The sequence below is a fragment of the Aeromonas sp. INTO2 genome, assembly GCF_049860605.1.
GTDB lineage: Bacteria > Pseudomonadota > Gammaproteobacteria > Enterobacterales > Aeromonadaceae > Aeromonas > Aeromonas caviae.
In genome coordinates this window covers 2,203,527-2,260,841 of record NZ_CP187588.1, presented here as the reverse complement: position 1 = coordinate 2,260,841, position 57,315 = coordinate 2,203,527, and the positions used below count along the sequence as shown (strand labels likewise).

At 63.3% G+C, this 57,315-nt stretch carries 51 protein-coding genes and 2 pseudogenes (2 of these 53 running past the window's edge); 36 read left to right on the top strand and 17 right to left on the bottom strand.

What is annotated here, in order from left to right:
* The 7 genes from lrp to purF form a co-directional block, all read left to right on the top strand.
* A protein-coding gene (gene lrp / locus ACPW74_RS10705; protein ID WP_005300047.1) for a leucine-responsive transcriptional regulator Lrp crosses the window boundary here: on the top strand, positions 1-452 show its 3' portion. Its footprint begins 40 nt before the window's first position; 452 of the gene's 492 nt are visible here — the last part of the coding sequence; its start codon lies beyond the left edge, outside the window; it ends in the stop codon at positions 450-452.
* Between the two features lie 189 nt (positions 453-641).
* A complete protein-coding gene (locus ACPW74_RS10700) occupies positions 642-3,146 on the top strand; it encodes a DNA translocase FtsK (RefSeq protein ID WP_042863776.1) in 2,505 nt (834 codons plus the stop codon).
* A 77-nt stretch (positions 3,147-3,223) separates the two neighbouring features.
* A complete protein-coding gene (gene lolA / locus ACPW74_RS10695) occupies positions 3,224-3,832 on the top strand; it encodes an outer membrane lipoprotein chaperone LolA (protein ID WP_125117242.1) in 609 nt (202 codons plus the stop codon).
* A 67-nt stretch (positions 3,833-3,899) separates the two neighbouring features.
* Positions 3,900-5,237: a replication-associated recombination protein A gene (locus ACPW74_RS10690; RefSeq protein ID WP_041211365.1), complete on the top strand. Its 1,338-nt coding sequence runs from the start codon at positions 3,900-3,902 to the stop codon at positions 5,235-5,237.
* A 282-nt stretch (positions 5,238-5,519) separates the two neighbouring features.
* Complete coding sequence (gene serS, locus ACPW74_RS10685) at positions 5,520-6,815, top strand: serine--tRNA ligase (protein WP_039039009.1); 1,296 nt, start codon at positions 5,520-5,522, stop codon at positions 6,813-6,815.
* A 175-nt stretch (positions 6,816-6,990) separates the two neighbouring features.
* Positions 6,991-7,482, top strand: coding sequence for a CvpA family protein (locus ACPW74_RS10680; RefSeq protein ID WP_010674522.1), 492 nt, complete (start codon positions 6,991-6,993; stop codon positions 7,480-7,482).
* A gap of 18 nt (positions 7,483-7,500) precedes the next feature.
* Positions 7,501-9,021, top strand: a complete 1,521-nt coding sequence (purF, locus tag ACPW74_RS10675; RefSeq protein ID WP_010674523.1) for an amidophosphoribosyltransferase — start codon at positions 7,501-7,503, stop codon at positions 9,019-9,021.
* Positions 9,022-9,111: 90 nt separating this feature from the next.
* On the opposite strand, the gene ACPW74_RS10670 is transcribed toward purF, so the two are convergent.
* A complete protein-coding gene (locus ACPW74_RS10670) occupies positions 9,112-10,542 on the bottom strand; it encodes a 6-phospho-beta-glucosidase (RefSeq protein ID WP_425859131.1) in 1,431 nt (476 codons plus the stop codon).
* 31 nt (positions 10,543-10,573) lie between these two features.
* Entirely contained in the window at positions 10,574-12,028 is a 1,455-nt protein-coding gene (gene ascF / locus ACPW74_RS10665) for a PTS cellobiose/arbutin/salicin transporter subunit IIBC (protein WP_049637160.1), read from the bottom strand.
* Positions 12,029-12,281: 253 nt separating this feature from the next.
* Here ascF and ACPW74_RS10660 point away from each other — a divergent pair, with 253 nt between their 5' ends.
* Both ACPW74_RS10660 and miaE read left to right on the top strand, forming a co-directional pair.
* Positions 12,282-13,292 (top strand): LacI family DNA-binding transcriptional regulator, encoded by a 1,011-nt coding sequence (locus tag ACPW74_RS10660; protein ID WP_042863778.1) that lies wholly within the window; start codon positions 12,282-12,284, stop codon positions 13,290-13,292.
* Positions 13,293-13,385: 93 nt separating this feature from the next.
* On the top strand, positions 13,386-14,144 hold the full coding sequence (gene miaE / locus ACPW74_RS10655) for a tRNA isopentenyl-2-thiomethyl-A-37 hydroxylase MiaE (protein ID WP_042016277.1): 759 nt from the start codon (positions 13,386-13,388) through the stop codon (positions 14,142-14,144).
* Between the two features lie 139 nt (positions 14,145-14,283).
* Here miaE and ACPW74_RS10650 read toward each other — a convergent pair whose 3' ends face one another.
* From ACPW74_RS10650 to pspF, 6 genes are all read right to left on the bottom strand, one after another.
* Positions 14,284-15,069 carry an ATP-binding cassette domain-containing protein gene (locus tag ACPW74_RS10650; RefSeq protein WP_039039015.1) on the bottom strand — a complete coding sequence of 262 codons (786 nt, stop codon included), beginning with the start codon at positions 15,067-15,069 and terminating at the stop codon, positions 14,284-14,286.
* Positions 15,070-15,151: 82 nt separating this feature from the next.
* Positions 15,152-16,150 (bottom strand): oligopeptide/dipeptide ABC transporter ATP-binding protein, encoded by a 999-nt coding sequence (locus tag ACPW74_RS10645; RefSeq protein WP_010674529.1) that lies wholly within the window; start codon positions 16,148-16,150, stop codon positions 15,152-15,154.
* 79 nt (positions 16,151-16,229) lie between these two features.
* On the bottom strand, positions 16,230-17,123 hold the full coding sequence (locus ACPW74_RS10640) for an ABC transporter permease subunit (RefSeq protein ID WP_203762085.1): 894 nt from the start codon (positions 17,121-17,123) through the stop codon (positions 16,230-16,232).
* A gap of 89 nt (positions 17,124-17,212) precedes the next feature.
* Positions 17,213-18,172, bottom strand: coding sequence for an ABC transporter permease (locus ACPW74_RS10635; RefSeq protein ID WP_010674531.1), 960 nt, complete (start codon positions 18,170-18,172; stop codon positions 17,213-17,215).
* Positions 18,173-18,233: 61 nt separating this feature from the next.
* A complete protein-coding gene (gene sapA / locus ACPW74_RS10630) occupies positions 18,234-19,829 on the bottom strand; it encodes an ABC transporter substrate-binding protein SapA (protein ID WP_109112924.1) in 1,596 nt (531 codons plus the stop codon).
* A 136-nt stretch (positions 19,830-19,965) separates the two neighbouring features.
* Complete coding sequence (gene pspF / locus ACPW74_RS10625; RefSeq protein WP_103260013.1) at positions 19,966-21,012, bottom strand: phage shock protein operon transcriptional activator; 1,047 nt, start codon at positions 21,010-21,012, stop codon at positions 19,966-19,968.
* Positions 21,013-21,208: 196 nt separating this feature from the next.
* On the opposite strand from pspF, the gene pspA reads away from it, so the two are divergent.
* From pspA to hutW, 12 genes and pseudogenes are all read left to right on the top strand, one after another.
* Positions 21,209-21,889 carry a phage shock protein PspA gene (gene pspA, locus ACPW74_RS10620; RefSeq protein WP_010674534.1) on the top strand — a complete coding sequence of 227 codons (681 nt, stop codon included), beginning with the start codon at positions 21,209-21,211 and terminating at the stop codon, positions 21,887-21,889.
* Between the two features lie 3 nt (positions 21,890-21,892).
* A complete protein-coding gene (pspB, locus tag ACPW74_RS10615; RefSeq protein ID WP_005300084.1) occupies positions 21,893-22,129 on the top strand; it encodes an envelope stress response membrane protein PspB in 237 nt (78 codons plus the stop codon).
* A 106-nt stretch (positions 22,130-22,235) separates the two neighbouring features.
* Positions 22,236-22,640 (top strand): envelope stress response membrane protein PspC, encoded by a 405-nt coding sequence (gene pspC / locus ACPW74_RS10610; protein WP_010674535.1) that lies wholly within the window; start codon positions 22,236-22,238, stop codon positions 22,638-22,640.
* A gap of 72 nt (positions 22,641-22,712) precedes the next feature.
* The gene (locus ACPW74_RS10605; RefSeq protein WP_275873100.1) at positions 22,713-24,119 is read left to right on the top strand and encodes a YcjX family protein; all 1,407 of its coding nucleotides are present in this window, start codon (positions 22,713-22,715) and stop codon (positions 24,117-24,119) included.
* A 49-nt stretch (positions 24,120-24,168) separates the two neighbouring features.
* Positions 24,169-25,212: a YcjF family protein gene (locus ACPW74_RS10600; RefSeq protein ID WP_275873098.1), complete on the top strand. Its 1,044-nt coding sequence runs from the start codon at positions 24,169-24,171 to the stop codon at positions 25,210-25,212.
* 166 nt (positions 25,213-25,378) lie between these two features.
* Positions 25,379-26,173: a phenylalanine 4-monooxygenase gene (gene phhA / locus ACPW74_RS10595; protein ID WP_279473824.1), complete on the top strand. Its 795-nt coding sequence runs from the start codon at positions 25,379-25,381 to the stop codon at positions 26,171-26,173.
* A 41-nt stretch (positions 26,174-26,214) separates the two neighbouring features.
* A complete protein-coding gene (locus tag ACPW74_RS10590) occupies positions 26,215-26,553 on the top strand; it encodes a 4a-hydroxytetrahydrobiopterin dehydratase (RefSeq protein WP_041215281.1) in 339 nt (112 codons plus the stop codon).
* 142 nt (positions 26,554-26,695) lie between these two features.
* The gene (tyrR, locus tag ACPW74_RS10585) at positions 26,696-28,243 is read left to right on the top strand and encodes a transcriptional regulator TyrR (RefSeq protein ID WP_275873096.1); all 1,548 of its coding nucleotides are present in this window, start codon (positions 26,696-26,698) and stop codon (positions 28,241-28,243) included.
* A gap of 222 nt (positions 28,244-28,465) precedes the next feature.
* On the top strand, positions 28,466-28,984 hold the full coding sequence (locus tag ACPW74_RS10580; protein ID WP_236752716.1) for a YfiR family protein: 519 nt from the start codon (positions 28,466-28,468) through the stop codon (positions 28,982-28,984).
* Positions 28,981-30,221: pseudogene (locus ACPW74_RS10575) on the top strand (diguanylate cyclase domain-containing protein). Before ACPW74_RS10580 ends, ACPW74_RS10575 begins: the two are co-directional and overlap by 4 nt.
* A gap of 33 nt (positions 30,222-30,254) precedes the next feature.
* Complete coding sequence (locus tag ACPW74_RS10570; protein WP_010674543.1) at positions 30,255-30,743, top strand: OmpA family protein; 489 nt, start codon at positions 30,255-30,257, stop codon at positions 30,741-30,743.
* A 275-nt stretch (positions 30,744-31,018) separates the two neighbouring features.
* Positions 31,019-32,374: a heme anaerobic degradation radical SAM methyltransferase ChuW/HutW gene (gene hutW / locus ACPW74_RS10565; RefSeq protein ID WP_143238324.1), complete on the top strand. Its 1,356-nt coding sequence runs from the start codon at positions 31,019-31,021 to the stop codon at positions 32,372-32,374.
* 56 nt (positions 32,375-32,430) lie between these two features.
* Here hutW and xseA read toward each other — a convergent pair whose 3' ends face one another.
* Both xseA and ACPW74_RS10555 read right to left on the bottom strand, forming a co-directional pair.
* A complete protein-coding gene (gene xseA, locus ACPW74_RS10560; RefSeq protein ID WP_143238326.1) occupies positions 32,431-33,795 on the bottom strand; it encodes an exodeoxyribonuclease VII large subunit in 1,365 nt (454 codons plus the stop codon).
* Positions 33,796-33,901: 106 nt separating this feature from the next.
* A pseudogene (locus ACPW74_RS10555) lies at positions 33,902-34,810 on the bottom strand (DMT family transporter).
* A gap of 376 nt (positions 34,811-35,186) precedes the next feature.
* On the opposite strand from ACPW74_RS10555, the gene ACPW74_RS10550 reads away from it, so the two are divergent.
* The 5 genes from ACPW74_RS10550 (at position 35,187) to ACPW74_RS10530 (ending at position 44,755) form a co-directional block, all read left to right on the top strand.
* The gene (locus ACPW74_RS10550; protein ID WP_279473823.1) at positions 35,187-38,393 is read left to right on the top strand and encodes an alpha-amylase family glycosyl hydrolase; all 3,207 of its coding nucleotides are present in this window, start codon (positions 35,187-35,189) and stop codon (positions 38,391-38,393) included.
* 813 nt (positions 38,394-39,206) lie between these two features.
* Complete coding sequence (locus ACPW74_RS10545) at positions 39,207-39,842, top strand: YitT family protein (protein WP_010674548.1); 636 nt, start codon at positions 39,207-39,209, stop codon at positions 39,840-39,842.
* Positions 39,843-40,107: 265 nt separating this feature from the next.
* Positions 40,108-41,571 (top strand): IMP dehydrogenase, encoded by a 1,464-nt coding sequence (gene guaB, locus ACPW74_RS10540; RefSeq protein WP_113977327.1) that lies wholly within the window; start codon positions 40,108-40,110, stop codon positions 41,569-41,571.
* Positions 41,572-41,655: 84 nt separating this feature from the next.
* Positions 41,656-43,245, top strand: a complete 1,590-nt coding sequence (gene guaA, locus ACPW74_RS10535; RefSeq protein WP_010674550.1) for a glutamine-hydrolyzing GMP synthase — start codon at positions 41,656-41,658, stop codon at positions 43,243-43,245.
* Positions 43,246-43,552: 307 nt separating this feature from the next.
* Positions 43,553-44,755, top strand: a complete 1,203-nt coding sequence (locus tag ACPW74_RS10530) for a tyrosine-type recombinase/integrase (protein WP_022579757.1) — start codon at positions 43,553-43,555, stop codon at positions 44,753-44,755.
* Positions 44,756-44,839: 84 nt separating this feature from the next.
* On the opposite strand, the gene ACPW74_RS10525 is transcribed toward ACPW74_RS10530, so the two are convergent.
* Complete coding sequence (locus ACPW74_RS10525; RefSeq protein WP_022579756.1) at positions 44,840-45,103, bottom strand: helix-turn-helix transcriptional regulator; 264 nt, start codon at positions 45,101-45,103, stop codon at positions 44,840-44,842.
* Between the two features lie 79 nt (positions 45,104-45,182).
* Entirely contained in the window at positions 45,183-46,163 is a 981-nt protein-coding gene (locus tag ACPW74_RS10520; RefSeq protein ID WP_022579755.1) for a hypothetical protein, read from the bottom strand.
* A gap of 91 nt (positions 46,164-46,254) precedes the next feature.
* Here ACPW74_RS10520 and ACPW74_RS10515 point away from each other — a divergent pair, with 91 nt between their 5' ends.
* The 10 genes from ACPW74_RS10515 to ACPW74_RS10470 all read left to right on the top strand — a co-directional run bounded on the left by ACPW74_RS10515 (position 46,255) and on the right by ACPW74_RS10470 (position 53,417).
* Positions 46,255-46,488, top strand: a complete 234-nt coding sequence (locus ACPW74_RS10515; RefSeq protein ID WP_022579754.1) for a hypothetical protein — start codon at positions 46,255-46,257, stop codon at positions 46,486-46,488.
* A 3-nt stretch (positions 46,489-46,491) separates the two neighbouring features.
* Positions 46,492-47,367, top strand: a complete 876-nt coding sequence (locus ACPW74_RS10510) for a helicase RepA family protein (RefSeq protein ID WP_022579753.1) — start codon at positions 46,492-46,494, stop codon at positions 47,365-47,367.
* A complete protein-coding gene (gene repC, locus ACPW74_RS10505; protein WP_022579752.1) occupies positions 47,339-48,226 on the top strand; it encodes a replication protein C, IncQ-type in 888 nt (295 codons plus the stop codon). Before ACPW74_RS10510 ends, repC begins: the two co-directional genes overlap by 29 nt.
* Before the next feature lie 731 nt (positions 48,227-48,957).
* Complete coding sequence (locus ACPW74_RS10500; protein ID WP_022579751.1) at positions 48,958-49,236, top strand: TraK family protein; 279 nt, start codon at positions 48,958-48,960, stop codon at positions 49,234-49,236.
* A gap of 319 nt (positions 49,237-49,555) precedes the next feature.
* On the top strand, positions 49,556-49,927 hold the full coding sequence (gene traJ / locus ACPW74_RS10495; RefSeq protein ID WP_022579750.1) for a conjugal transfer transcriptional regulator TraJ: 372 nt from the start codon (positions 49,556-49,558) through the stop codon (positions 49,925-49,927).
* Positions 49,928-50,192: 265 nt separating this feature from the next.
* On the top strand, positions 50,193-50,978 hold the full coding sequence (trbJ, locus tag ACPW74_RS10490) for a P-type conjugative transfer protein TrbJ (RefSeq protein WP_022579749.1): 786 nt from the start codon (positions 50,193-50,195) through the stop codon (positions 50,976-50,978).
* Between the two features lie 15 nt (positions 50,979-50,993).
* Complete coding sequence (gene trbK / locus ACPW74_RS10485) at positions 50,994-51,263, top strand: entry exclusion lipoprotein TrbK (RefSeq protein ID WP_022579748.1); 270 nt, start codon at positions 50,994-50,996, stop codon at positions 51,261-51,263.
* On the top strand, positions 51,260-52,849 hold the full coding sequence (gene trbL, locus ACPW74_RS10480) for a P-type conjugative transfer protein TrbL (protein ID WP_022579747.1): 1,590 nt from the start codon (positions 51,260-51,262) through the stop codon (positions 52,847-52,849). The genes trbK and trbL overlap by 4 nt, the downstream gene beginning before the upstream one ends.
* 2 nt (positions 52,850-52,851) lie before the next feature.
* Positions 52,852-53,124: a hypothetical protein gene (locus ACPW74_RS10475; RefSeq protein WP_022579746.1), complete on the top strand. Its 273-nt coding sequence runs from the start codon at positions 52,852-52,854 to the stop codon at positions 53,122-53,124.
* 62 nt (positions 53,125-53,186) lie between these two features.
* Positions 53,187-53,417, top strand: a complete 231-nt coding sequence (locus tag ACPW74_RS10470) for a type I toxin-antitoxin system ptaRNA1 family toxin (protein ID WP_000212713.1) — start codon at positions 53,187-53,189, stop codon at positions 53,415-53,417.
* Between the two features lie 244 nt (positions 53,418-53,661).
* Here the strand turns inward: ACPW74_RS10470 and ACPW74_RS10465 are convergent, their stop codons facing one another.
* The 5 genes from ACPW74_RS10465 to merA form a co-directional block, all read right to left on the bottom strand.
* Positions 53,662-54,210 carry a hypothetical protein gene (locus ACPW74_RS10465; RefSeq protein ID WP_022579745.1) on the bottom strand — a complete coding sequence of 183 codons (549 nt, stop codon included), beginning with the start codon at positions 54,208-54,210 and terminating at the stop codon, positions 53,662-53,664.
* Between the two features lie 170 nt (positions 54,211-54,380).
* Positions 54,381-54,599 (bottom strand): broad-spectrum mercury transporter MerE, encoded by a 219-nt coding sequence (gene merE, locus ACPW74_RS10460; protein WP_022579744.1) that lies wholly within the window; start codon positions 54,597-54,599, stop codon positions 54,381-54,383.
* Complete coding sequence (merD, locus tag ACPW74_RS10455; protein WP_022579743.1) at positions 54,596-54,961, bottom strand: mercury resistance co-regulator MerD; 366 nt, start codon at positions 54,959-54,961, stop codon at positions 54,596-54,598. Before merD ends, merE begins: the two co-directional genes overlap by 4 nt.
* 111 nt (positions 54,962-55,072) lie before the next feature.
* Positions 55,073-55,711 carry an organomercurial lyase MerB gene (gene merB, locus ACPW74_RS10450; protein WP_000761850.1) on the bottom strand — a complete coding sequence of 213 codons (639 nt, stop codon included), beginning with the start codon at positions 55,709-55,711 and terminating at the stop codon, positions 55,073-55,075.
* Positions 55,712-55,725: 14 nt separating this feature from the next.
* Positions 55,726-57,315 carry the 3' portion of a mercury(II) reductase gene (gene merA / locus ACPW74_RS10445; RefSeq protein WP_031294484.1) on the bottom strand. It continues 99 nt past the right edge of the window, so 1,590 of the gene's 1,689 nt are visible here — the last part of the coding sequence; the start codon falls outside the window, past its right edge; its stop codon occupies positions 55,726-55,728.

The window sequence follows — 57,315 nt, the reverse complement described above, 5'->3', positions numbered from 1 at the left end:
TTGACCGCAACATTCTGAATGAACTGCAAAAGGATGGCAGGATTTCGAACGTTGAGTTGTCCAAACGAGTTGGCCTGAGTCCCACACCGTGTCTGGAACGGGTTCGTCGCCTGGAGCGACAAGGGTATATCGAAGGATATGCCGCCATTCTGAACCCTCATTATCTGGACGCGTCTCTGCTGGTGTTCGTGGAAATTACCCTCAATCGTGGCGCCCCCGATGTGTTCGAGCAGTTCAACAAGGCTGTTCAGGTGCTCGAAGAGATCCAGGAGTGCCATCTGGTGTCCGGTGATTTCGACTATCTGCTCAAGACCCGCGTCAGCGACATGTCCGCTTACCGCCGCCTGCTGGGTGAAACCCTGCTGCGTCTGCCGGGCGTCAACGACACCCGCACCTACGTGGTGATGGAAGAGGTCAAACAGAGCAGTCGTCTGGTGATCAGCACCCGATAAGCGGGGTTGTGCTGTGACTTGCAAGTTCCATGACGAGTCACGATAGTCAGAAACGAGCGGCCGGTCCGCTCGTTTCTTCTTATAGAGAGTTTCAGGCCCGCCCTCAGGCACTGGCTGACAATCGGTGGGCTTTTCAGGGATACTAGGCCCCCTATCCCCGCATTCATGTTTTCACAAAGGAGCCGGAGTTTGGCCGATAAAAAGCTGTTTACTCCTTTATCAGGTACACAACGGATCTTCGAGGCCGTCTTGATCGCCATCACCCTGATGGCTGCCTATCTTTTGCTTGCCCTGCTGACCTACCATCCCGCCGATCCCGGCTGGTCGCAAACCTCCTGGCAAGGGGAGGTGAAAAACCTCGCGGGCAGCGCCGGTGCCTGGCTCGCCGACATCACCATGTTTACCTTCGGGGCCTTCTCCTATCTGGTGCCCCCTCTGGTGGTGCTGCTTGGCTGGAGCCTGTTCTGGCGCCCGAGCAAGCTGCTGGAAGTGGATTACCTCACCCTGTCGGTACGGATCATCGGCTTCGTGCTGACGGTGCTTGGCATGTCCGCCATCGCCAGCATGAACTTCAACGACTTGCAGAACTTTTCCGCCGGCGGCCTGGTGGGGGATGTGATCGCCTCAGCCGTGGTGCCGCTGTTTGGCGGCGTGGGGGCCAACCTGATGCTGCTCTGCTTCGTGGCGACCGGCATCACCCTCTTTACCGGCTGGTCCTGGCTCACCATTGTCGAGCGCATCGGTGCCGCCTGCACCGGCTCAGTCAGCGCCATCTACCATTTCCCCACCACCCTGGGCCGCTGGCTCACCGGTGGCTGGCGCCAGCCCCGCTATGAGGGGCCGGATCCCCTGCTGGAAGGGGGCGTGGGCAGCTTCGATCAGGAAGAGGATGACGAAGACCCCCACGGCAGCTGGACACGCAACCCCAAGGCGAAGAATCGCGCTCAAAAGACAAAAGCTGACGAATGGCTGCCGGAGCTTGACGAAGACACCTTCCAGTTCGATCCGCAGTTTGACGACGAAGAGGACGAGGCTCCGGCGCCTGCCGCCAAGGGCAAGCGCGTGGCCAATGGCCGTCCGCGTCCTGCCGTGCGCCAGGAAGAAGATGACCTCGACTTGCCCTGGGCGGAGGGGGATGACGAACCCGATGCTCCCATTGCCGCTGCGCCGGTGAAAGCCAAGCGCCGTCCCCAGCCCGGTCTGGCCCCTTTGCCGAGCATCGATCTGCTGGACAGGCCGCCCGCCAAGACCCAGATGATGAGCAAGGACGAGCTGGAGCGCATGGGCCGGCTGGTGGAGGCGAAGCTCGCCGATTACAACGTGCAGGCCAAGGTGGTGGGCGTCTATCCCGGTCCCGTCATTACCCGCTTCGAGCTTGACCTGGCGCCGGGCATGAAGGCGAGCAAGATCACCAATCTTTCCCGGGATCTCGCCCGTTCTCTCTCTGCCAGCAGCGTGCGGGTGGTGGAAGTGATCCCGGGCAAGACGTTCGTCGGGATCGAGCTGCCCAACCGGGTACGCCAGACCGTCTACCTGCGGGAAACCCTCGACTGCGAGGCGTTCGCGGCCAGCCGCAATCCGCTCACCATGGGGCTGGGTCAGGACATCGCGGGGGAACCCGTGGTAGTGAACCTTGCCAAGATGCCTCACCTGCTGGTGGCGGGTACTACGGGCTCGGGCAAGTCGGTGGGGGTGAACACCATGATCATCTCCATGCTCTACAAATCCTCCCCCGAGGATCTGCGCTTCATCATGATCGACCCCAAGATGCTGGAGCTCTCGGTCTACGAAGGGATTCCGCACCTGCTGACCGAGGTGGTCACCGACATGAAGGATGCCGCCAACGCCCTGCGCTGGTGCGTAGGCGAGATGGAGCGTCGTTACAAGCTGATGTCCGCGGTCGGGGTGCGCAACCTCAAGGGGTACAACGACAAGGTGCTGGCCGCCATCGAGGCGGGGGATCCCCTGGTCGACCCCCTGTGGCGTCCGGGCGACTCCATGGATCAGATGCCGCCGGAGCTGGAAAAACTGCCCCACATCGTGGTGGTGGTGGACGAGTTTGCCGACATGATGATGATCGTCGGCAAGAAGGTGGAGGAGCTTATCGCCCGTATCGCCCAGAAGGCGCGGGCGGCCGGTATTCACCTTATCCTCGCGACCCAGCGCCCGTCGGTGGATGTCATTACCGGCCTCATCAAGGCCAACATCCCGACCCGTATCTCCTTCCAGGTGTCGAGCAAGATCGATTCGCGCACCATCCTGGACCAGGGGGGCGCCGAATCCCTGCTCGGCATGGGTGACATGCTCTACATGCCTGCCGGCACCTCCAACCCCACCCGGGTCCACGGTGCCTTCGTCGATGACCACGAGGTACACAAGGTGGTGGCGGACTGGAAACTGCGTGGGGAGCCGGATTACATCGACGAGATCCTCTCCGGCGAGTCGGACGGCGAGGGCGGCGGCGGCGACTTCGGCGGGGGCGGCGATGAAGAGCTCGATCCCCTGTTCGACGAGGCGGTGGCCTTCGTGGTGGAATCCCGCCGTGGCTCCACCTCCAGCGTCCAGCGCAAGTTCAAGATTGGTTACAACCGGGCGGCCCGTCTCATCGAGCAGATGGAAAACCAGGGCATCGTCAGCGCCCCGGGCGGCAACGGCCAGCGCGACGTGCTGGCACCGCCGCCGGTTCGTGACTAAGCCTAACTCCTGTATCATTCTGGCCATGCCCTCTGCGGGCGTGGCCTTTTATCGAGAACCTCCCTATGAAGAGCCTGATGAAAAAACAACTGTTGATGGGTTCCATTCTGCTGGTCGCCAGCAGCCAGGTATGGGCCGATGCGGCCAGCGATCTCAAGGAGAAGCTCTCCTCCGTCAATGTCTTCTCCGCGACATTTGCCCAGACCGTTTATGACAGCAAGGGCAAGGAGCTGCAAAAGGCGAGCGGCTCCCTGCTGGTGCAGCGACCCAACCGCTTCAACTGGCACACCACTGCCCCGGACGAGAGCCTGATCGTGGCCGATGGCAAGGATGTGTGGGTGTACGACCCCTTCGTCGAGCAGGTCACCGCCCTCAAGATGAAGGATGCGGTGCTCAACACCCCCTTCGTGCTCATCGCGGGCAACGACAACAGCCTCTGGAAGAACTATGACGTGACCCAGGAAGGGGATGTCTACACCGTCACCAGCCGCAACAAGGACGAGCTGATCGCCTCCTTTCGCATCACCTTCGACCGTCAGAACAACATCAGCCGCTTCGACGTGAAAGAGGCGCAGGGGCAGTGGAGCGAGTTCACCCTGAGCAGCTTCAACCGCAAGCCGGTGCTCAAGGGCAACGAATTTGTCTTCAAGATCCCGAAGGGGGTCGAGCTGGACGACCAGCGCTGATGAGCCAGCCGTTACCGGCGTTATCGTCTGACCGGGCGTCATGGACGACCGGTCAGCTGCAAGGTCAATGCAGATGAGCAATTTATCCCTGGATTTCTCCTCGGACTTTCGTCCGCTGGCGGCCCGGATGCGGCCGCAAACCCTCGAGCAGTACATCGGCCAGCAGCATATTCTGGGGCCGGACAAGCCCCTGCGAAAAGCGATCCTGGCGGGGCACTGCCACTCCATGATCCTCTGGGGGCCCCCCGGCACCGGCAAGACCACGCTGGCAGAACTGGTTGCCCACTACTGCCAGGCGGAGGTGGAGCGGCTCTCGGCGGTCACCTCCGGCATCAAGGAGATCCGCGCGGCCCTCGACAAGGCGAAGGAGAACGGCTGGCGCGGGGTGCGTACGATCCTGTTCGTGGATGAAGTCCACCGCTTCAACAAGAGCCAGCAGGATGTCTTCCTGCCCCACATCGAAGACGGCACCATCACCTTCATCGGCGCCACCACCGAGAACCCCTCGTTCGAGCTCAACAACGCGCTGCTCTCCCGGGCCCGGGTCTATCTGCTCAAGAGGCTGGAGGAGCAGGACATCCTCGCCATGATCGATCAGGCGATGCAGGACCCGCGCGGGCTCAATGACCCTAGCCTGCGCTTTGCCCCCGGGGCCAAGGAGGCGCTGGCGAAAGCCGTGGACGGGGACGGGCGCAAGTCTCTGAACTATCTGGAGCTCCTGGCCGACATGGCCGAGGCCGACAGCTCAGGGGCGCGGGTGATCGACAGTACCCTGCTCGCCGCCGTGGTGGGGGAGCACGTGGCCCGTTTCGACAAGGGCGGCGATCACTTCTACGACCTCATCTCGGCGGTGCACAAGTCCATTCGCGGCTCGGCACCGGATGCAGCCCTCTACTGGTATGCCCGCATGGTGAGCGCCGGCTGCGATCCCCTCTACATCGCCCGCCGCTTGCTGGCCATTGCCTCGGAAGATGTGGGCAACGCCGATCCCCGTGCCATGCAGGTGGCGCTCTCGGCCTGGGACTGCTTCCATCGCATCGGTCCGGCGGAAGGGGAGCGGGCCATCGCCCAGGCCATTGTCTACCTCGCCTGCGCCCCCAAGAGCAATGCGGTCTACACCGCCTGGAAGGCGGCGCTTCACGACGCCAAGAACCTGCCGGACTTCGAGGTGCCGCCGCACCTTCGCAATGCACCGACCAAGCTCATGAGCGAGCTGGGCTACGGCGCCGAGTATCGCTACGCCCACGACGAGCCGGGGGCCTATGCGGCCGGCGAGCAGTACTTCCCCCCGGAGCTTGCCGGCAAGCAGTACTATCAGCCCACCGAGCGGGGGCTTGAGAAGCAGATAGCCCAGAAGCTCGACTATCTGCATGAGCTGGACAAGCAGAGCCCGCGCAAGCGATAGGAAAGACCTTCAGGTTCCTTGCCCGGAAAAGGGCACGGCAAAGGCATCAGGGGAGGGGGTTCCCGGCAAAAACGGGCGCAATAGTCCCTGTTCGGGCGGGGGGGCGGTCTGCTACACTGCCCGTCTGACCCCGGTTGTCTTGGCCTTGCACCATCTTCTTGATTTCGAAGGCCCGATTCCGAAGGCAAAGGGGTGCGCCAACCGATGTTAACTTCCGGATCTGTTTCCCAACCCGGTCACGATGACCCGGGCCCAGATCCCATTAAAAAAAGTAGGTAAACCATGCTGGATCCCAAATATCTGCGCAGCGACATCACCGAAGCTGCCGCTCGTCTGGCGACACGTGGCTACGTTCTGGACGTAGCGGCGGTCAATGTTCTGGAAGAGAAACGCAAGGATCTGCAGTCCCGCACCCAGGAGCTGCAGGCCGAGCGCAACGCCCGCTCCAAGTCCATCGGTGAGGCTGCCCGTCGTGGTGAAGATGTTGCCCCCCTCAAGGCCGAGGTGACCAAGATCAACGACGAGCTCGAGACCAGCAAGGTCGAGCTGGAGGCCCTGCTGGCCCAGCTCAAGGGGATCGCCGACGCCATCCCCAACCTGCCGAGCGAGACCACCCCGGTGGGCCGTGACGAGAACGACAACGTGGAGGTCCGCCGCTGGGGCACTCCCCGTGAGTTCGATTTCCCGGTACGCGATCACATCGATCTGGGTGAGGCGGCCAAGGGGGTCGACTTCAAGAACGGCGTCAAGCTCTCCGGCGCCCGTTTCGTGGTAATGAAGGGCCAGATTGCCCGTCTGCACCGCGCCCTGGCCCAGTTCATGCTGGACCTGCACACCCTGCAGCACGGCTACACCGAGTGCTACGTGCCCTATCTGGTCAACCCGGACAGCCTGTACGGCACCGGCCAGCTGCCCAAGTTCTCCCAGGATCTCTTCAATACCGGCATCGAAGGGGAAGGGGAAGACGAAGGCAAGGTGCGCAAGTTCTCCCTCATCCCGACCTCCGAAGTGCCGCTCACCAACATGGCCCGTGACGAGATCTTCGACGAGCAGGAGCTGCCCATCAAGATGACCGCCCACAGCCCCTGCTTCCGCTCCGAAGCGGGCTCCTACGGTCGTGATACCCGTGGCCTCATCCGTATGCACCAGTTCGACAAGGTCGAGATGGTGCAACTGGTGCACCCGGAAAAATCCTGGGATGCCCTGGAAGAGATGGTGGGTCACGCCGAGAAGGTGCTGCAACTGCTGGAGCTGCCGTATCGCGTGATGGCGCTTTCCACCGGTGACATGGGCTTCTGCGCCGCCAAGACCTACGATCTGGAAGTGTGGCTGCCGGCCCAGAACACCTATCGCGAGATCTCCTCCGTCTCCAACTGCACCGACTTCCAGGCGCGCCGCATGCAGGCTCGCGTGCGCATCGACGGCAAGCCGCAGCTCATTCACACCCTGAATGGTTCCGGTCTGGCGGTGGGTCGTACCCTGGTGGCCGTGCTCGAGAACTACCAGCAGGCAGATGGCCGCATCGCCATCCCGGCTGCGCTGCAATCCTACATGGGCGGCCTGACCCACATCGGGTAAGCGCTCGTTGCAGACGACAACGCCATGGCATGCCATGGCGTTGTGCATTCTGGGCCCGGGAAACCCGCCGCAAGGGGAAGGGATAGCTCCCTTCGGGCCTATAACACAATTTTATCAAGCATTGCGCAATCGTTTTTGTTAGACTGCGCCGCAATTTCGCAGGACATCTTTTTCTATGGTCTGGATTGATTACGCCATCATCGGCATCGTCGGTTTCTCCGCCCTCATCAGCCTGGTGCGCGGCTTTCTCAAGGAGGCCATGTCTCTGGTCACCTGGTTCGTCGCCTTTTTTATTGCCAGCCATTTCTATCCCGATCTCGCCGTCTATTTCACCTCTTTCTCCGATGCCATGGTGCGCAACGGTCTGGCCATCGCCGCCCTGTTCGTGGCGACCCTGATCCTCGGCAGCGTGGTGAACTACGTGGTGGGCCTGCTGGTGGAAAAGACCGGGCTTTCCGGCACCGACAGGGTGCTCGGGGTCTGTTTTGGCGCCATTCGCGGGGTGCTGATCGTCAGCGCCCTGCTGTTTTTCATGGATACCTTCACCAGCCTCTCCCAGAGCGACTGGTGGGTGGCGTCCAGGCTGGTTCCCGAGTTCAAGCCGGTGATCCAGTGGTTTTTCGGGTTCATGATGAACTCGTCCAGTTTTCTTCAACAGGTACAGTGACTTCGAGGTAGCAAAGACATGTGCGGTATTGTCGGTATAGTTGGCACCACCCCCGTCAATCAGGCCCTCTACGACGCCTTGACGGTGTTGCAGCACAGGGGACAGGATGCCGCCGGGATCGTGACCATTGACAGTGGAAACTTCCGGCAACGCAAGGCCAACGGTCTGGTGAAGGATGTGTTTGAAGTGCGCCACATGCAGCGCCTGAAAGGGAATATCGGCATCGGACACGTCCGTTATCCCACCGCAGGCAGCTCCAGTGCGGCAGAGGCGCAGCCGTTTTACGTGAACTCCCCCTACGGCATGGTGCTGGCCCACAACGGCAACCTCACCAACGCCAAGGAGCTCAAGGAGCAGCAGTTCAAGGTGGCCCGCCGCCACATCAATACCACCTCGGACTCCGAAGTGCTGTTGAACGTGCTGGCCCACGAGCTGGACTTGTGCGACAAGATGGCGCTGCGCCCGGAAGATATCTTCTCGGCGGTGCGCAAGGTGCACCAGCAGATCCGCGGCGCCTATGCTGTAGTCTCTCTGGTGATCGGCCACGGCCTCATCGGCTTTCGCGACCCCAACGGTATTCGCCCGCTGATCCTGGGTCGCCGGGTCGACGAGCAGGGGCAGGTGGAGTACATGCTCGCCTCCGAGAGCGTGGCCCTCGACGCCATCGGCTTCGAGACGGTGCGTGACGTCGCCCCGGGCGAGGCCATCTACATCACCGAGCAGGGCCAGCTCTTCTCCGAGCAGTGTGCGGAGAACCCGCAGATGAACCCCTGCATCTTCGAATACGTCTACTTCGCCCGTCCCGACTCCTTCATCGACAAGGTCTCCGTCTATGCCGCCCGCCTCAACATGGGTCGCAAGCTGGGCCAGAAGATCGCACGGGAGTGGGACGATCTCGACGTGGACGTGGTCATCCCCATCCCCGAGACTTCCTGCGACGTGGCGCTGGAAATCGCCCACACCCTGGGCCTGCCGTACCGTCAGGGCTTCGTGAAGAACCGCTACATCGGCCGTACCTTCATCATGCCGGGCCAGACCCAGCGCAAGAAGTCGGTGCGCCGCAAGCTCAACGCCATCAGCTCCGAATTCAAGGGCAAGAAGGTGTTGCTGGTGGACGACTCCATCGTGCGGGGCACCACCTCCGAGCAGATCATCCAGATGGCCCGTGAAGCGGGGGCCGCCAAGGTCTACTTCGCCTCGGCCGCACCGGAAATTCGCTTCCCCAACGTCTACGGCATCGACATGCCCACCGCCAACGAGCTCATTGCCCATGGCCGTGAAGTGGAAGAGGTGTGCAAGCTTATCGGTGCCGACGGCCTCATCTTCCAGGATCTGGAAGATCTGGAAGAGGCGGTGCGGGAGATCAACCCCGAGCTGCGCCACTTCGAGACCTCGGTCTTCAACGGTCACTATGTGACCTCCGACGTGGATCAGGGTTATCTGGACCACCTCAATGCCCTGCGCAGCGACGACAACAAGGCCGTGCGCGAGTGGCAGGAAGGGACCAGCAACCTCGAGATCTTCAACGAAGGCAGTTAAACGTTTTCAGATTGCCAGCGCGATGAACAACAGGGGGGCCTCGGCCCCCCTGTTGCATGGATGCGCCTTGCGGCGAAACTGAGGGGGGGCTCAGACCAGATCCTCCCCGTTGCTCGCGATCACCTTCTTGTACCACCAGAACGACTTCTTGCGCCGGCGGGCCAGGGTGCCATGGCCGGCGTCGTCCCTGTCCACATGGACGAAGCCGTAGCGCTTGCTCATCTCGCCGGTGGAGGCGGAGACGAGATCGATGCAGCCCCAGCTGGTGTAGCCCATCAGGGGCACGCCGTCCTTGATGGCGTCCCCCATGGCCTCGATGTGGGCGCGCAGGTAGGCGATGCGGTAGTCGTCCTCTATCTCCCCTTGCTCGTTCACTTCGTCCACTGCACCCAGGCCGTTTTCCACCAGGAAGAGGGGCTTCTGGTAGCGATCGTGCAAGGTGTTGAGGGTGATGCGAAGGCCCAGGGGATCGATGCCCCAGCCCCACTCGCTCACCTCGATGTGGGGATTGCGCAGGGACTTGACCACGTTGGCCTCGCTGGTGTTGCCCGCATTCATGTCGGCGGCGGCGCAGCGGGAGGCGTAGTAGCTGAAGGAGACGAAATCCACGGTGTGCCTGAGGATCTCGTCATCTTCCGGCCCCTTCACCAGGGTGATCCCCTTGTCACGAAATACCCTCTGCGCATAGGCCGGATAGGCGCCCCTGGCTTGCACGTCGATGAAGAGGAGGTTCTCCCGATCTTTCTGGAGGGCGGTCCAGACGTCGGCGGGCTTGCAGGAGTAGGGGTAGAAGTTGCCCCCCGCCAGCATGCAGCCCACCTGGTTGGCCGGGTTCACCTCGTGGGCGATCCGGGTCGCCAGGGCGCTGGCCACCAGCTCATGGTGGGCTGCCTGATACTTCACCTGATCCTGGTGCTCCCCTTGCTCGAACACCAGCCCCGCCCCGGAGAAGGGGCTGTGCAGCAGGATGTTGATCTCGTTGAAGGTGAGCCAGTACTTCACCAGGCCGTCGAACTGCTCGAAGCAGGTGCGGGCGTAGCGGGTGAAAAACTCCACCATCTGGCGGTTGCGCCAGGAGCCGTACTCGGTCACTAGGTGCATGGGCACATCGAAGTGGCACAGGGTCACCAGGGGCTCGATGTTGTACTTTCTGCACTCCTCGAACACCGCACGGTAGAAGGCGATGCCCTCGGCATTGGGCTCGAGCTCGTCCCCCCTGGGGTAGAGACGGGCCCAGGCGATGGAGGTGCGAAACACGGTGAAGCCCATCTCGGCCATCAGGGCGATGTCCTCCCGATAGCGGTGATAGAAGTCGATGGCTCCGTGGCTTGGGTAGAACTCGTCATCTTGCAGGGTGATGCGCTTCTCCTGGCCGAGTTTGACCGCCATGCGGCGCGGGCCATGGGGGATCATGTCTACCGTGGTCAGCCCCTTGCCTCCCTCGAGATAGCCGCCCTCCGCCTGATTGGCGGCCAGGGCACCGCCCCAGAGAAAGCCCTCGGGAAATCTTGTTAACGACATTGGTTACCTCTTGTCATGTCTGAATGGGGTGTCACAGCCCGGCCTGCGCCTGGCTGGTGGCGACGGGTTGCACGGGCTCGGCGCGGGGGGCCGGGCTCTCGACCGGGATGTCCTCGAACCCCATCACCAGGGTCAGCACGAAGGAGAGCACCACCGAGAGGGCCATCACGCCGAACACCCAGGCGATGGTCATGGGGTTGGCCGGATCGAAGAACTGCACGCTGGTAAACAGCCCGGGGGCGGCCATGGAGTGGCTGGCGAGCCCCGCCATGCCGGCGACGGCACCGCAGACAAAGCCGCTGATGAGGCTCGCGATGAGCGGACGCTTGAGGCGCAGGGCCACACCGTAGAGCGCGGGTTCGGAGATCCCCGCCATGATGGCGGAGGCGGCCGCCGCGAGCGCCGTCTGGCGCAGTTCCGGGTTACGGGTGCGCCAGGCCACCGCCAGGGACGAGCCGCCAAGAGAGAGATTGGCGCCGATTTCGGAGGGCATCACCATGCCTTCCTTGCCGGTCTCGGCGATGGTCTGGATGATGGTCGGGGTGAAGACGCGGTGCATGCCGGTCATCACCAGCAGGGGCCAGAGCGCCCCCATGATGGCCACCGACAGCCAGCCCAGGTAGTCGTGGACCGTGTAGACCAGGCCGGAGATGGCGGTGCCAATCCAGATGCCGACGGGGCCGATGAAGAGGATGGCCAGCGGTGCCGCGATCAGCACGATCAGCATGGGTTTGAGGAAGTTCTTGGTGACCGCCGGGGTGATGCGGTCGACCCAGCCCTCGATGTAGGAGAGGCACCAGGTCATCACCAGCGCCGGAATGACGGTGTAGGTGTATTTGACCGCGGTCACCGGGACCAGGGCGAAGGTCACCTGCTCCCCTTCGGCGGCTCTGGCCATCAGCTCGATGAAGCTGGGGTGCACCAGCACGCCTGCGATGGCGATGGCCAGGGACATGTTGGTCTTGAACTTGACGGCGGCGGAGGCGGCCACCATCAGGGGCAGGAAGAAGAAGGCCCCATCCCCGGCCACCGTGAGGATGGTGAGGGTCGAGGAGCCTTTCTCCAGCACGCCGGTCATCTCCAGCACCATGGCCAGCAGCTTGAGCATGGAGCCGCCGATGATGGCCGGGATGAGGGGGGACATGGTGCCAATCAGGGCGTCGAGGATGGCAGCGCCCATGCGGCGCAGGCTCCAGCCAGCGGAAGCCTCCGGAAGCGGAGTCTGCCCGCCTCCCTGGGGCAGCAGGGCCAGCACCTCGCGATAGGCGTGGGAGACGGTGTTGCCGATGATCACCTGACACTGGTTGTCCGCCTGCACCACCCCGAGCACGCCCGTGATCGCCTTGAGGGCAGGGCCATTGACCCGGGCGGGATCGCCGAGCACAAAGCGCAGCCGCGTCATGCAGTGGGTCACGGCGACGACGTTGTCGGCGCCGCCGAGAGCGGTGATGACGGTACCGGCCAGAGCCGCATAGTTTTTTGACATCGAGGTAGATCCTTTTCACCAAGTGGGCCTGCTCGCCCCCGCCGCCGCGAAGGGCGGGAACGCGCATGAAACTGAATGTGGAACCGGTTCCACATAGAGTGCGCGGCCTGAGCGCGGGAGACAAGCATCTTGTGCAGCGAGCGTCCGGATCCGTGAATGGGATCACTGAACTCGGGCCTGCACGCCATTCGTGCGACGACAAGCCGGGGGCGGTGCAGTACACTGCGCCCCGTTACGAGCAAGGGAGAACACAATGACGACGATGCTGGAGGTGGCAAGGCGGGCAGGGGTGTCGAAGGCGACGGTCTCCCGGGTGTTGTCGGGCAATGGTTACACCAGCCAGGAGACACGGGACCGGGTGCAGCAGGCCATCGAGGAGTGCGGCTATCGCCCCAACCTGGTGGCGAGGCAGCTGGCGACCAGGCACACCCGGACCCTGGGACTGGTGGTCACCAACACCCTCTACCACGGCGTCTACTTCGGCGAGCTGCTCTCCCAGGTGGCGCGGATGACCGAGGATCGCGGGCGCCAGCTCATACTGGCGGACGGAAAGCACAGCGCCGACGAGGAGCGCCAGGCCATCCAGTATCTGCTCGATTCCCGTTGCGATGGCGTCATCATCTATCCGCGCTTTCTCGGGGTGGAGGAGATGGACGAGATCATCGAGCAGCATGAGCAGCCCATCATGGTGCTCAACCGGCGTCTGAGCCGCCATCCGGCCCACTGCGTCTATGCGGACCAGCAGGCGGCGGCGGAGGCGGTGGTGGACAAGCTGGTGGCCATGGGGCACAGGGAGATCGCCTTCATCGCAGGCTCTGCGGATTCCCCCACCGGCGCCGAGCGCCTGGCCGGTTACCGGCAGGCGCTGATCCGGCACGGCATCCCCGTGCAGGAGACCTTGATCGCCCCCGGCAAATGGACCCCCGCCTGTGGCGCGGCCGCCGTCTCGACCTTGCTGGCGCGAGGCGCTCGCTTCAGCGCCCTGGTGGCCAGCAACGATGACATGGCGATCGGGGCCATCAAACGGCTGCACGAAGCCGGTGTGATGGTGCCTGACGAGGTTTCGGTGGTGGGGTTTGACGACATTCCCCTGGCCCCTTACGTCATTCCCGCGCTGTCGAGCGTCAAGATGCCGGTGAACGGGATGATCCAGGAGACCATCAACCGCCTGATCACCATGGTGGAGGAGGGGAGCCGGGACGCACTGCCCGCCTTCAGCGGCACCCTGATCCGCCGCGACTCCCTCAGGCGTCTGACGGGCTGAGCCATGATGGCGGTGGGCAGGCCGGGCGGGATCCGTTAGCATAGGCACCCCGGCGCCAGGCGCCGCGTGTCGTATCAACAGATGAGAGTTCAGATGGATGACCTGTTAGCCCCCGTTCGCCAGTTCCTGCATTGCGAGACCCCGGATGAGTGGGTGGAAATGGCGCGGGATCCCGCCCAGTTGCCGACCCTGCTTATCGATCACGCCAACTGCGAGAACAAGGCGGCACTCACCGCCCACAGCCTGGTGCGCCGCTACTGCCTGCCCAAGGAGAAGCGTCACCTGCTGCCCAAGCTGACCTTCTACCGGGAGCTCGATGCCTTGCCGGAGAAGGCGGAGATCCTCGGCAAGCGCACCATGGGCGAATCAGACAGGAGCGTGTTTGCCGAGCTGGAGCGCAATCCCCTGCTGTTCCCCATGGTGCGCCTCATCCAGGAGGAGCTGCACCACTTCGAGCAGGTGCTGGAGATCATGGCCGCACGGGGCATCCCCTATGGCCCCGTCACCGCCTCCCGCTATGCCCGCAGCCTGCTGACCCATGTGCGCACCTACGAGCCGGCCGCCGTGGTGGACAAGATGATCATCGGTGCCTATATCGAAGCGCGATCCTGCGAGCGTTTTGCCAGGCTGGCCCCTCATCTGGACGAGGAGCTTGGCCGCTTCTATGTCTCCCTGCTGCGCTCGGAGGCGCGTCACTATCAGGACTACCTGGCCCTGGCACAGACGTTCGCAGACGAAGACATCAGCGAGCGGGTGGCCTTCTTCGGTCGCCTGGAGGCCGAGCTCATCTGTTCGCCGGATCCGCAATTCCGGTTCCATAGCGGACTGCCTGTCAGATCTGACAGTTGTTGAGGTGACGGGGGCTGCCTACCATTCCCCTGTTCCTACTACGAGCGACGCAATCACTTTTTTGAGCGCAATCCCCCGGCGACTGATGAGACATCAGGCCGGGTTTTTTTATGTCTGACGCAAGGGAAAACGCGCCGCGGGATCAGCGGCGGTATTCGTTGTTGTAGTTCTGAATGAGGCGGCGGGTGACGTCGTGCTGGGGATCGGCGAAGACCCGCAAGGTCTTGCCGCGCTCCACCACACGGCCTTCGTGCATCACCAGCACCTCGTCGCTGATGTGGCTGACGATCCCCAGATCGTTGGCCACCAGCACATAGCTCAGCCCCATGGTCTCCTGCATCTCCAGCAGCAGGTTGATGATCTGGGAGCGTACCGAAATATCCAGGGTCGAGAGCGCCTCGTCCGCCACCACTATCTTGGGATTGAGGATGAGCGCCCGCGCCAGCCCCACCCGCTGCTGCTGGCCGGCGGAGAGCATCTGGGGATAGAAGAGGGCGTGGTCGGGCAGCATGCCCACCATGCGCAGGGTCTGGATCACCTTCTCCCGGCGCTCCTCCTCGCTCAGGGCCGTGTTGAGGCGAAGGGGGGTCTCCAGGATCTGGCCGACCCGGATTTTCCGGTTAAGGGAGGTGTTGGGGTCCTGGAAGATCATCCGCAGCAGCTTGCAGCGGGTCTGGTAATCGCCGTGGACCATGGGTTGCCCCTCGATGGCGATCTCCCCGCCGCTCGGTTCAATCATGCCCGCCAGAATGCGGGCCAGGGTGCTCTTGCCCGAGCCCGCCTCCCCGACGATGGCCAGGGTCTGGCCCACCTCGAGATCGAACGAGAGGGGCTTTATCGCCTCCACCGCGCGGCGCCTGAACAGGCCGGTGCGGTTCTGGTAGGTCTTGCACAGGCCCCTGACCTGCAACAGGGAAGGTTCGGTCACGACGTGGTCTCCTTGGGTGTGCTCGCCGGATAGAGGGGCTGACGGGGCGGGCAGGTGCCCCGGATCAGGGTCTGGTGCCGGTTCATTTCTTCGGTTCTTCCATGTTGAGGGGGAAGTGGCAACTGAACTGATGCCCCTTGACCTTGCTCATCAGCGGCGTCTGCACGCACTGCTTCTGGGCGTAGGGGCAGCGTGGGCCGAGGCGGCAGCCGATGGGCAGGTGCTGCAGCGGCGGTATCACCCCGGGCAGGGTCTCGAGCCGGGACTTGTGGCGCACCAGCTTGTCAAAGTCCGGGATGGACTTGAGCAGGGCATCCGTATAGGGGTGGTGAGGGGATTCCAGGATCTGGTCCCGGGTCCCCACTTCCACCATCTGGCCGCAATACATGATGTTGAGGGTGTCGGTCAGGTTCGCGATGGCGGCGATGTCGTTGCTGATGATGAGGATGGTGGTATTGCCCAGCTTGTTCATCTTGTCCAGCAACCGCAGGATCTGGGAGTGGGTGGTGGACTCCATGGCGCTGGTGGGCTCGTCCGCCACCAGCAGGCGCGGCTGGTTGGCGATGGCCATGGCGATCATCACCTTCTGGCACATGCCGTCCGACAGTTCGTGGGGATAGGCCCGCATCACCTTGCGGTGATCCTTGACCCCGACCCGGTGCAGCAGGGCGATGGCCCGCTTCTTGCGCCACTGGAAGCGCTGCCAGAACTTGCCGGTGAAGGCGCTGGTGGGGATGGCCTCTTCGAGCTGGGTGCCTATCTCCTCCGAGGGGTCGAGGCAGCTGATGGGGTCCTGGAAGATCATCGCTATCTCCCGCCCCATGATGCGGCGCCGCTCCTTGGGCGCCATGGTCAGCAGATCCATGTCGTTGAAGCGCATCCGGTCGGCGCGCACCGTCCAGTTGTCCTTCTGGATGCCGACGATCACCTTGGCCACCAGGCTCTTGCCCGAGCCGGATTCCCCCACCAGCCCGCGGATCTCCCCCTCGTTCAGGGTCAGGCTGACTCTGTCCACCGCCTTGACCTTGCCCTGGGGGGTGTCGATTTCGATGGTGAGGTTGCGTATGTCGAGCAGGGGCATCAGCAATGTCTCCCGTTCAGGGCGCAGCCGGGTCGCTCAGGGCGTCCGGGGGCGGGGATAGATAACAAGGCTGGCAACATCAGTCGTTCCCCTCTTTGAGTGCTTCGCGAATGCCTTCGCCCACCAGGTTGGTCACCAGCACGCTGAACAGGATGGCCATCCCGGGCAGGGTCACCGTCCAGGGGGCCAGATAGATAAGATCGCTCGAATCGGCCAGCATGGCACCCCACTCCGGCTGGGGAGACTGGGCCCCGAGACCGAGGAAGCCCACCGCCGAGATGTCCAGAATGGCGGCGGAGAGGGTGCGGGTGGCCTGGGTCACCAGGGTCTCGACGATGTTCGGCAAGATGGCCAGACGCATGATCCGCTGGGGCGGAGAGCCGTCGAGGCGGCTGGCGATGATGTACTCCTTCTGCATCTCGGCGTGGACCGCGTTGTAGGTGGCCCGGATGAAAGGCGGTATCAACGCGAGCGTGATGGCGATCAGGGTGTTGAACAGACCCGGCCCCAGGATGGCCACGACGATGATGGCCAGCAGCAGGGACGGGATGGAGAGCAGGGTATCGAGCAGGTGATGGAGCACGCTCGACTTCACCCCCTTGCTCATGCCGCCGAGGATGCCGATGGCCGAGCCGATGACCAGGGCGATGAGCACCACCAGCAGGGCGTTGCCGAAGGTGAGCCTGGCCCCGGCCACCAGACGGGAGAGGATGTCGCGCCCCAGATCGTCGGTCCCCAGGAAGTAATCGATGTTGCCGCTGTTGGCCCAGGAGGGGGCGAGCAGCAGGTGGTTGCTGTGCTGATCGTCGATGCCGTAGGGGATCACCAGGGGACCGATGAGGGTCACCAGCAGCAGCAGCCCGAAGCACCAGAGCCCCGCCATGGCCAGCGGGTTGCGCCGGTAGGAGGCCCAGGTCTGCTCCAGGGGGGAGAGGATCTTGAGCTCCGGATAGATGTTCGATTTATCATGCATGATGCAGGCTCCCGTGCTGGTCGCAAGGGGATGGGCACGCCTGTGCGCCGGTGGCCCATGGGCCGCCGTGGCTCATCCACAGACCGCAATCAATCTTGTCTTGCATAGAGTTCTTTACGCCGTGCCGGATACATGATGGTGGTCAGCAGATCGGTGCTGACGCTGATGAAGATGACGAAGCTCGCCACCACCAGGAAGGCGCCGCGGATGGCGGCATAGTCCTGCAGCGCGATACTGCTCACCAGCCAGCGGCCGATGCCGGGCCAGTCGAACACCACCTCGGTGATCATGGCGGAGGTGAGCACGCTGCCAAGTTGCAGCCCCAGCAGCGGCAACACCGGGGGCAGGGCGTTCTTGAGCCCGTGACGCCAGACGATCTGGCGGCGGGAAAGTCCGCGGCTGGCGGCAGCCTTGATGTAGTTCTGTTTCATCACGTCGATGAGGGAGCTGCGCACGTGGCGGATCACCTCGGTGGTGGGCACCACGGCCAGCACCAGGGAAGGCAGTACCAGATGGCGCAGGGCATCGTGCAGGGCCGCCTCCCGCCAGGGCTCCTGGCTCATCAACACATCGACGATGGCGATCCCGGTGATGGAGGGCACGTCGTAGAGCAGGCTGATCTGGCCGGAGGAGGGGAGCCAGCCAAGATCCAGGGAGAAGAACATCACCATCAGCAGCCCCAGCCAGAAGACCGGGATGGCATAGCCGACGAGGCCGGCGGCCATGATGGAGAGGTCCGGGCTGCGCCCCTGATAGAGGGCCGCGAGGGTGCCCAGAGGGATGCCCACCAGCAGCGAGATGGCGAAGGCGGCGAGGCAGAGGGTCAGGGTCGCCGGGAAGTAGTGACGGATCTCGTCGAGGACCGGTTGGCCGGAGACGCTGGAGAGCCCGAAATCCCCGGCGGCGATGCGCTGGAGGAAGTCAGGATAGCCGTGCCAGAAATCCAGCACCTGGGTGATGAGGCGAAACTCCAGGAGGTAGGCCCCCAGAGTCAGCACCAGGAGGGTGATCACCAGCAGGGTGATGCGGCGCAGGATATAGAAAAACATGCTTATGCCTCCTGGGGGCGGTGCGCCGATGGCCCGACGATGGAGTGGTTATCTGTCATGGTCACTCCCGATGGGCCTGGTTGAAGGTGGTGCCGCCAAAGGGCATCAGGGTCAGCCCCTGAATGTCGCTGCGACTCACCTGGGTTCTCAGGGCATGGGCCAGGGGAATGAGCGGCAACTGCTCGTTGAGCAAGGACTGGGCATAGTAATAGTTGCGCAGGCGGAAGGCGAGCTGCGGGGTGGTCACCGCATCGTCCAGCAGCTGATCGAAGGCGGGGCTGCACCAGCGGCTGTAGTTGTTGCCCCGCTCGACGGCGGCGCAGCTCAGCAACTGGCGGAAGAAGTTGTCCGGATCCGCGTTGTCGGCGATCCAGCCCGAGAGCAGGCTGTCATATTGTCCATGGGCGAGCCGGGTCTCGATGACCGGCCAGGCCTGCTGCACTATCTTGAGGCTCACCCCAATCTTGGCGAAATCGCTGCGCATCAGTTGCGCCGTCTTGAGGCCGTCCGGGTTGTAGGGACGGGCGCCGGGTTGCACCAGCACCTGCATCTCGAAGCCGTTGGGGTAGCCCGCGTCCTTGAGCAACTGGCGAGCGAGCTTGAGATCCGGCTTGCGCTGGGGCAGGGAGGGATTGTAGCCCCAGGAGAGGGGCGGCAGCAGGCTGGCGGCGCTCTGGCCGGTCTCGAAATAGACAGCCTGCAGCAGATTCTGCACATTGATGGCGCTGGCGAGGGCCTGGCGCACCTGCACCTTGTTGAAAGGGGCCTTGCGGGTATTGAGGGCGAGGAAGGCGACGTTCATCCCCGACTGCACCGACAGATCCAGGTGGGAGTCCTTGTCTATCACCGACAGCTGGCTGGCAGAGGGGGTGCTCATCACGTCGCACTCGCCGGTCAGCAGCTTGGCAAGGCGCTTGGAGGACTTGGGGGTGATGTCGTAGATGAGCTGCTCCATTCTGGCCTCGCCGCCCCAGTAGCCGGGGTGACGCAGGTAGCGCACGAACTCGTTGTGGCGATACTCCTTGAAGCTGAAGGGGCCGGTGCCGATGGGGCGGCTGTCCAGCTGCGCCGGGGTGCCGGCCTTTAGCATCTGCTCCCCGTACTCGGCGGAGAGCACGATAGCGTAGTCGCTGGCCAGGGTGGCGAGGAAGGAGGCATCGGGGCGGTTCAGCTCGAACACCACCTCATAGGGCCCCTTCTTGTAGACCCGCTTGATGAGGTTGCCGAGCCCCAGGCTGTAAAAATAGGGGTACTCGCCGCCGGAGACGGCGTGGAAGGGGTGGTGTTCGTCCAGCAGGCGCTGCCAGGTGAACAGGACGTCGTCGGCATTGAAGTGACGGGTCGGGCTGAACCAGGGGGTACGGTGGAAGGTCACTCCCTTGCGCAGGGTCAGGGTATAGGAGAGGCCGTCCTCGCTGCTTTGCCAGCGGGTGGCGAGCCCCCCTTCGATGCCGAGGGTGTTGGCATTGACCTCGAGCAGGCGATCGTAGATGGGGCGGGCACTGGCATCCAGGGTCGCATCCGAATTGGCAAGCTGCGGGTTGAAGGTTCGGGGTGCCCCTTCGGCACAATAGATGAGCCCGGTTTTGGAGGCTTCATCGCGTTTCTGACAGCCGCTGACCAGGACCAGGAGACCAAGCAGCAGGGGGGTGAGCATTCTCATGTTGGAACCATGTTTTCAGACAAAGTTGCCCGCCAGGGGGCGGGCGCGTTGCGGGGGGCGACCGGGCAGGCGCTCCCGTCGGGGGTGACGTGCGCCGCGTTATCCGCGCGCACAGACCCGGTGTCAGGCATCAGCCCGCCTCCTGGTTGCCACTGTTGTCATCCCCGTCCAGCAATTGATATTTGCGCAGCATCCCCCGGAACTGGTGATAGCTCAGGGCCAGCAACTGGGCTGCTTTGCGCTGATTATACTGGGATTGCTGCATCGCTTGCTTGAGTAAATTAATCTCGTACTCCGCCACCGCCCCTTTGAGATCCAGCGGCAAGGTCAGGGTCGGGACCGTTTCTGCCGAGGTCGGCGCGTCCGTGGAAGGGGCGGCGTCACCTCGGGCACGGGGGCGCCAGGGGGAGTCAAAGGGATTGAGTACCAGCTCCGCCAGCGGCAGCTGGGGGTTGCCCTGGCGATAGAGGCTGCGCTCCACCACGTTCTTGAGCTCCCGCACGTTGCCCGGCCAGGGATAATCTTGCAGCAGCTGGGTCGCCTTGCGCGAGAAGCCGGCAAAGAGCGGATACCCCAGCTCCCGGGTCATGCCGTGGGCGAAGTGCTCCGCCAGCATCAGGATGTCCTCGCGCCGCTCCCGCAGGGGGGGCAGGGTGATGACGTCGAAGGCGAGCCGGTCCAGCAGGTCGTGACGAAACCGTCCTTTCTCTGCCAGTGCAGGCAGATCCTCGTTGGTGGCGCACACCAGCCGTACATCCACCTTGAGGGGCTTGGCACCGCCCACCCGCTCGAACTCCCCGTACTCGATGACCCGCAGCAGTTTTTCCTGCACCCGGGCGCTGGTGGTGGCCAGCTCGTCGAGGAACAGGGTGCCGCCGTCGGCCCGCTCGAAGCGCCCCTGATGACGCTTGGCGGCGCCAGTGAAGGAGCCCGCCTCGTGGCCGAACAGCTCGGTCTCCAGCAGGCTCTCGCTCAAGGTGGCGCAGTTGATGGTGACAAAGCTTTGATCCCAGCGATCCGAGAGATAATGTAGGCGGTGGGCGATGAGCTCCTTGCCGGTCCCCCGCTCGCCGATGATGAGCACGGGCTTGCGCAGCGGCGCGAGGCGCGATGCCTGCTCGATGATTTCTAGAAATGCGTTGGATTCACCCAACAGACTTTCCGTGGCCGTGGTCATCCCTGCCCCTGTGAGTTGAAAAATCTGGTTAATCTTACCAAAAGTTGGTTATTTTAATCATCACTTGTTTCCCCGGGACTTGAACTGCATTCTGAGTGCCCATATAAATCAACAAGTTAAATATTGTTCCAGATTGGCACACAAGTTGCCATTGTCAATGGAGACACAACCCGATGCCTATCACAGGAGTACAATCATGAGCATTTTTTCTCGCCTGGCCGACATCATCAATTCCAATCTGACGGCCCTGCTCGACAAGGCGGAAGATCCCCAGAAAATGGTGCGTCTGATCATCCAGGAGATGGAAGATGAACTGGTGAAGGAGCGCTCCAATCTGGCCCGCTTCCTCGCGAATCAAAAAGAGATCGGCCGTCAGGTGAGCCGCCATCAGGAGCGGGTCGCCGAGTGGCAGGGCAAGGCCGAGCTGGCCCTGACCAAAGGGCGCGAAGATCTGGCCCGTGCCGCCCTCATCGAGAAGAGCAAGCAGGCGGAGCTTGCCGACGCCCTGTCTCGGGAACAGCAGGCGGTGGACAGCGGCATCGAGAAGCTGGGGGAGGAGATCCGCCAGCTGGAAGCCAAGCTGGAAGACGCCCGTGCCCGCCAGAAGGCGATGGCCATTCGCAGCGAAGCCGCCAGCAGCCGCCTCAACGTGCAAAGCCAGGTGGCCCGTGGCGACAGCCAGGCCGTGGTGAGCAAGTTCGAGCGCATGGAGCGCCGCATCGACGAGATGGAAGCCCGCGCCGATCTGGGGCAGTCCGACAAGGCGCTCGCCCAGCAGTTTGCCGAGCTGGAGGCGGACGACCAGATTAGCCGCGAGCTGGAAGCCATGCGCCAGAAGCTGGGCCAGCACAATCCGGCACCGAAACAGGGAGAGTAACAGATGGAAGATCTGCTGGGTGTATTGATGGTTCCCATGGTGGTCTTCATGGTGGTGGTGGCCCCCATCTGGCTGGTGCTGCACTACCGCGCCAAGGGACGCATTGGCGCCGGTCTTGCCGATGGTGAGCGTGAACAGCTGCAGGGCTTGCTGGTGCGTGCCGAGAAGATGCAGGAACGGGTCGGCGCCCTGGAGTCGATTCTGGATGCCGAGGTTCCTGGTTGGAGAAACAAGGTATGACGGTTTTCAATGAGAGATGTCATGACCGTGGCAAAAAGCCGGAGCGGGCCGGAACCGTATTGGCGTCGATTCTGGATGCGGAAGTCCCCGGTTGGAGGAACAAGGTATGAACAGTGTCAGTCGTGAAGGGCGCAACCTGTACCGGGATCCCCAACGGGGCAAGATTGCCGGGGTCTGTGCCGGTCTGGCAGAGTACTTCGGGGTGGAGACTTGGATCGTGCGGCTGCTGGCCATCAGTGGTCTCATCTTCGCCGGTTTCATCACCTTCACCGCCTATATTGCCGCCTGGTTCTTGCTCGACAAGAAGCCGGTCACCCTCTACTCCCAGGAGGATGCCGAGTTCGCCGAGGTGCGGATGAAGGCGCGCAGCTGGCAGGCTGGCGTCACACCTCATCAGGCCCTTGCCCGCATCGGCCAGGAGCTGGATGCACTGGAGCCCAGGGTGCAGCGCATCGAGAAGCTGGTGACCTCCAAGGAGTTCACCCTGCAACGGGAGTTCAGCAAGCTCTAATCGTGCCGGGCCGCGAGGATACCGCCTCGCGGCCGTCTCTCTGATGTGATCACAAGGAGAAAAAGACCCGCCTTGATACGCAACAAACTCGAACACTCCTGGTCGGTGCTCCAGCACAAGGCCGTTGACGCGGTGAACCGGGCCCGGGATCGCCACATCAGGCTGGCGGTCACCGGCCTTTCTCGCAGCGGCAAGACCGCGTTTATCACGGCGCTGGTCAATCAACTGGAGCACGCGGCCATTGACGGTCGTCTGCCACTCTGGGACGCCCAGCGCCAGGGACGTATCCTCGGTGCTCGCCGGGTGCCCCAGCAAAACGCCCACATTCCCACCTTCCCCTACGAACGGGGCCTCGATGCCCTGTTTGGCGATCCGCCCGCCTGGCCCGCGCCGACCCGAGGGGTGGCCGAGGTACGCCTCGAGATCCGTTATCGCACCCGCCATCCGCTGCGTCGGCACCTGGGTGAGATCTCCACCCTCTATGTGGATCTGGTGGATTATCCCGGGGAGTGGCTGCTGGATTTGCCGCTGCTGGATCTGAACTACGAGCAGTGGAGCGAGCAGGTGCGGGAGCAACTGCGTCGTCCCGAGCTGCAAGCCCTGGCGGCAGGCTGGTTGACGCCGCACTGGCAGGCGGATCAAGCCTTCGAGGAGCGGGTCGCCAGCGAACTGGCCGCCCGCTACACCGATTATCTGCACGCCTGCAAGCAGGCGCTCGGGCTTCACCTCATCCAGCCCGGGCGTTTCGTGTTGCCCGGCGAGTATGCCGGTGCGCCGCTGCTGCAATTCGTGCCCTGGGTGTGGGAGATGCCCACGCACTCCCCCGAAGACGGCACCCTCTACGCCACCTTCAAGCAGCGCTTCGAGCAGTACAAGCAGCATCTGGTACAGGGCTTCTATGAGCAGCACTTTGCAGGCTTCGATCGCCAGATCGTGCTGGTGGACTGCCTGGCGCCCCTCAATGCCGGTGCCGCGAGCTTTGGTGACATGCAGCAGGCCATCGCCCGCATCATGGAGAGCTTCGCCTACGGCAAGAGCAACTGGTGGCGCCGTCTGTTCGCCCCGCGCATCGACAAGCTGCTGTTTGTGGCGAGCAAGGCCGATCACGTCACGCCGGAGCAGCACGGACCTCTGGTGTCGCTCCTGCAGCACCTGGTGAGCCGTGGCCGGGGCCAGGCCCGCTTCGAGGGGATAGAGACCGAATGCCTGGCGCTGGCAGCCATCAAGGCCACCGAGGTGGGCAAGGGGGTGGCAGACGGACGGGAATTTCCCGCCATTCGTGGCACTACCCTCTCGGGCGAGCCCTTGCTGCTCTTCCCGGGGGAGGTGCCTGCCCAGATCCCGCCTGCGCAGTGGTGGAAAACTCAAGGGTTTGATTTTCAGGCCTTTCGCCCGCTGCCCATGAGCGCCCATCAGGCGCTCCCCCATATCCGGCTCGATGCGGCGCTGGAGTTCCTGCTCGGGGATCACCTCGAATAACGGGTGGGTGGCCCGCTGTGCTCGAGGGGCGCCCACAGGAGAGAATGCGATGAACGATCAGACAAGATGGCGCACCGATGACGCCGCTCCCCTGCAAGGCAAGGTGACGCTGGAGCCCGCGCCCTCGATGGCAAGCGAAACGCTGCCACCCGCCCCGGCCCGGCGGCTGGAAGAGGAGAGCTTCGAGCCTCTGGACGCGCTGGACGAGCTCACCGAGGTGGAACCCGCGCTTACCGTCAGGCCTCGGCGCCGTCATCGTCTGCTGGCCTGGGGGCTGGGCGGGGTGGGGCTGCTGTCCCTTGGCCAGTTTGGCGCTTTTCTGGTGGATCAGTTTGCCGCCTCCCCCTTCTGGGGCGGGGCCTGGCTGCTCGCCTCCGGCCTGGTGGCGGTGGGCACCGCCGGGGTGGCGGGGCGTGAATGGCTGCGGCTGCGCACCTTGAAGCGACGCCAGGATGTGCGCTCAAGAGCCGAAGATCTGCTGGCCCATCAGGGGGTGGGTCGGGGGCAGGCCTTCTGCGAGGTCCTGGCCGAGAAGAGCGGTGACAAGGGGCGGGAAGGGTATCGCACCTGGTTATCCCAGCTTGACGAAAGCCACAGCGATCGGGAAGTGCTGACCCTCTACAGCCAGCTGGTGCTCACCGAGCGGGACAAGCTGGCCCAGGCCCGCGTCGCCAAATGGTCAGGGGAGGCCGCCGTGCTGGTGGCCCTGAGCCCGCTCGCCACCGTCGACATGATGCTGATGCTCTGGCGCAACCTGCGGATGATCGAGGACATCGCCGATGTCTATGCCATCGAGCTCGGCTACTGGAGCCGCATCCGCCTCATTCGCCAGGTGTTTCGCAACATGCTCTATGCGGGGGCCACCGAGCTGGTGACCGAGGTAGGGATGGATCTGCTGGGGGCCGAGCTGACCGCCAAGCTCTCCGCCCGCGCCGCCCAAGGGGTCGGGGCCGGGTTGCTCACCGCGCGCCTCGGGATGCGTACCATGGAAGCCTGTCGTCCGCTCCCCTGGTGTGCCGACGAGAAGCCGAAACTGGGCGAGCTGCGCAAGCGGCTGATCGGCCAGTTGGCGGGTTATCTCAACAAGTCGTGAGGTGGCTGGCACCCGACATGGATGTCACAAATTATTTACAATTGTCAAAAGCAGCCGACCCCGGGGTCGGCTGCTTTTTTGAGGGGCAAACCGTTACAGTGATCCCATGACTCAACGGCCAGTGACCGCCCGGATGGCGGCTGGCACCCGAAGGATGGGAGCACTCATGGCAAGTCTCTACACGGCCCGCCAACCGGATGGGCAGGGCAGGATCCACTACACGGACGAGGAGCACGGCACCTGGCGGATCCTGATTGCACGCCAGCTTGCGGCGCTCGATGGCAAGGCCTGCGACGAATACCAGGCCGGGTTGGCACGCCTCGACCTGCCTCTGGACCGCATCCCCCAGCTAGGTGAGATCAACGCTGCCCTGATGCCCGCCACCGGCTGGTCGGTGGCGGCGGTGCCGGCACTCATCTCCTTTGATCACTTCTTCGCGCTGCTCGCTGATCGCCGTTTTCCCGTCGCCACCTTCATTCGCCGCCGGGACGAGTTCGACTACCTGCAAGAGCCCGACATCTTCCACGAGATCTTCGGCCACTGCGCCATGCTGACCAACCCGGCCTTTGCCCACTTCACCCACCTGTATGGTCGGCTCGGACTCCATGCCAGCAAGGAGGAGCGGGTCTATCTGGCGCGGCTCTACTGGTTCACGGTGGAGTTCGGTCTCCTGCAAGGGGAGGAGGGGCTGCGCATCTACGGCGGCGGCATTCTCTCCTCCATCGGCGAGACCGCCTATGCCCTCTCGGGCAAGCCCGAGCTGCAACCCTTCGATCTGCTGGAGATCCTGCGTACCCCCTATCGCATCGACATCATGCAGCCGACCTATTTCGTGCTGCCTCGTCTCGATACCCTCTATGGTCTGGAGGGGCAGGGGATCATGGCGGCCGTGGCCGAGGCCCGTCGTCTTGGCCTGCGTCCACCCCGCTTTGCCCCCGTTGCCGGCAAGCAGGCGAGCTGACCCGTATTCATTCCCACAATGTTTCATGAAAGGAGTCCCGAATGACTGAACTGGCGAGTCAACGATGCGAGGCGTGCCGCGCCGATGCCCCCAGGGTGAGCGATCAGGAGCTGGGGGAGCTGATGCACCTCATCCCCGACTGGCAGCCCCTGGTGGTGAACGGCGAGCTGCAACTGCGTCGTGAATTTGTGTTTCGCAACTTCAAGGAGGGGCTGGCGTTCACCAACCGCCTCGGAGAACTGGCGGAGGCGGAGTTCCATCATCCGGCGATCTTGCTCGAATGGGGCAAGGTGACCGTGAGCTGGTGGACCCACAAGATAGGCGGCTTGCATCGCAACGACTTCATCATGGCAGCCCGCACCGACGCGTTGATGAAGTAACCGCCGTCTGGCGCCAGCGCAGACAGGGCCTGCCCGGTGAAAGCGGGGCAGGCCCGCATTTTTGTGGGGGAGCGCTCGCACTGGCGGGATCGAGTCTGTATTATCCCGTTATTCAGAATGTTAGCTAGGAAGTGTGTGCCGAATGCGTCTTGAAGTCAGCTGTGAAGACCGTCTGGGCCTGACCCGGGAATTGCTCGACCGACTGGTGGAGCACAACATCGATCTGCGCGGCATCGAAATCGATACCTCAGGCATCATCTATCTCAATTTCCCCGAGCTGGAGTTCCGTGACTTTCAGCATCTGATGCCGGAAATTCGCCGCATTCCCGGCGTCTATGACGTCAAGACCATCCCCTACATGCCCTCCGAGCGGGAACACCACGAGATAGAGGCCCTGCTCAAGGCACTGCCGGACCTGGTCTTCTCCCTCGACAGCAAGGGGCGGGTGACTCAGGCCAACCAGGCCGCTCTCACCACCCTGGCGTTGCCACCGGACGAGGTGCGCGGCGTGGCGATCGCCTCCCTGGTCAAGGGCTTCTCGTTTGGCCGCTGGCTGGAGTCGGGGGAGATCAAGCCCCAGACCTGCAAGCTGAGCCTCGGTGGCGAAGAGTACCTGGGCGATCTGATGCCGCTGTTCGTGGCCGAAGAGAAGGGCAAGCAGGCTCTGGCCGGCGCCGTGGTGGTGCTCAAATCCGCCCGCCGGGTCGGCATGCACTTCAGTGCCCTGCACGCGGTGGAAGTGGGGGGCTTTGAGCACCTCCAGGCCGAGAGCCAGAAGATGAAAGAGGTGCTGGCCCAGGCAGCCAAGCTCGCGATGCAGGACGCTCCCTTGCTCATCGTGGGGGATACCGGCACCGGCAAGGAGTTGCTGGCCCGGGCCTGCCACGGCGCCAGCCTTCGCTCCAGCCACCCCTTCATGGCGCTCAACTGCGCGGCCATGCCGGACAACGTGGCCGAGAGCGAGCTGTTCGGCTATGCCCCCGGCGCCTTTGGCAACAACACCGAGGGCAAGCGCGGGGTGCTGGAGCTGGCCAGCGGTGGCACCCTGATGCTGGACGAGATCGGCGACATGTCCCCCCATCTGCAGACCAAGTTCCTGCGGGTGCTGCAAGATGGCGTGTTTCGCCGGGTCGGTGACGAGCAGGAGGTGAGGGTCAACGTGCGCTTCATCTGCACCACCCAGAAGCAGTTGCTGGATCTGGTCCATGAAGGGAAGTTTCGCGAAGATCTCTACTACCGCCTCAATGTGCTTAGCCTCAATCTGCCGCCGCTGCGCGAGCGCAAGGCGGACATCATGGCCCTGGCCCAGCAGTTCGTGTCGCGCTTTGCCAGCGAACTGCAGCGCCCGCGCCCGCGCTTTACCCGCAACATGGCCGAGTACCTCACCGCCTACCGCTGGCCCGGCAACGTGCGCCAGCTGCGCAACTGCCTCTATCGGGCCATGACCCTGCTGGAAGGGGACGAGATTGGACCCGAGCACGTGGACTTGCCGGTGGCGGCCGATGCCATGCCGCTCATCGACGAGTGGTTCGAAGGGGGGCTCGACGAGGCGGTGAAGCGTTTCGAGAGCCGCCTGCTGGAGCGGCTCTACCCGGCGTTCCCCTCCACCCGCCAACTGGCCAAGCGGCTCGGTGTCTCCCATACCGCTATCGCCAACAAGCTGCGCGAATATGGGATTGGCAAGAAGTAGTGTCGATGGACGGTGTCTGCCAGGGACACTGAGCGCCTTGCAGGCACGGCTGCGACACCCGGTGACGCAACCGTGCCACTTGCCTCTGGGGGCTGGCCACCCGGCTGGTAAGCTCGGTGCGGTGCCATGCTGGCACTCTCATCCTGGGCGTCGGGTGACCCCGGCGCCGACCTGGACACTCTCGCGGGCACCATGCAGATGTTTTGTTACCTCCGGTTACTGATGTGGCTGACGCCACTGTGCTGCATGCTGATGCTGGCAAACCAGGCCATGGCGGCGACCTCCGCCGAGGCGCGCAGCGACATGGTGCGCCAGACCGTGCTCGATATCCTCAGTTACACCCGCTGGCCCAGCGAGCCCGCCAGACTTCGGCTCTGCATCACGGCGCCGACGGAATATGCGTCATCCCTTCTGACCATTGAACGGCAGGCCAATGGCCGACCGGTGGAGGTCCATCGCTACGACATGGACGACGAGTCACTGATCCAGCGCTGCGATGTCATCTATCTGGGGGTGCTGGCACCGGCGCAGCGCCTCTCCCTGTTCGAGCGCCTGCGCGGTCACGCCATCCTCAGCATCAGTGAGCAGAGCCGCGAGTGCATCGCCGATGCGGTCTTCTGTCTGCAGGCCGGGGAGGAGAGGGTGCGTTTTCGGGTCAATCTGGATGCGCTGGCCCGCAGCGGCGTACGAGTGCACCCGGCCGTGCTCAAGCTGGCGCGAGCCGATGAGGAGGTGCGATGACGGTCCATCACGCCACTCCCAGGCTTACCCTGCGACAGAGTCTGGGGCGCACCCACATGATGTCTCCCTGACTGCCGTCTGCATGGCCGGGCTGTTTCTGACCGTCACGGCGCTGCTGGCGCTGCGCCTTTATGCGGATCACAACCTCAAGCTGGTGGCGCGGGCCATCAGCTACACCACTGAGGCGGCCGTGGTCTTCCATGACAAGGAGGCGGCACTGGATGCCCTGGAGACCATCACCTCCCGGGAAGACATAGCCAGCGCCAGCATAGTGCTGCCGGACGGCCAGGTACTGGCGAGCTGGCGCCGGGACATCACCACCCCCTGGACCACCCTGGAGCAGCACCTGGTCCGCCTGATCCTGCCGGGGCCCGTGGCGCTCCCCATGGTGCGCGAGCACAAGGAGATAGCCAGGGTGCATCTGGTCGGTCACGGCCAGTACCTGCTGCGATTCCTGTTGCAGACCTTGCTGGCTACCCTGGTGTGCCTGCTCATCAGTATTCTCGGGGCACTCCATGTGGCGCGCCGGATGCAGTGCTCCATCACGGCCCCCCTCAAGGCCCTGACCGAGGTGGCTTACAACGTCAGCCGCCAGCGGGCCCTCAAGGAGCGGGTGCCGGCGGCCAATATCGCCGAGCTGCACGAGCTGGGTGAGGATTTCAATTCGCTGCTCGACGAGCTGGAAGCCTGGCAGGCCCACTAGAAGCGGGAGAACGCCAGCCTGCTGCATCAGGCAACCCATGATCCCCTGACCGGTCTGCCCAACCGCGCTCTGTTCGAGGCTCGCATGGAGCAGGCCATCCTGGCAGGCAACAAGGGGCATGAAGGTTTTGCCCTGCTCTATCTGGATTGCGATCGTTTCAAGCAGATCAATGACAACCTGGGCCACGGCATCGGCGACGAAGTGCTGATCGCCGTGGCGCGGCGGGTGCTGCATCAGCTCAGGCCCCTGGATCTGGTTTGCCGGCTGGGGGGAGATGAGTTCGTCATCCTCCTGACCCCGATCCAGGGGGAGGACGAGGTACGCGAGGTGATAGGGCGAGTGCAGCAGGCCATGAACACCCCCGTGGTATTGAGTGACGGTCGCCATCTCGGGGTGGGGATCAGCATCGGCTCTGCCCTCTATCCCGAGCAGGGGAAGACGGCGGATGCCCTGCTGCAATGGGCAGACGACGCCATGTATCAAGCCAAACGACAACGCAGGGAGGAGAGAGAAACACGAAAAACGAGCACGTGAAGTTGAACCGGAAATAGTGAAAGGATGATAAGAATGCGCATGTTGAACCCGATCAAAGCGGGCCTGGTGGCACTGTTGCTGAGTGTGCTGGCGGCGTGCCAGAGCCCTCCCCAGGGGCTCACGGCGGAGCAGATCGCCGCCTTGAAGGAGCAGGGATTTCACCTGACCGACGAGGGATGGACCCTGGATATCTCCAACAAGGTGCTGTTCGCCAACAATGTGGGGGCCCTCAACCCCGAGACCCGCCAGGTGGTGGAGAAACTCGGCAAGGCCCTGATTGAGGTAGGACTGAACCGGGCCCGGGTGGACGGTCATACCGACTCCAACGGTGATGAGGCCTACAACCAGCAACTCTCCCTCAAGCGGGCACGGTCGGTGGCCGATGTCCTGGTGTCGGTGGGTATGCCACAGGGGAACCTGGATATCCGTGGCCGCGGAGAAGAGGCGCCCATCGCCGACAACGCGACCGCTGCCGGGCGAGCGGAAAATCGCCGGGTTGCCATCATCATCGGCAATGGCTGACCCCCGTCAGCCGGTATCGGCGCGGCGCTCCCGTCAGGAGCCTTGAATCAACCGCCCGATCCTGTGTGTGCCACCACTCTCCAGTGGGAGAGTGGCTCTCTTCCCTTGTTGTTTCACGCTTTCCTTGCCTGACGCGCTGTTGCCCTGATGGGGACAGAGTGACGGCTCAATCCTTCCCGACTTGATCCAGCACAAATACCTGCAACTGATATTCGTTATCATTTGCGTTATTTACGCAGGGTAACCCAGTGACGACTCTCCAGCTTTCTTCGACCATGACGGGGCTTTGTACCCCGGATCCCCTCAAATTCGCCTTCACCGCCAAGACGTCGGCCCATGCCAGCCGGGGAGGGACCGCCCCCCTGATGCTGGACGATGCCGGCTGGCAAGCCTGGTGGCAGCAGGAGAGCGAGGCCAAGGCCCGAGCGCTCTATATCCATATCCCGTTTTGCCGCAAGCGCTGCAGTTTTTGCAACTTCTTCGAAAACGGCGCCAATCCGGCGCGCATGAGCCGCTACATGGAGGCACTCTGCGGGTCGCTGCGCCAGGCAGCCGAGACGCCGCTTGTCCAGAGCCGGCCTTTCTCGGCGGTCTATGTGGGGGGCGGTACGCCAACCGACATGGCGGCGGGCGATCTCGCCCGCCTGGCCAGCGTCATCCGCCGTTTTCCCCTGACCGTGGATGCGGAACTGACCCTGGAGGGGCGACTCAACGGCTTTGATGACGAGAAGTGGCAGACGGCCCTGGCGGGCGGTTTCAACCGCTTCTCGTTCGGCGTGCAGAGTTTTGATACCCGCGTGCGCCAGCAGGCGGCCCGCTTCGATGACAGGGAGACCTTGCTGTCCCGGCTGGCGGCGCTGACCCGCCACAACGAGGCGGTGATCGTGGCGGATCTCATCTTCGGTCTGCCGGGGCAGGATGAGGCCGTGTGGCGCCAGGATATCGCGGATGTGATGGCGAGCGGGGTGCACGGGGTGGATCTCTATCAACTCATCTCCATGGCGGGCACCAACCTGGCGCGCGCCGACGAGAAAGGCACCCTGGGCTGGGCCGCCGATGGCCAGCAGCGGGCAGTCATGTATGCCGACGGGGCACGGACGCTGGAGGCGGGGGGCTGGGAGCGGCTCTCCTGCAGCCACTGGCGGCGCATCGATGCCGAGCAGAGCCGCTACAACCAGATGGCCAAGTGGGGCGCCGAGATCCTGCCCTTCGGCGCAGGGGCGGGGGGCAACATTCACGGCCACGGCCTCATGTATGGCCGGGATCTGGCGCCCTGGCATGAGGCGCAGGCGGGGGGCGTGCGTGCTCCCGGCATGGTGATGAGGCCCAATCCCGATGCCCGTCTCGACGGGCTGCTGCGAGGGGGGCTCGATACCGGATGGCTGGCGTTGTCGCAATTGCCACAGGGGCTGGTCTCCCACCTGATGCCGCTCTTTGAGGCCTGGCAGCGACACGGGCTGGCACGGCTCTCGGCCGAGCGTCTCGCCCTCACCCTGGCGGGGCGTTTCTGGAACGTGAATTTGCAGGCCGGGTTGTTCGAGTATCTGAGGTGCAATCCACCGGGGGGGATCAAGGGGGGCGAGAAACCATCCGGCCACCCGGGCAAGATGGCCGGTCATGCCCTGGTATAACGGGCTATCGGAGCACAGAAAGGAGGCGGGGGCCTGGTGCAGGCCCCCGCTTTTTGTCAGCGGTTGTCGACCTCGTCCACCCGTACCCGCAGCGCTCCCTCTGCGAGGGTGGTGATCAGGGTCTGGCCTGCATTGACCTGGGATGCGCGGCGGATCACCTCCCCGGAGGGGGTGCGCACGATGGCGTAACCGCGCCCCAGGGTGGCCAGCGGGCTGATGCCGTCGAGGCGGGCTCCCAGCATGGCGAGGCGGTGGCGGGCGAGATCCTGGCGTTTTGCGATGAGGGCATGGAGGCGCTCCTCGGCAAGCTGGTGACGACGTTTGCCGATGGCCAGCCGCTTTTCGGGGCTTCTGGCCTGCAGGCGCATGGCGAGGCCCGCCAGGCGCCGCTCCCCCTGGTGCAGGCGATCACGCAGGTGCTGCTGCAAGCGGCGGTCGAGCTCGTCGAGGCGCTGGGACTGCTGCTCCAGCCGTCGCTTGGGATCCTGATGATCGAGCCGCTTCTGCAGCAGGACGAAGCCATGGCGGGCGGCGACCTGGTGACGGCTCATGGCCTGGGTGAGCCGCTGGCGCAGGTGCACGAGGCGCTGGGCGCGGGTGCTCCTGTCCGGCGCGACCAGCTCGGCGGCGGCAGAGGGGGTGGGGGCACGAAGGTCGGCGGCAAAGTCGCTGATGGTGACGTCCACCTCGTGTCCTACGGCGCTCACCACGGGGATGGCGGAGCCTGCGATGGCCCGTGCCACCGCCTCTTCGTTGAAGCACCAGAGATCTTCAAGGGAACCGCCGCCGCGTCCGACGATGAGCACATCCACCTCGGCGCGGCGGTTGGCAAGCATGATGGCCGAGACGATCTGGGCGGTGGCGGCGCTCCCCTGCACCTGGGTCGGGTAGATGAAAACGGGCAAGTCCGGGGCGCGGCGTTCAAGCACCGTCAGCATGTCGTGCAGGGCGGCGCCTGTGGCGGAGGTGACCAGCCCGACGGCGCGGGGTTCCCGGGGCAAGGGGCGCTTGCGCCCTTCGTCAAAGAGCCCTTCGGCCCCGAGGCGGCGCTTGAGCTCCTCGAAGCGCAGGGCCAGCATGCCATCCCCGGCGGGCTGCATGGACTCGATGATGAGCTGGTAGTCGCCCCGGGGTTCATAGAGGGAGACTCGCGCCTGCACCAGCACCTGCATGCCATCCTGGGGACGGAACGGCACCCGGCGGTTGTTGCCCTTGAACATGGCGCAGCGCACCTGGGCCGACATGTCCTTGAGGGAGAAGTACCAGTGGCCGGAACTTGGCATCGCGAGGTTCGAGAGCTCGCCGGTGAGCCACACCAGCCCCAGATCCTGCTCCAGGATCATGCGCACGGCGCTGTTGAGGCGGGTGACGGTGAAGATCTGCTGTTGTCTGCTCTGACTGGCGGGTTCGAGGTGATTCAAGGCTGGCCCTGCTGTGGTGTCCGCCGGGGCGGGAGAAACGATGGGGGTCATCTTACCCCAGTTGCGCCCATCTGCCGAGCCATGGGCCCGGCAGATGACGCGGAGCCTAGGCTTGTGCCTTGGCCGACTTGACGGCTCTGGCGGGGCTGGTCACCAGCCAGACCGCGAGGCAGACCACGGCGCCGCCGAACACGAAGCCGCCGGTGAGGGTTTCCCCCAGCACCAGATAGCCCCACAGGATGCCGAAGGGCGGAATGAGGAAGGTGACAGTGAGGCTTCGCAGGGGGCTGATGTCGGCGATCAGCCTGAAATAGAGCAGATAGGCGAAGGCGGTACAGAGGAAGCCGACCGCCAGCACGCTGGCCCAGACCCCAGGCTGGGCCCAGTCGACGGCGGGGCCGGTCGCCAGGGTGTAGCCGAAGAAGGGAAGCAGGAAGAGGACGGCCCCTATCTGGCTGCCAAAGGCCACCAGTTTGGCGTCCAGGCCTCCCCGCTCGGTGACCCAGCGTCTCGTCAGGAAGCCGGCGCAGCCATAGCAGGCGGTGGCGATGAGGCAGGCCAGCACCCCGATGGCCAGTTGGCCGCTCAGGTCGACCTCCCCGGTGATGGTGATGAGCCCGATGCCCACCAGCCCCAGCATGACCCCGGCCCACTTTCACAAGGTCAGCGTCTCGTGAAAGAAGGAGAAGCCGATGAGGGCGCCCATCAGGGGCGTGGTGGCGTTGAGGATGGCGGAATACCCTGCGGGCAGCCAGAGGGCCGCCACGGCATACATCAGGAAGGGGACGCCGGAGTTGATGATGCCAAGCACCATGATGGATTTGAGCTTGCCCTGAAACTGCATGGGGGTGCGCAGCAGCAGGAGCATGGCGGCGAGCCCGACGAGGGCGAAGAAGACCCGCAGGAAGGTGGTGTTGACCGAGCCGAACGCCGGCGCCGCGATGCGCATGAACAAAAAGCTGGCACCCCAGATGGCTGCCAGCGCGAGCAATCTCCCGTAATCCGATGGTCTCATCGTTTCTCTCTGAATGAACCGCCCTGTTGCCCGAGATGGCAAGGGGGATTGCATCATGGGGGCAAGTGTCCCCGGTGGCAACGGCGCCGTGCAGGAGGCAGGGGCTGACCCTGTGCCCGAGGTGGTCGCGGAGGGCGGCCATCTTGCTCTCCCCGATGGGGGTGCCCCTCACTTCTGCGCCAGGAAATGAAAGCGCTATCAATCACATACAGCCCATGACGAGGTCGACAGTGGTCACATTTTGCGCGTGTTGGCCATTAATTGGCCATGGGGGACTCTAGACTGGTCGGGCTCATCTGAAGGCGGGACGTTGCGGATGGGGGAATGCCGGGACACACCGGCATCACACACAAACAATGAAAATAAAGGACTATCAATGGCTAGATGGATACTCGCGGCCGGATTGTTGGGAACCCTGATCACGGCGCCGAGCACGGCGGCGGAGTGGTTCTTCCGGGGCACCGCGAATGGATGGGCGGCGACCGCCATGACGTCGACGGACGGCGTCAATTTTGATACCTGTCAGCGCTTCGTGAGCGGGGATGCCAGCGGCGGCCCGCGCTTCAAGATAGACAGGTACGGCAACTGGCAGCAGAGCTACCCGGCGGCCGACTACGGGGTCAATGCCAACACGGCGTACCAGATCCGCATCAACGCGAGCACCCAGGCGGTGAGCGCGACGGCGGTGGCCAGTTGCGAGGCTTCGGGGTTTGCCAGCACCTTGCCGCAGCTCAACGTGCGCGGCACCTTCAACGGCTGGGCCAGCCTCCCCATGACCCTGGTAGGGGATCACCTGTGGCAGGTGGAAGCCTACCTGGATGGCAAGGCGAGCCAGCGCCTCAAGTTTGATCAGGCTGGCGACTGGGCCGTCAACTTTGGCGACAGCAACGGCGACGGCGTGCTGGAGAAAAGTGGCGGCGACATCTTCTGGAGCGCCGTGGGCACGGTGCGCATCCAGGTCAACGATCAGACCCTGGCCTACAGCATCACCCCCCTCGGGGATGACAACCAGCCGCCGCTCGCGGTCATCACCCCGGGGGGGACGGTGAACGTGACCCAGGGGGCGTCGCTCACCTTGAGCGGCAGCGACTCCACGGATCCCGACGGCCAGATCGCGAGCTATCTGTGGAGCAGCGGCGAGACCACGGAGAGCATCGTCGTCAACACCACCCAGACCGGCACCTTCACCTATGGCCTCACGGTCACCGACGATCAGGGCGCCAAGGGCAGCAGCAGCGTGAGTGTGGTGGTCGGGGCAGGACAGAGCAGCGACAGCTGGTACTTCCGGGGCACGGCCAACAACTGGGGGCTCACCCCCATGACCAGCGAGGATGGCACCACCTTCTGCACCGAGCAGGCCTTTGGCAGCAACAACCCCCGCTTCAAGATTGACCACAAGGGGGACTGGACCGAGGCGTATCCGGCCCAGGATTATCTGGTCAGCGCCAACACCAGCTATCGCATCTGCTTTGACAGCCTGCGCAAGGCCATCGAGGTGGAGACGCTGGCCGGGGCCGATCTGCAGGCCCCCACGGTGACGGCCACCCCGTCCCCGGGGAGTTATGTGGACAGTCAGTCCATCACCCTGGGAGTGAGCGACGATCAGGACAGCGCCCCCGCCGTGTATTTCACGACGGACGGCAGCCAGCCCACCACGGCATCGGCCCGCTATGCAGGCCAGCCCCTGGTGGCGAGCGACAAGGGGAGCGGCATCGATCTGGTGATCCGCACCCTTGCCATCGACGCCAGCGGCAATCAGCGCGAGCAGCGCTTCGAGTACCGTATCGGCGAGCAGGGGGTGGCGAGCGGCGATTTTCGCGCCGAGAGCATCTACTTCCTGCTGACTGCCCGCTTCTATGATGGCGATGCCAGCAACAACTACTACAACCGGGATCGCTACAAGGCGGGGGATCCCCAGTGGCGTGGCGACTTCAAGGGTTTGATCGCCAAGCTCGACTACATCAAGGATCTCGGCTTCACCGCCATCTGGGTGACGCCGCCGGTGGAGAACCGCTCCGGCCTCGACTACCACGGCTACCATGCCTACGACTTCTACCGGGTCGATCCCCGTCTGGAGTCGCCGGGGGCGGGTTACCGGGAGTTCATCCAGGCGGCCCACGCCAAGGGGCTCAAGGTGATCCAGGACGTGGTGCTCAACCACTCGAGCCAGTACGGCCTGCGCGGCAAGACCTGGATCGATCGCCTGCCCGTCAAATACTACGTACCGGCGGGGTCGAGCCAGGGACTCATCAACAATGGTCCCTATCAGGGCAATCTCGGGGACTACGCCAGTGCCAACCGCTGTGACGACGACAACCCGGCGGCTCCCGACTGGTACAAGGCCCGCTGCCAGTCCGATCCGGCGGGCACCCAGCCCCTGGTCGACCCCAAGACCGGCGCCACAGTGCCGAGCGCAGGCTACAACCCCAACCGCTTCTTCGGCATCGACGCCCAGACCCTGGATCCCGCCTGGTATCACCTGGACGGTTTCATGTCCGGCGGTGACTGGGAGAGCCCGCTTGCCCTGCAGCGCAAGCACATGGCGGGGGACTGCATCGATCTCGCCACCGGCAACCAGAACGTCAAGGACTACCTCAACGGCGCCATTCGTCAGTACCTCGACATGGGGGTCGATGCCATCCGTATCGATACCTTGAAGCACATCGAGCGGGACGAACTGCTGACCTATGTCCATGACTGGCAGGCCCACAAGCCGGGGCTGTTCGTCTTTGGCGAAAACCTGGTCAAGGGCACCGGCTGGGGCTCTGAGCTGGCCAACGACAATGCCTCGGCGGTGATCCGCCCCTGGTGGTATACCCGCACCACGCCGAACCCGGCCAATCCCCGTGCAGGGGGCGATTCCGGCCTCTCTGTGCTGGACTTCTCGCTGTTCTCCACCTTCCGTGACAACGTCACCCGGGGGAACTTTGGCGGGGTAGGGGGGATTTTCGCCATGGACTGGGTCTATGGGGATGCCACCAAGCTCATCACCTTCTTCCAGAACCACGACGTGGGGCCGGACAACGACTTCAAGTACCGCTACGGCGGGGAAGAGGGCAATGCGGCCATGACCTACAACCTGCTCTGGACGGCGCGGGGGATCCCGACCCTCTACTACGGGGAGGAGGTGATGTTCCAGGCGGGCAAGCCCCAGGACATCGACGGGGCCACCATGACGGTGGATCAGACCGGTCGTGCCTACTACGGAGATGTGCTGGACAACCCCGCCACCCCGAGCCACCCGCTCTATCAGCACATCAAGCGCCTGAACCAGATCCGCAAGGCGGTGCCCGCCCTGCAAAAAGCGCCCATGAGCCAGGTGAACGAGTGGGGGAGCGGCATCAGCTTCGTGCGTGATCTGAGCGCCCAAGGGAGCTACGCCGCCGTGGGCCTTGCGGCCAACTCGGCCCAGCAGATAAACCTGAGTGGCCTGAAGAACGGCACCTACACGGACGCGGTAACCGGTGCGAGCCAGAGCGTCAGCAACGGCAGCCTGAGCTTTGCGGTGCCCGCCTATTCGGCGCGGGTCTGGGTACTGAACGGCCCGGGCAAGGTAGGCGCTGACGGCAAATACCTCAAGTAAGGAAGCCCTGTCACAGGGGACAGCGAGTCGGCCTTCGGGCCGACTTTTTTATTCTGCCTTCTGCCTTCTGCCTTCTGCCTATGCCTGAATGGATGCCCCATCCTGATGGGACTCTGGCTGCGGAGGGGCTGGTGGATGGGCAGACCTGTGGACTCGCGACCAGCACGCTCATGGGAAGGGGGCTAGAGGGAAGGGAAGTGGTGCATCCGCTGCCCGAGTCACTCCATGCTCTGCATATTGCAGTGCTCATGGCAGTGAGCAAAGCGGTGCCCATACCGCCTTTGCGCCGCGGTGCAAGGCAAACTGTGCCACTCGGTTGATCTATATTGGTGCAATTGCACTTCATTGGTGCGCTTCATCCACATCCGCCCCTGGAGCCCGCCCCGAAGAAACACGCCGTATCGCCCTCGGGCTTACCCTATGACAGGCATCATCCATGCTGAAAAGCGGCATCGTATCGACATGATCTGCCGAAAAACCGGGCTGTGAAGGGGATACCACGAGGCCTTTCTCGGTGACTCGGGTAAACATGCTGCGCCACCATGATGGCCGATCACTGAAGTGGTGCATTCGATCTGCACATTGCGTATTTATCAGAATTTAAATCCGATTATTTATGGTATCGCGGACTCTTGTTTTGATTGGCGCTCTTTTTGCTGTGCCTTGTCATCCCCATGATGGCGACATCAGGGGGCGGGGGAGCGCAAGATTGGGGGTTGGGACGGCAAGGTGAATGGGTCGCCGCCATCAGCCCCAATGCGGCCTGGTTGTCGGGCAACGGATGCCACCATCAAATCGGATCTAAGGAGTCATATGGAAGGTGAAATGACCATGCAGCCAGCGGCCGCGGGCAGGGGGCTGGCCCATACCCTCAAGGACGATGTCTACGGCATGGTGCTCGGGGTCATGTTTATCGCCGTGGGGCTCAATCTGCTCAAGTGTTCCGGCATGATCACCGGCGGCATCGCGGGCATCGCCCTGCTGATCGCCCATGTCAGCACCCTGCCCATCGGCGTGCTCTTCTTCCTGGTGAACCTGCCCTTCATGGTGTTCTGCTACGTCACCATGGGGCGCGCCTTCACCCTCAAGACGCTGATCGTCAACGTCGCCCTCTCGGCGGCCACCCAGGCGGTGCCGCTGCTGCTGACGGTGAGCTATGTCCATCCCCTGTTTGCCGCCCTGGTGGGGGGAACCTTCCTCGGCATGGGGGTCTTGTCTCTGGCGCGCCACAATGCCTCCGTGGGGGGCACCGGCGTGGTGACGCTCTGGCTGCAACGGCGCACCGGCATCAATGCAGGAAAGAGCCAGATGGTGCTGGATGTGCTGGTGTTTGCGCTCTCTCTGCTCACCCTGCCGCTTCCCCTGCTGCTCTGGTCAACCCTGAGTGCGCTGGCCATGAACGCCATGCTGATGAACTGGCACAAGCCGGGCCGCTATCAGGGGAACTGACCGCCGGTCTGGCTGACGGCTGTGAGTGGAAAAAAGGCCGTTCCGGGAGACTGGCGGCAGAAAGGGGCTCAACGGCAAAAAAGATCATCTTGTCGGGAAAAACGGCATGGTTACGGCTGAATTTATTGGTTTTTTGCCCTGTTGGTGGCGTTAAATCGGGCTACGCCATAAAAAATTCAAAAAACTTCTTTACCACTGCCCAATGCATGAGTAAAATTTGTCGGCAATATTTTACACCCCCACTCCTCAACGGTGAGATATTGCCATGCTCAGGATTGCCAAAGAAGCGCTGACCTTCGACGATGTACTGTTGGTTCCAGCCCACTCCACTGTTCTCCCCAATACCGCCGACCTGCGTACCAAGCTCACGTCTGCGATCACGCTGAATATTCCGATGATCTCCGCTGCCATGGACACAGTGACCGAAGCCCGTCTGGCTATCGCACTGGCCCAGGAAGGCGGTATCGGCTTCATTCACAAGAACATGTCCATCGAGCAGCAGGCTGCCGAAGTGCGCAAGGTCAAGAAGTACGAGAGCGGCGTGGTCAGCGACCCCGTTACCGTGCGCCCTGACATGACCATCGCCCAGATCAAGGAGCTGAGCCACAAGAACGGTTTCGCCGGTTACCCCGTGGTGACTGACGGCAACCAGCTGGTGGGCATCATCACCGGCCGTGACGTGCGCTTCGTCATCGATCTCTCCCAGACCGTCGAACAGATCATGACCCAGAAAGATCGTCTGGTGACCGTGCGTGAAGGGGCCCCTCGTGAAGAGGTGGTGGCCCTGATGCAAAAGCACCGCATCGAGAAGGTGCTGGTGGTCAACGGCGACTTCAAGCTCAAGGGCATGATCACCGTGAAGGACTTCCAGAAAGCCGAGCGCAAGCCCAACGCCTGTAAAGACGAGCGTGGCCGTCTGCGGGTCGGTGCCGCCGTCGGTGCCGGTGCAGGCAACGAAGAGCGCGTCGCCGCCCTGGTGGAAGCCGGTGTGGACGTGCTGCTGATTGACTCCTCCCACGGCCACTCCCAGGGCGTGCTGGATCGCATCAAGGCGACCCGTGAAGCCTATCCTGACCTGCAAATCATCGGCGGCAACGTCGCCACCGCCGCTGGCGCCAAGGCGCTGGTGGAAGCGGGTGTCAACGCCGTCAAGGTCGGTATCGGCCCGGGCTCCATCTGTACTACCCGTATCGTGACCGGCGTGGGCGTGCCCCAGATCACCGCCATCTCCGACGCCGTCGACGCCCTGAAAGGCACCGGCGTGCCGGTGATTGCCGATGGCGGCATCCGCTTCTCCGGCGACGTGGCCAAGGCCATCGCCGCGGGCGCAAGCTGCGTCATGGTGGGCTCCATGTTTGCCGGTACCGAAGAGGCGCCGGGCGAGATCGAGCTCTATCAGGGCCGCTCCTTCAAGTCCTACCGCGGCATGGGCTCTCTGGGTGCCATGTCCAAGGGCTCCAGCGACCGTTACTTCCAGACCGATAACGCCGCCGACAAGCTGGTGCCGGAAGGGATCGAAGGGCGCGTGCCGTACAAGGGCCGCCTCAAAGAGATCATCCACCAGCAGATGGGCGGCCTGCGCTCCTCCATGGGTCTGACCGGCAGCGCGACCATCGACGACATGCGCACCAAGGCCGAGTTCGTGCGCATCTCGGGCGCCGGGATGAAAGAGTCCCACGTTCACGACGTGACCATTACCAAAGAAGCCCCCAACTACCGGATGGGCTGATGAAACGGGGCTCTACGCCCCGTTTTTCCACCCTTTTTTTATCCCGTGCTTTTTGTGACAACATCAGCCTGATGCAGGAATAAAATGACTAAAGACATTCACGCCCACCGTATCCTTATCCTGGATTTCGGTTCCCAGTACACCCAGCTCATCGCCCGTCGCGTCCGTGAAATCGGCGTCTACTGCGAGCTGTGGGCCTGGGATGTAACCGAAGAGCAGATCCGCGAGTTCAACCCGAGCGGCATCATCCTCTCCGGCGGCCCGGAATCAGTGACCGAGGCGGGCAGCCCGCGCGCCCCCGAGTACGTGTTCAACGCCGGTGTGCCGGTGTTCGGTATCTGCTACGGCATGCAGACCATGTCCGAGCAGCTCGGCGGCAAGGTGCAGTCCTCCAACCTGCGTGAATTCGGCTACGCCCAGGTCGAAGTGCTGGGCCAGTCCGGCAAGACCAGCGCCCTCTTGCGCAACATCGAAGACGCCATTGCTGACAACGGCAATGCCCTGCTGGATGTCTGGATGAGCCACGGCGACAAGGTCACCGAGATCCCCGCCGGCTTCACCACCATCGCCCAGACCGCGACCTGCCCCCACGCCGCCATGGCCGACGAAGCCAAGCGCTTCTACGGCGTGCAGTTCCACCCGGAAGTGACCCACACCCGTCAGGGTGCCCGCATGCTGGAGCACTTCGTCAAGGACATCTGCGGCTGCGAGTGCCTCTGGACCCCGGCCACCATCATCGACGACGCCGTTGCCCGCATCCGCGAGCAGGTGGGTGACGACGAGGTGATCCTGGGCCTCTCCGGCGGCGTGGACTCCTCCGTGGTCGCCATGCTGGTGCACCGCGCCATCGGCGATCGCCTGACCTGTGTCTTCGTCGACAACGGCCTGCTGCGCCTGAACGAAGGCCAGCAGGTGATGGACATGTTCGGCGATCACTTCGGCCTGAACATCATCAAGGTCGACGCCGAAGAGCGCTTCCTCTCCGCTCTCGCGGGTATCGACGAGCCGGAAGCCAAGCGCAAGACCATCGGCCGCGTCTTCGTCGAAGTGTTCGACGACGAGTCCAAGAAGCTCAAGAACGCCAAGTGGCTGGCCCAGGGCACCATCTACCCGGACGTCATCGAATCCGCTGCCAGCAAGACCGGCAAGGCTCACGTCATCAAGTCCCACCACAACGTCGGCGGCCTGCCGGAAGAGATGAAGATGGGGCTGGTGGAGCCGCTGCGCGAGCTGTTCAAGGACGAAGTGCGCCGTGTCGGCCTCGAACTCGGCCTGCCCTACGACATGCTCTACCGTCACCCCTTCCCGGGTCCGGGCCTGGGCGTGCGCGTGCTTGGCGAAGTGAAGAAAGAGTACTGCGACCTGCTGCGCAAGGCTGACGCCATCTTCATCGAAGAGCTGCGCAAGGCCGACCTCTACAACCAGGTCAGCCAGGCGTTCGCCGTCTTCCTGCCGGTGCGCTCCGTCGGCGTCATGGGCGATGGCCGCAAGTACGACTGGGTCATTGCGCTTCGCGCCGTCGAGACCATCGACTTCATGACCGCCCACTGGGCTCACCTGCCGTACGACTTCCTCGGCCACGTGTCGAACCGCATCATCAACGAGATCAACGGCATCTCCCGCGTGGTGTACGACGTCTCCGGCAAGCCGCCTGCCACTATCGAGTGGGAGTGATCCGGCGTCTGGCACTGGCTGGCATCTAGTAGCACTAAAACACACCTAAGCCCGCGTCACTGCGGGCTTTTTTGTGATTTCGTTCAGCACCGCCTGGCAACATTTGGCATCGCCAAGCACCGTTTTTTCATGGCATGATGGATGGCATTGAATGCTTCTATGCCATGAGAAGTCGCCAATACCATGCAACCACCTTGCGGATGTTCATGGTATCGAATTTGTGTAAGACGATGATTTAATTGTTGTTTTGCGCCAGGATGGGCCGGTTTTCTGATCATGGTATTTGAGCTGAATCAGGGCGAGAACCATGTTGACCGATACCAAGCTGCGCAACCTCAAGCCGAAGGACAAGCTCTACAAGGTGAATGACCGTGACGGCCTCTATGTAGCCGTCACGGCCGCCGGAGCGATCTCGTTCCGCTACAACTACTCGATCCACGGTAGGCAGGAGACCATCACCTTCGGCCGCTACGGTGTCGGCGGCATCACCTTGGCGGAAGCCCGCGAGCGGTTGGGCGAGGCCAAGAAGATGGTCGCGGCCGGGAAGTCACCGGCCAAGGAAAAGGCGCGGGACAAGGCCCGCGTCAAGGACGCGGAGACGTTCGGGGCCTGGGCGGAAAAGTGGCTGCGCGGCTACCAGATGGCCGACTCCACCCGCGACATGCGCCGCTCGGTCTACGAGCGCGAGCTGAAGCCGAAGTTCGGCAATCAGAAGCTGGTGGAGATCACCCACGAAGACTTGCGCGCGCTGACCGATGCCATCGTCGAGCGCGGCGCGCCGGCGACAGCCGTGCATGTCCGCGAGGTGGTGCTCCAGGTCTTTCGCTGGGCCATCGAGCGCGGCCAGAAGGTCGAGAACCCGGCCGAGCTGGTGCGCCCGACGACCATTGCCAAGTTCGAGCCGCGCGACCGTGCGCTGACGCCCGACGAGATCGGCCTGATGTACCAGTACATGGAGCGCATCGGCACAGCGCCATCCATTCGGGCGGCGGCCAAGCTGCTGCTGTTGACGATGGTGCGCAAGAGCGAGCTGACTAACGCGACATGGAGCGAGATCAATTTCAGCGACGCGCTTTGGACGATCCCGAAGGAGCGGATGAAGCGGCGCAATCCGCACCTGGTGTTCCTGTCCCGGCAGGCGCTGGACATCTTCATTGCCCTGAAAACCTTCGCAGGGGGATCGGACTACGTGCTTCCGTCGCGGTATGACTCGGATTTACCCATGAGCAGCGCCACGCTCAACCAGGTGCTGACGCTGACGTATCGGCTGGCGCAGAAGGAGGGGCGGTCGCTCGCCAAGTTCGGGCCACATGACTTGCGGCGCACGGCCAGCACGTTGTTGCATGAAGCCGGCTACAACACGGACTGGATCGAGAAGTGCCTGGCACACGAGCAGAGAGGCGTCAGGGCCGTCTACAACAAGGCCGAGTACCGCGAGCAGCGCACGGCGATGTTGCAGGACTGGGCGGACATGATCGACGAATGGACGCTGAGACGGCCGAAGGTGTAAACCAGACGAAGGCAGGTTAGGCAGCGCCGCCTGAGCATCGAGGCATGGCCTCGGGTTTCATTGACACTTGAGGGGCGCAGCGTTTTAGCCGCTAAAAGGGGCAGCAGAGCCGCCGGCCACGGCAGACGGAGTGAAGCCAGGGCGCATGGCCTGAGTGCCCGACGACTTCCGCGCCTCTATCCATTCCTCGACCTCGGCCAAGTCCCAGGCGACGTTTCGGCTGGTGAGTGCGATCCGGCGCGGAAACTCCCCGCGCTGCTCCATGTTGAAGATCGTGCGCTCAGACAGCGGGATCATCGCCAGTAGCTTCTTCCGATTGATGAGCGTCTTGCTTGTCGTTGCCTGCATCCCCTGGCCTCTTTCAGTCACTTGCGAACATGTGCCTGATGGTGCCTGGCAATGCGGATTGTTTCGTCCTATTAGTTGGTCAATTAGGTTGACGCCGTGAGCGCGGCTTTGTACTCAAGCGGAACATTGCGGGGATCGCCGCCAGCGCCTTCGATACCGCTTGGCGCTCGATGCCGAGCTTTCGCGCAATCTCCGACTGATTGAGTCCAGACCACTGGAGCATCAGCATCTGCTTTTTGCGATCCGATAGCTTCGAGTCCACCATCAGCCGTGCTTGATTGCGCAGCTCTGCCTTGTCCGCCGGCTGTAAGGTTTGGCCCGCGACATAGTGGAAGAAGTAGCTGTCAACCAGTTGATCGCCCGATTTCACTTGGGCAGTGGCCGGCTTCGCGCATTGCTGGTTGAGTCTCGCCAGTTCGAGGTCGAATTGCGCGAGGGATCGCCTTGCTTGTCTGTAGACAGGGTTCCATGCGCCGCTCGGCAATTTAGGCCGGTGATCCAGGCAATACAGGCTGCTTAGTCGAAGCTTTTCCTCTGGATCGTCCGCCTTCGGATCATCGCTCCCGCCGGCGAATGAGGTCAGCTCGGCGAGTGATCCGCAGAACCGGCAGAACCCCTGGAGGCGTTCGCCATTCAGTCGGGTGTCGCGCACCTTCGACTTCACCGGCCGTTTGCAGGCGCAGTCCCATACAAGCCCAATCAACGATTCGAGTGTCGCAACAAACCGCCGATCTCTTGGCGTCTGCCTATCCTCCGTTTTGATGAACTGGCGCAGCAACTGCCGCTGCATGCGAACCATCGCATCAAGTCCAACCAGTCGAATGATCCCGCTGAGGCCCACCCCTGTCCCTGCTCCGGGGATATGGCCCAAGTAGCGTTGTGGCAGCGTCGCCGTGTACGCAGCCACGGCGGGGTCAATGAGTTCCTGTATCAGCCCAACGATGGGGTAGCGCCGCGAGGAGGCGGAATACGGCCGCCAGCGATCCTCAAACTGCTCGATGGCTTCCGAGACAGTGGGATCGCAGCCTTCCCAGATGACAATGGTTGGATCGTTCTTCATGTCAACCATTTTGGACAACTAATAAGATGTAGGCAACCCCCAATAGCGCCTAACCTTCGTTGCAATTCAGTTGATAACGGAGGTTTACGCAATGACGATAGAAGACACGCTGCTGCAACGCTTTGGCCCGCTGCTGAGCATGGCGCAGCTCGCCTCTGTCCTGGATCGATCGCCTGATGGATTGCGGATCAGCCTGCGCGCGACGAACGAGTGGACGCAGCGGATCAACAAGGCTCGGTTGAAGATCGGCCGGCGGGTCTACTTCCGAACCTCGCAGATCGCCGAGGCATTGAGCGACGAGTCCCTGTACGGAACGGGGAACTGAGTCATGGCGATTGATGTACTGGCGGCGTTCGAGCATGAACCGCCGGTGCTGGACTTCATATGGCCGGGCTTCCTCGCGGGAACCGTCGGCGCGCTCGTCGCCCCAGGGGCCACTGGCAAGAGCTTCTGGGCGCTGGAAGCGGCCATGAGCATCGCATGCAGCGTGGCCGGCGGCGACCTCGTGGGACTTGCTCCCGCGCACACCGGGCGCGTGGTCTATCTGGCCGGGGAAGACCCACCGCCCGCGCTTGTGCGGCGCATTCATGCCATCGGCCAGCACCTCGGGCACGCGGCTCGTCAAGCCATCGCGGAGAACCTCGCGCTTGAGCCGATCATGGGCAAGCGCCTGGACATCATGAAAAAGGCCCACTTGCGCCGCGTTATTGAGGACGGTGCCGGGGCGCGGCTGATCGTGCTGGACACCCTGAGCCGCATTCACACTCTCGATGAGAACAGCAACGGCAACATGGCCCACCTCGTGGCCGTACTGGAGCACGTTGCTGCCACCACGGGTGCATCCGTGCTCTACCTGCACCACGTCAGCAAGGGCAGCGCCCGCGAAGGGCAGACCGACCAGCAGCAGGCCGCGCGTGGCGCGTCCGCGCTGATCGACAACGCCAGGTGGTGCGGTTACGTCGCCCGCATGACCGAGGACGAGGCGAAGCGCCTCAGCGACCGCGCCCATGACCGGCAGCCCATCGGCGATGAGCGGCGCGGCTACTTCGTGCGTTTCGGCGTCAGCAAGCAGAACTACGACGCCACGCCGCTTGATCGCTGGTACATGCGGCACGCCGGCGGCGTGCTGGTGCCGGTGGAGCTGTATGAGGCCAGCAGGAATGAGGAAAGACGTGATGGTCGGAGGCGAGGCGATGGCTTTTGACCTCACCCATGCCAGGCACGATCCAATGCACTGCTTGGTCCCCGGCTTGTTCCGCAGTCTCAAGCGCGGCGAACGGAAGAGGCTCAAGCTCGATGTGACGTATCACTACGCCGAAAATGAACAAGCGCGGTTCGTCGGCTTCGAGCCTCTTGGTGCTGATGACATGCGGCTGCTGCAAGGTCTTGTGGCTCTTGGAGGACCGAAGGGCATCATCCTGACGCCAGAGCCAACAGCGGACTTGCCGAAGCAACTCCGTCTATTCCTTGAGCCGAAGTTCGACGCGGTAGGGCAGGATGCGCTGGTCGTGAGAGAGAGTATGACCAGCCTGCTAGGCGAAATCGGCTTGACCGATGGCGGCGACAATATCAGGGCGATCAAGGCGAGCTTGCTGCGCATGGCAAACGTGACGGTGGTAGTCAGCAAGGGAAGCAGGCAAAGGTCTTTTCACCTGATGAGCTACGCCTTCAATGAGGAGGACGGGCGGTTGTTCGTCGCGCTGAATCCCCAGATTGCGGAGGCGATTCTTGGGAGGCGCCCGTATACCCGCATCGAGATGGCCGAGGTGCGGGCGCTACAAACCGACCCGGCCCGCCTGATTCACCAACGGCTATGCGGCTGGATCGATCCCGGCAAAGCCGGGCGCGTGGAACTCGATACCCTTTCTGGCTACGTCTGGCCGGACGAGGCGAACGCCGAGGCCATGAAGAAGCGCCGCCAGAAGGCCCGCAAGGCTCTGGCCGAGCTTGCCACCGTGGGCTGGAAGGTCAGCGAGTATGCGGCAGGGAAGTGGGAAATTGGCAGGCCGAAGCCCGTAGTAACGTTCCCCAAACTCCGTAGCAATGTTCCCCTTCACCCGTAGCAACGTTCCCCGTCTCAAACCGGAAAACACAGCAACGGCGCGGGCTTGCGGCTAGTTCGCAAATTCCATCCATGATCTTCCAAGATCATCCACTAGGCGCGGTGCTTGCCGCCGCCCTTTAGGGCGACGCCAAGCCCTTGCCGCTTGCCGATGGTCGGCCTTCGGCCGTTGAGTTGTACGCCAGAAGGGGGGGCAGCTCCGGGCGGTTCTTTTAGCGGCTAAAACGCTGCGCCCCTCAAGTGTCAATAGGCAGGTGTTGTATGTTGTATGTTGTATGTTGTAGCGCGCTACAACATACAACAGTTCAAATCCATTCCCGGTCACGTCATGAGGCCGGCCCTTCTTTCGCGCACACGTCGAGCTGCAGCATCGCCATTTCCGGCGAGGCTGGCCATGTCCGGGCCACGGTCGACCATCGCCACATCCGACGATGCACCGAGGGCCCCATCGTCAGTTCCGACGATGGCGGCCGCCGGCGCTCGAGCTCGCATCGCCGCCTCTGACGATGTGATCCACTCTTTGACACTTGAGGGGCCGAGCGGCGGGGGATTCTCTCGGCCTCCCTCTTGGCGTTCAACCTTCCGTGCCGAATGGGCTGCCATCCCTATTTCGATGCGCGTGCCAGTGTCATCGGCTCCATGTCAACCGTTTCGGCCAATTATTGGAATGTTGTGTAGGCGGGCACTCCGTAACCTTCGGAGTAGTTCAGTTGATAACGGAGGTTTACGGACATGGCGACGACAGAAAGCAGCTATCCAGACGAGCTGGCCGCACGGCTCGCTCATCAGCAGCAGACCTCGCAGATAAAGCGCAGGGACTACCTGGCCGCTTTCATGGCGGCGCGCGCGGACGTGAAGGAAGCGATGGAGGCCGGCTACGCGCTCAAGATCATCTGGGAGCACATGCGCGAGATTGGGCGAATCCCTTTCCGCTATGAGACGTTCCTGAAATACGTTCGCCAGCACATCACCAATGCGCCGCCTGGCTCCACGGGTCAGGGCACGAAGTGAGCAAAGTCCCATGCTCAATCGCTGCAAGCGCATGGCTGAAACGCTGTTACCGGCCTCTTGGATCGCTGCAAGCACACGGACGTTGGCAATTTCCGTTGGTTTTCTCGCTGCTGGCGCGCTGTTGCGAAGCAATGGTGCGGTTACAGCGCGAAATTCGATGAGTCATACGAGACAAAAACAACGCCGTAAGGCGGGCAGGATGTGTGAAGTAGGCCCACCGGCAAGCCGGTTGTCCTTCTTCACTGTCCCTTATTCGCGCGGGGCGCTCAACGGGCATCCTGCTCTGCGAGGCTGCCGGCTACCGCCGGTTGGAGGACAAATGGGCGACGAGAATCGAATCACCAGGAAGGGCAGCCCACCGATCAAGGTGTACTGCCTTCCAGAAGAACGCGAACTGATTGAGGCGAACGCCAAGATGGCGGGAATCAGCATGGCGCGCTACCTGCGCGACGTAGGCCAGGGCTACCAGGTCAGGGGTGTCATGGACTATCACTATGTGCGCGAGTTGGTGCGAGTGAATGGCGACCTTGGCCGGCTGGGCGGATTGCTCAAGCTATGGCTGACCGACGATCCGCGCACAGCCCGGTTCGGCGATGCCACGATCCTTGCCCTGCTGGGTCGGATCGAGGCCACCCAGGACGAAATGAGCCGGCTCATGAAGTCGGTGGTGCAGCCGAGGGCCGAACCTTGAGAGTTTTAGCAGCTAAATTACCGTGTGCTGCACGCGACACAAGCCCCTTCCAGGCCGCCAGCCTGGGCGTTATCAACTCTTGGGAGAACGCATAAGGCCAGGGACACCCCGTAAGGGCCGAGAACAGAATCACCGAAGCCCGGGCCTCAGTGCCAAGGGCGATACCGATTAGCTAGTGGCGTAGCTCTTCGATGAAACCTTGCCGTGGGCAAGCGCGAGCTTGGTCAAGGCATTGCCTTTCTTTCATCGAATGGAGATTGCGACCATGAAGCACGTCCGTTTTTTAGCGGCTAAAACCGCGCTCGCCGCCGCTCTGGCCGGCAGCATCATCATCACCCCGGCGCAGGCAGGCATCCCCGTCATCGACGGCGGCAACCTGGTGCAAAACGTCATGACGGCCATCGAGTCGGTGGCGCAGACGCTCAAGCAGATCGAGCAGTACCAGACCCAGTTGCAGCAGTACGAAAACATGCTGCAAAACACAATGGCCCCGGCCGCGTATATCTGGGATCAGGCGCAGTCCACCATCAACGGATTGATGGCCGCCACCGACACGCTGAACTACTACCGGAATCAGCTCGGCAGCGTCGATGCGTACCTGGGCAAGTTCCAGGATGTGGCCTACTACCGTGGTTCGCCGTGCTTCTCGGCCGCCGGGTGCTCGGATGCCGAGCGCGCCGCGATGGAGCAAAACCGCAGCCTGGCGAGCGAGAGTCAGAAGAAGGCGAACGACGCGCTTTTCAAGGGCCTGGAGCAACAGCAGCGCAACCTTTCCGCCGATGCTCGCCAGCTCGAACGGCTCCAGTCCGCCGCGCAGGGCGCGACCGGGCAGATGCAGGCCATCGGCTACGCCAACCAGCTCGCCGCCAACCAGGCAAACCAGCTCCTGCAAATCCGTGGCCTGCTGATCGCACAGCAGAACGCCGCGACCGCCAGGATGCAGGCGCAGGCCGACGTAGAGGCGCAACAGCAGGCCGCCGGCGCGACTTCCAGGGAATCCAGGATCGAGCGCACGGCCAACCCAAGAAACTGGCTCGAACTGACCCGCTGACGGAGGCCCTGCACCATGAAGAATACGATGCTGCTTGCCGGCCTCGTGGTGGTGCTGGTGGCTGGTTGCGACAACAAGCCAGCCATCCCGCCCATGCCCGAGGTCAATGACACCAATTGCCAGATTGAGGCGATCACGAAGATCGAGGATAGGGCCACGCGCGAGAAATTCGCCGGGCTGTGCTCGCGCCGGTCGCCGGCCGCCGGCGGCATCGCGCCGACCGAGAAGCCCATGAACTGGCTCGAACTGGCCGACCCGAAAGACCAGAAGGAGGCGAAGCCATGAAAGCACTGCACAAGGCGGCGCTGATCGGCGTCGCCCTCGCGCTTTACTCCACCGCCGCGTCGGCCCAGCTCACCAACCAAGGGATGCTTGACCAGGTGGTGACGGAGTTCGCCACGCGGGCCACGTCCTGGCAGACGGTGGTGATGAATGCCGCGATGTTCCTGTTCTGGACGCTGGGCACGATCTCGCTGGTTTTCACGTTCGGCTTCATGGCGCTGCGCAAGGCCGACATTGGCGAGTTCTTCGCCGAGTTCATCAGGTTCATCCTGTTCTTCGGCTTCTTCCTCTGGCTGTTGCGCTATGGCCCGACCTTCGCCAACTCGATCATCCAGTCACTGGCCCGGCTTGGTGAGCAGGCGTCTGGGGTGGCGTCGGTGACACCCTCGGGCATCGTGGATATTGGCTTCATGATCTTGAAGCAGGCATTCAGGAACTCGTCGATCTGGTCGCCCGTGGATAGCTTCATCGGTGTGGCCTTGAGCGTCGGCATCCTGATCCTGCTGGCCGTTGTCGCCGTGAATATGTTGCTGCTTCTCGTGTCAGGCTGGCTGCTGATGTACGCCGGTATCTTCTTCCTTGGCTTCGGCGGCTCGCGTTGGACGTCAGACATGGCGATCAACTACTACAAGACCGTGCTGGGCGTGGCCGTGCAGATCATGACGATGGTGCTCCTGGTCGGCATCGGGAACGACCTGCTTTCCAGCTTCTACGCCAGGATGAACACCGGCACCCTGAACTTTGAAGAGCTGGGCGTGATGCTCGTTTTCTGCGTGGCGTTGCTCATGCTGGTCAATCGCGTGCCCCCGCTTGTCGCCGGCATCATCACCGGCTCGGGTATCGGTGGCGCTGGTGGCATCGGCAACTTCGGTGCAGGTGCCGCCATCGGTGCGGCTATGGGCGCGGCGAGCATGGCCGCCGGAGCGGCAAGCGTGGCTGGCGCGGCCGTGATGGGCGGTGCAGCCTCGGCCGCCGGCGGCATGTCGGCGATTAAAGCAGCGTTCGAGAAAGCAGGGGCCAGCGCCGGTGGCGAATCGGGCGGAATGCCCATGTTTGGTGGTGGTGCTGGCGGTGATTCCGATGCTGGATCGTTCGCGCAGGCGGCGGGCTTTGGTGGCGGCGGTTCCAGTGCCGGCACAAGTACGCCGCTCGGCCAGGCGGCCGGCTTCTATAACTCGGGAAGCTCCAGCAGTTCGGGCAGCAGCGGCCAGAGCAAGGTGGCACAGCAGACCAGCCACGCCGACAGCTCGGGCAGCGGTTCCAGCTCGAAGGCCAGCAGCGACGCCGGCAGCTCGAAGGCCGGCCAAGGTGCGGGCAGCCTTCTCGCGGCGACGGCTGCGAACCTGGCGCATGGCATTGGCGACGTTGCGAAGGCCAAGGCGGCCAGCATCCGCGACGCCGCTGCCGAACGCATCGCCGACACCACTGGCGGAAAGATCGCCGCCGCGATCCGGGCGAGCAGCCAGACAGACCAGGCGGCCGAGGATGTGCCCAGCTTCGGCGGCAACAGCCTGGCAGGGGCCGATTCGGCTGCTGCTGATCCTGATGATGAAGTGGCCACGTTCGCCAACCGCGACAAGGAGGTATGACGATGACGCCGAGAGGATTTTTCGATTGCCTGGACCTTGCCGCTACCGAGCAGCGCCAGGCACAGGCGGTTGAGGTTGAGCCGGTCGACGATCAATCGACTGATGCAGACCCCGCGGCAGAAGTTGCGGCCTTTGTTGATCGACCCGCCTCGCCCGTCATTGAGGCCACCAAGCCGGCGGCCAGGTCGGGCGGCAACGCCAGCAGCTACGGCAGCAGCGCGAGAAGCACGCCGCTGGCCGAGGCCGCCGGCTTCTACGGCACCGGCAGCCGATAAGCGCGCCGGCCGGCGTGGGGCCGGCCGACACTTCCACAACCCACCTGTTTGAGAGGTGAATCATGGCAACCCTGAATCCTACCAATGCAACGCAGGCCGTTCATCATGCAGCCGTGCAGCTCGCCGCGCTCGACTGGCTCGACCAGGACGCAGCGCGGCAGCTAGGGCCGCTCGCCGAGGCCGTCGCAAATGCCTTCATGGTCGTCTTCTACCAGGCCGAGACGGGCCGGGCGACGCCTGCTGACTTCCGCGAGGCCCTGGAGGCGGTGCGGCAGTCACTCCGTGCCGCGTAGGCACGCGCACCAGGAACAGCAAGGGCGGCCAGTGGCCGCCCTTGTCGTTTCCGGGCCTGCATCGTCATAGCCGGCGATGTGCGCCGGCGTGCTCGAGCATCGCCAGATCGGACCATGACGGCCGCTCTGGCTTTTCCCCTTGGCGTGGATCTCGCATCGTCATTTCCGGCGATGAGATCCCCGCGCACCAAGTCGCGCACATGGTGCTGCAGCACCGTCAGGAATGGCGATGCTGGCCAGCTCCCTACTCGATGCCGTGCATGACTTTGGCCCGCGCTGCAACTGCGCGGGCGTGCTCGACATAGGCCTGGTCGCCGGTGGCCTCGGCTTCGGCCAGGAACGCGGCCACGGTCTCGGTGCTGGTCAGCCATTTGGCCGGGTCAAACGGTGTCAGCATTTCACGGCCAGCAGCCTTCGTCATCTGGCGAAGTGCAATCAGTAGCTCGCCCTTGTCGCCATCCTCAAGGATGCTGTTCAGCAGTTCCACGGCATAGGCCGGGTCTTTGCGGAACGTTTCGACCATCGCGTCGTCATGTAGGCGTGCGCGCACCTGGTCAGCTTCCAAGGCATCACAGGCCGGCCACTCGCGACCAACGGCCGGCGCATCTACCCATTCGCGTTGTTCCGGCGGCAGTGGATATCCGCCGGCGGCTTCGGCCTCGGCCAGCAGCTCGGCCAGGGTGTAACGCACCTGGTCAGGCGTGGCGGCGCGGGCCGGGTCGGCCTTCAAGGCGTCATAGGCGGGGCCTGCCTTCTCATACAGCCAGTTTTCAAGGCTCTTCGGTTCGGTCATTCTTATCCCCTATTGTCAGGTCTACGCGCAGGCCGGTGCGGCTATCTGCAATCGCTTCGTCGGGTTCCTTCCTGCCCATGATGACTCCTTTGTGCGGGGATTGCTGTATTGTTTGCTAGCAGTGGCTTTCTGAGCAATCTCAAGGAAATCATCCGTCAATCTGGCAGTGCTCATGATCTTTCCCTGAACGCCCGCAGCGCCCGCGACAGGGACAGCAGGAACAAGCCGGTCAAACCGAGCGCCGCGATGACCCAATGCTCGCCGAGGAACGCGCCGGCGGTCGTACCGGCCAGCACGACGGCGAGGATGGGCAGGTGGCAGGGGCAGGTCAGCACAGCCAGTCCGCCCCACAGGTAGCCGGTAATGGGCTTGCGCTCGGGGCCGTTCATGGCAACGCCCCTTCCTGCCGGGCGACCTCGGCACGCAGCGCGCTCAACTGCACCTCCAGGCCCGCAAGCGCCCGCTGTCGCCGTTCGACGAGTTGGCGCAGCTCGGTGAGCCACACCGCCGCTTCACCCGCATCCGGCGCATCGAGCGCCCGGCACAGCCGGGTCAGCACGTCCAGGCCGACCCCCGCCTCGAAGGCGGCCCGCACGAAGCACAGTCGCTGCAAGGCGGCGTCATCGAACAGGCCGTAGCCACCCGTGGTGCAGGCGACTGGCCGCAGCAATCCGCGCAGCAGGTAGTCGCGCACGATATGCACGCTCACCCCGGCATCAAGGGCCAGCCGGGACACCGTGTAGGCGTTCATCGAACACCTCCTTTTGGTCGGTTCACGGCAATGCATATACCGTTTCGCCGAGTTCAATCCGCGCGCTGCGAATCCGATGCCGGTGCCGTAGAACATTGGGTCGATATCCGATCACGGTGTCCTAGATGACATGGTCTGCAACAGATGTCGATTAAACTCCTGGCCCAAGCCGAAAGCCTCGTGGACACTGACGATCGCCAATCCTTCCAATCCTTGATGCTTGGAGGCCCAGTCTTCCGCCGTCGGGACAGATGCAAAGAAATGTACATGGCAACAGAAGGACTGACGAACGTCGGCTGCTTCCTGCGGCAATACCAAGGACACCGCCATGCCGGCAGGTTCGACAGCCTGTATCTCGCTGGGTGAAACCGTGAGTGAAACGGGTGCTCCGGTTGCAGCGCAATGCGATGAGACGCGAGCTGTACGGCCGATCAGCGCCGGAAATATCAAGGTGTCCAGCGCGCACCAGGCATACAGACGGCGGTCGTCAATTTCAAAGACATACGAAGTCTCGCGCAAGGTGAGGCCGTAGCCGATGATGTTCCCATCTTTGTCATATTCGGTACTGGTGGCCTGTTCGAGTACGGCGGCCACTCGCTCAGCGGGCCAGTCGAGAATCCCGGCAAGTGTCGTTCGTGAAACCGGACGCCCCTTGGCGAGTTCCCGCAGTAGCGGGACCAAGAGATCCGCAGTACCATTGGTACGATTGACCGAAGTGAGACGTTCTAAAATATATGGGGCGAGCTTCATGGTTCCATCTCCTTTCATCCTGCGCAGCAGGACAATTGTTTGACATCCTTGGTGAAGGTCTGCGCCGCGAGCTTCAGCCCCTCGACCATCGTCAGGTAGGGGAACAACTGGTCAGCCAGTTCCTGTACGGTCATGCGGTTACGGATCGCGAGCACCGCCGTCTGGATCAGCTCGCCCGCTTCCGGGGCCACTGCCTGTACCCCAATGAGTCGTCCGCTACCTTCCTCGATTACCAGCTTGATAAAGCCGCGTGTGTCGAAGTTGGCGAGCGCACGCGGCACGTTATCCAGTGTTAGCAGGCGGCTGTCGGTCTCGATCCCGTCGTGGTGCGCTTCCGCCTCGCTGTAGCCCACAGTGGCGACCTGCGGATCGGTGAACACCACCGCCGGCATCGCGGTCAGATTGAGCGTAGCGTCTCCGCCGGTCATGTTGATGGCCGCACGGGTGCCGGCGGCCGCTGCCACATAGACGAATTGCGGCTGGTCAGTGCAGTCTCCTGCGGCATAAATGTGTGGCGTACTGGTGCGCATGCCCTTGTCAATGACGATGGCTCCCTGCGCATTGACGGCGACACCCGCCGCTTCCAGCGCCAAGCTGCGCGTGTTCGGCGTGCGGCCGGTAGCGACCAGCAACTTGTCGGCGCGCACTTCGCCGTGCCCTGTGGTCAGCACGAATTCGCCGTCCGCATAGGCGACCTGGCTGGCTTGCGTGTGTTCCAGAACCTTGATTCCTTCGGCACGAAAGGCGGCTGTGACGGCCTCACCGATGGCCGGGTCTTCGCGGAAGAACAGTGTGCTGCGCGCCAGGATCGTGACCTGGCTGCCCAGCCGGGCGAAGGCTTGCGCCAGTTCCAGCGCCACCACCGACGATCCGATCACGGCTAGGCGTTCGGGAATGGTGTCACTCACTAGGGCCTCGGTAGATGTCCAGTACGGCGTGCCTTTCAAACCAGTGATGGGCGGAATGGCCGGACTGGCACCAGTGGCGACCAGGCAGCGATCGAACACCACGACGCGCTCGCCGCCATCGTTCAAACGGACGGTAAGGCTTTGGTCATCCTTGAAACGCGCTTCACCATGCAGAACGGTGATGGCCGGGTTGCCATCCAGGATGCCTTCATACTTGGCGTGGCGCAGCTCATCGACGCGCGCCTGCTGCTGGGCCAGTAGTTTGCTGCGGTTAATCGCCGGCACAGTAGCCGCGATGCCATCGTCGAACGGACTTTCACGGCGCAGATGCGCAATGTGGGCGGCACGGATCATGATCTTGGACGGTACGCAGCCGATGTTGACGCAGGTGCCGCCGATAGTACCGCGCTCGATCAGCGTGACTTTCGCGCCTTGCTCGACGGCCTTCAAGGCCGCCGCCATCGCCGCGCCGCCGCTGCCGATCACGGCCACGTGCAGCGCCGGCTCGCCGCCTTCATGCTTCGTGTCGCCACCGAGCCAGCCCAGCGCCTTATCCAACAGGCCGGTAGGCTTGTTCGGCGTGTCGGCGAGCCGTGCGCGGTAGCCGAGCGCGGCCACTGCGGCTACCAGAGGGGGCAAGTTCACGCCCGCGTCCGCCTCGATTTCGGCCTGCCGCTGCGCATAGGACACCGAGGC

Excerpts from the sequence above, each read along its gene's own strand:
- ACPW74_RS10645 (WP_010674529.1), bottom strand. The coding sequence starts at position 16,150 with ATGCCCCTGCTCGACATACGCAACCTCACCATCGAAATCGACACCCCC.
- ACPW74_RS10465 (WP_022579745.1), bottom strand. The coding sequence starts at position 54,210 with ATGACCGAACCGAAGAGCCTTGAAAACTGGCTGTATGAGAAGGCAGGC.
- trbJ (WP_022579749.1), top strand. The coding sequence starts at position 50,193 with ATGAAGCACGTCCGTTTTTTAGCGGCTAAAACCGCGCTCGCCGCCGCT.
- ACPW74_RS10660 (WP_042863778.1), top strand. The coding sequence starts at position 12,282 with ATGACGACGATGCTGGAGGTGGCAAGGCGGGCAGGGGTGTCGAAGGCG.
- ACPW74_RS10680 (WP_010674522.1), top strand. The coding sequence starts at position 6,991 with ATGGTCTGGATTGATTACGCCATCATCGGCATCGTCGGTTTCTCCGCC.
- traJ (WP_022579750.1), top strand. The coding sequence starts at position 49,556 with ATGGGCGACGAGAATCGAATCACCAGGAAGGGCAGCCCACCGATCAAG.
- ACPW74_RS10510 (WP_022579753.1), top strand. The coding sequence starts at position 46,492 with ATGGCGATTGATGTACTGGCGGCGTTCGAGCATGAACCGCCGGTGCTG.
- ACPW74_RS10470 (WP_000212713.1), top strand. The coding sequence starts at position 53,187 with ATGGCAACCCTGAATCCTACCAATGCAACGCAGGCCGTTCATCATGCA.
- ascF (WP_049637160.1), bottom strand. The coding sequence starts at position 12,028 with ATGTCAAAAAACTATGCGGCTCTGGCCGGTACCGTCATCACCGCTCTC.
- sapA (WP_109112924.1), bottom strand. The coding sequence starts at position 19,829 with ATGCTCACCCCCCTGCTGCTTGGTCTCCTGGTCCTGGTCAGCGGCTGT.
- ACPW74_RS10500 (WP_022579751.1), top strand. The coding sequence starts at position 48,958 with ATGGCGACGACAGAAAGCAGCTATCCAGACGAGCTGGCCGCACGGCTC.
- ACPW74_RS10640 (WP_203762085.1), bottom strand. The coding sequence starts at position 17,123 with ATGCATGATAAATCGAACATCTATCCGGAGCTCAAGATCCTCTCCCCC.
- pspB (WP_005300084.1), top strand. The coding sequence starts at position 21,893 with ATGGAAGATCTGCTGGGTGTATTGATGGTTCCCATGGTGGTCTTCATG.
- purF (WP_010674523.1), top strand. The coding sequence starts at position 7,501 with ATGTGCGGTATTGTCGGTATAGTTGGCACCACCCCCGTCAATCAGGCC.
- guaB (WP_113977327.1), top strand. The coding sequence starts at position 40,108 with ATGCTCAGGATTGCCAAAGAAGCGCTGACCTTCGACGATGTACTGTTG.
- miaE (WP_042016277.1), top strand. The coding sequence starts at position 13,386 with ATGGATGACCTGTTAGCCCCCGTTCGCCAGTTCCTGCATTGCGAGACC.
- ACPW74_RS10525 (WP_022579756.1), bottom strand. The coding sequence starts at position 45,103 with ATGCAGGCAACGACAAGCAAGACGCTCATCAATCGGAAGAAGCTACTG.
- phhA (WP_279473824.1), top strand. The coding sequence starts at position 25,379 with ATGGCAAGTCTCTACACGGCCCGCCAACCGGATGGGCAGGGCAGGATC.
- merE (WP_022579744.1), bottom strand. The coding sequence starts at position 54,599 with ATGAACGGCCCCGAGCGCAAGCCCATTACCGGCTACCTGTGGGGCGGA.
- ACPW74_RS10475 (WP_022579746.1), top strand. The coding sequence starts at position 52,852 with ATGACGCCGAGAGGATTTTTCGATTGCCTGGACCTTGCCGCTACCGAG.
- guaA (WP_010674550.1), top strand. The coding sequence starts at position 41,656 with ATGACTAAAGACATTCACGCCCACCGTATCCTTATCCTGGATTTCGGT.
- ACPW74_RS10670 (WP_425859131.1), bottom strand. The coding sequence starts at position 10,542 with ATGTCGTTAACAAGATTTCCCGAGGGCTTTCTCTGGGGCGGTGCCCTG.
- ACPW74_RS10515 (WP_022579754.1), top strand. The coding sequence starts at position 46,255 with ATGACGATAGAAGACACGCTGCTGCAACGCTTTGGCCCGCTGCTGAGC.
- serS (WP_039039009.1), top strand. The coding sequence starts at position 5,520 with ATGCTGGATCCCAAATATCTGCGCAGCGACATCACCGAAGCTGCCGCT.
- trbL (WP_022579747.1), top strand. The coding sequence starts at position 51,260 with ATGAAAGCACTGCACAAGGCGGCGCTGATCGGCGTCGCCCTCGCGCTT.
- ACPW74_RS10530 (WP_022579757.1), top strand. The coding sequence starts at position 43,553 with ATGTTGACCGATACCAAGCTGCGCAACCTCAAGCCGAAGGACAAGCTC.
- merD (WP_022579743.1), bottom strand. The coding sequence starts at position 54,961 with ATGAACGCCTACACGGTGTCCCGGCTGGCCCTTGATGCCGGGGTGAGC.
- lolA (WP_125117242.1), top strand. The coding sequence starts at position 3,224 with ATGAAAAAACAACTGTTGATGGGTTCCATTCTGCTGGTCGCCAGCAGC.
- pspA (WP_010674534.1), top strand. The coding sequence starts at position 21,209 with ATGAGCATTTTTTCTCGCCTGGCCGACATCATCAATTCCAATCTGACG.
- repC (WP_022579752.1), top strand. The coding sequence starts at position 47,339 with ATGGTCGGAGGCGAGGCGATGGCTTTTGACCTCACCCATGCCAGGCAC.
- ACPW74_RS10520 (WP_022579755.1), bottom strand. The coding sequence starts at position 46,163 with ATGAAGAACGATCCAACCATTGTCATCTGGGAAGGCTGCGATCCCACT.
- ACPW74_RS10635 (WP_010674531.1), bottom strand. The coding sequence starts at position 18,172 with ATGTTTTTCTATATCCTGCGCCGCATCACCCTGCTGGTGATCACCCTC.
- pspC (WP_010674535.1), top strand. The coding sequence starts at position 22,236 with ATGAACAGTGTCAGTCGTGAAGGGCGCAACCTGTACCGGGATCCCCAA.
- ACPW74_RS10600 (WP_275873098.1), top strand. The coding sequence starts at position 24,169 with ATGAACGATCAGACAAGATGGCGCACCGATGACGCCGCTCCCCTGCAA.
- ACPW74_RS10690 (WP_041211365.1), top strand. The coding sequence starts at position 3,900 with ATGCAGATGAGCAATTTATCCCTGGATTTCTCCTCGGACTTTCGTCCG.
- pspF (WP_103260013.1), bottom strand. The coding sequence starts at position 21,012 with ATGACCACGGCCACGGAAAGTCTGTTGGGTGAATCCAACGCATTTCTA.
- ACPW74_RS10590 (WP_041215281.1), top strand. The coding sequence starts at position 26,215 with ATGACTGAACTGGCGAGTCAACGATGCGAGGCGTGCCGCGCCGATGCC.
- hutW (WP_143238324.1), top strand. The coding sequence starts at position 31,019 with ATGACGGGGCTTTGTACCCCGGATCCCCTCAAATTCGCCTTCACCGCC.
- ACPW74_RS10570 (WP_010674543.1), top strand. The coding sequence starts at position 30,255 with ATGCGCATGTTGAACCCGATCAAAGCGGGCCTGGTGGCACTGTTGCTG.
- merB (WP_000761850.1), bottom strand. The coding sequence starts at position 55,711 with ATGAAGCTCGCCCCATATATTTTAGAACGTCTCACTTCGGTCAATCGT.
- tyrR (WP_275873096.1), top strand. The coding sequence starts at position 26,696 with ATGCGTCTTGAAGTCAGCTGTGAAGACCGTCTGGGCCTGACCCGGGAA.
- trbK (WP_022579748.1), top strand. The coding sequence starts at position 50,994 with ATGAAGAATACGATGCTGCTTGCCGGCCTCGTGGTGGTGCTGGTGGCT.
- ACPW74_RS10580 (WP_236752716.1), top strand. The coding sequence starts at position 28,466 with ATGTGGCTGACGCCACTGTGCTGCATGCTGATGCTGGCAAACCAGGCC.
- ACPW74_RS10550 (WP_279473823.1), top strand. The coding sequence starts at position 35,187 with ATGGCTAGATGGATACTCGCGGCCGGATTGTTGGGAACCCTGATCACG.
- ACPW74_RS10545 (WP_010674548.1), top strand. The coding sequence starts at position 39,207 with ATGGAAGGTGAAATGACCATGCAGCCAGCGGCCGCGGGCAGGGGGCTG.